This is a genomic window from Jannaschia helgolandensis, from assembly GCF_900109285.1.
Classification (GTDB): Bacteria; Pseudomonadota; Alphaproteobacteria; order Rhodobacterales; family Rhodobacteraceae; genus Jannaschia; species Jannaschia helgolandensis.
Window position 1 is genome coordinate 56,837 of the sequence record NZ_FNZQ01000009.1, and the last position, 55,697, is coordinate 112,533.

At 59.3% G+C, this 55,697-nt stretch carries 61 protein-coding genes and 1 pseudogene (1 of these 62 cut by a window edge); 33 read left to right on the plus strand and 29 right to left on the minus strand.

What is annotated here, in order from left to right; genetic code table 11:
- The first annotated feature begins 163 nt into the window (after positions 1–163).
- From BMY38_RS17100 to BMY38_RS17150, 12 genes are all read left to right on the plus strand, one after another.
- Positions 164–502, plus strand: a complete 339-nt coding sequence (locus BMY38_RS17100) for a DUF736 domain-containing protein (RefSeq protein WP_092765147.1) — start codon at positions 164–166, stop codon at positions 500–502.
- Positions 503–1,136: 634 nt separating this feature from the next.
- Positions 1,137–1,313, plus strand: a complete 177-nt coding sequence (locus BMY38_RS18255) for a hypothetical protein (protein WP_245737670.1) — start codon at positions 1,137–1,139, stop codon at positions 1,311–1,313.
- 273 nt (positions 1,314–1,586) lie between these two features.
- Positions 1,587–2,528, plus strand: coding sequence for an IS110 family RNA-guided transposase (locus BMY38_RS17105; RefSeq protein WP_092765149.1), 942 nt, complete (start codon positions 1,587–1,589; stop codon positions 2,526–2,528).
- Positions 2,529–2,876: 348 nt separating this feature from the next.
- A complete protein-coding gene (locus BMY38_RS17110) occupies positions 2,877–3,599 on the plus strand; it encodes a helix-turn-helix domain-containing protein (protein WP_245737671.1) in 723 nt (240 codons plus the stop codon).
- Positions 3,592–5,532, plus strand: coding sequence for a relaxase/mobilization nuclease domain-containing protein (locus BMY38_RS17115; RefSeq protein WP_092765151.1), 1,941 nt, complete (start codon positions 3,592–3,594; stop codon positions 5,530–5,532). Before BMY38_RS17110 ends, BMY38_RS17115 begins: the two co-directional genes overlap by 8 nt.
- A 16-nt stretch (positions 5,533–5,548) precedes the next feature.
- Complete coding sequence (locus BMY38_RS17120) at positions 5,549–7,462, plus strand: type IV secretory system conjugative DNA transfer family protein (RefSeq protein WP_092765254.1); 1,914 nt, start codon at positions 5,549–5,551, stop codon at positions 7,460–7,462.
- A gap of 138 nt (positions 7,463–7,600) precedes the next feature.
- Complete coding sequence (locus BMY38_RS17125) at positions 7,601–8,662, plus strand: class I SAM-dependent methyltransferase (protein ID WP_092765153.1); 1,062 nt, start codon at positions 7,601–7,603, stop codon at positions 8,660–8,662.
- Positions 8,663–8,775: 113 nt separating this feature from the next.
- Positions 8,776–10,668, plus strand: coding sequence for a DEAD/DEAH box helicase family protein (locus BMY38_RS17130; RefSeq protein ID WP_175495937.1), 1,893 nt, complete (start codon positions 8,776–8,778; stop codon positions 10,666–10,668).
- On the plus strand, positions 10,665–10,868 hold the full coding sequence (locus tag BMY38_RS17135; RefSeq protein WP_092765157.1) for a hypothetical protein: 204 nt from the start codon (positions 10,665–10,667) through the stop codon (positions 10,866–10,868). The genes BMY38_RS17130 and BMY38_RS17135 overlap by 4 nt, the downstream gene beginning before the upstream one ends.
- Positions 10,858–12,789 (plus strand): hypothetical protein, encoded by a 1,932-nt coding sequence (locus BMY38_RS17140; RefSeq protein ID WP_139204736.1) that lies wholly within the window; start codon positions 10,858–10,860, stop codon positions 12,787–12,789. Before BMY38_RS17135 ends, BMY38_RS17140 begins: the two co-directional genes overlap by 11 nt.
- Positions 12,786–13,304, plus strand: coding sequence for a hypothetical protein (locus tag BMY38_RS17145; RefSeq protein WP_092765162.1), 519 nt, complete (start codon positions 12,786–12,788; stop codon positions 13,302–13,304). Before BMY38_RS17140 ends, BMY38_RS17145 begins: the two co-directional genes overlap by 4 nt.
- 11 nt (positions 13,305–13,315) lie before the next feature.
- Positions 13,316–15,142: a DUF262 domain-containing protein gene (locus BMY38_RS17150; RefSeq protein ID WP_092765164.1), complete on the plus strand. Its 1,827-nt coding sequence runs from the start codon at positions 13,316–13,318 to the stop codon at positions 15,140–15,142.
- Between the two features lie 2 nt (positions 15,143–15,144).
- On the opposite strand, the gene BMY38_RS17155 is transcribed toward BMY38_RS17150, so the two are convergent.
- From BMY38_RS17155 to BMY38_RS17245, 19 genes are all read right to left on the minus strand, one after another.
- Positions 15,145–16,317 (minus strand): cysteine desulfurase family protein, encoded by a 1,173-nt coding sequence (locus tag BMY38_RS17155; RefSeq protein WP_092765166.1) that lies wholly within the window; start codon positions 16,315–16,317, stop codon positions 15,145–15,147.
- The gene (gene dndE / locus BMY38_RS17160) at positions 16,314–16,688 is read right to left on the minus strand and encodes a DNA sulfur modification protein DndE (RefSeq protein WP_028957474.1); all 375 of its coding nucleotides are present in this window, start codon (positions 16,686–16,688) and stop codon (positions 16,314–16,316) included. The genes BMY38_RS17155 and dndE overlap by 4 nt, the downstream gene beginning before the upstream one ends.
- The gene (dndD, locus tag BMY38_RS17165) at positions 16,688–18,628 is read right to left on the minus strand and encodes a DNA sulfur modification protein DndD (protein WP_092765169.1); all 1,941 of its coding nucleotides are present in this window, start codon (positions 18,626–18,628) and stop codon (positions 16,688–16,690) included. The genes dndE and dndD overlap by 1 nt, the downstream gene beginning before the upstream one ends.
- Positions 18,625–20,073 carry a DNA phosphorothioation system sulfurtransferase DndC gene (gene dndC / locus BMY38_RS17170; RefSeq protein WP_092765171.1) on the minus strand — a complete coding sequence of 483 codons (1,449 nt, stop codon included), beginning with the start codon at positions 20,071–20,073 and terminating at the stop codon, positions 18,625–18,627. The genes dndD and dndC overlap by 4 nt, the downstream gene beginning before the upstream one ends.
- Entirely contained in the window at positions 20,070–21,155 is a 1,086-nt protein-coding gene (dndB, locus tag BMY38_RS17175) for a DNA sulfur modification protein DndB (protein ID WP_092765173.1), read from the minus strand. The genes dndC and dndB overlap by 4 nt, the downstream gene beginning before the upstream one ends.
- A gap of 205 nt (positions 21,156–21,360) precedes the next feature.
- Positions 21,361–22,341, minus strand: a complete 981-nt coding sequence (locus tag BMY38_RS17180; RefSeq protein ID WP_092765175.1) for an ATPase, T2SS/T4P/T4SS family — start codon at positions 22,339–22,341, stop codon at positions 21,361–21,363.
- Positions 22,341–23,765: a TraB/TrbI/VirB10 family type IV secretion system protein gene (locus tag BMY38_RS17185; RefSeq protein WP_092765177.1), complete on the minus strand. Its 1,425-nt coding sequence runs from the start codon at positions 23,763–23,765 to the stop codon at positions 22,341–22,343. The genes BMY38_RS17180 and BMY38_RS17185 overlap by 1 nt, the downstream gene beginning before the upstream one ends.
- A gap of 2 nt (positions 23,766–23,767) precedes the next feature.
- Entirely contained in the window at positions 23,768–24,490 is a 723-nt protein-coding gene (locus tag BMY38_RS17190; protein ID WP_092765179.1) for a TrbG/VirB9 family P-type conjugative transfer protein, read from the minus strand.
- Positions 24,491–24,495: 5 nt separating this feature from the next.
- On the minus strand, positions 24,496–25,176 hold the full coding sequence (locus tag BMY38_RS17195; RefSeq protein WP_092765181.1) for a VirB8 family type IV secretion system protein: 681 nt from the start codon (positions 25,174–25,176) through the stop codon (positions 24,496–24,498).
- Positions 25,177–25,193: 17 nt separating this feature from the next.
- Entirely contained in the window at positions 25,194–26,207 is a 1,014-nt protein-coding gene (locus tag BMY38_RS17200; RefSeq protein ID WP_092765183.1) for a TrbL/VirB6 family protein, read from the minus strand.
- The gene (locus BMY38_RS17205; protein WP_245737672.1) at positions 26,208–26,648 is read right to left on the minus strand and encodes a hypothetical protein; all 441 of its coding nucleotides are present in this window, start codon (positions 26,646–26,648) and stop codon (positions 26,208–26,210) included.
- Positions 26,649–26,656: 8 nt separating this feature from the next.
- On the minus strand, positions 26,657–27,424 hold the full coding sequence (locus BMY38_RS17210; RefSeq protein ID WP_092765185.1) for a type IV secretion system protein: 768 nt from the start codon (positions 27,422–27,424) through the stop codon (positions 26,657–26,659).
- Positions 27,421–28,533, minus strand: a complete 1,113-nt coding sequence (locus BMY38_RS17215; RefSeq protein WP_092765187.1) for a lytic transglycosylase domain-containing protein — start codon at positions 28,531–28,533, stop codon at positions 27,421–27,423. The genes BMY38_RS17210 and BMY38_RS17215 overlap by 4 nt, the downstream gene beginning before the upstream one ends.
- A complete protein-coding gene (locus BMY38_RS17220; RefSeq protein WP_092765189.1) occupies positions 28,530–28,739 on the minus strand; it encodes a hypothetical protein in 210 nt (69 codons plus the stop codon). The genes BMY38_RS17215 and BMY38_RS17220 overlap by 4 nt, the downstream gene beginning before the upstream one ends.
- On the minus strand, positions 28,736–31,114 hold the full coding sequence (locus tag BMY38_RS17225; protein WP_092765192.1) for a VirB4 family type IV secretion/conjugal transfer ATPase: 2,379 nt from the start codon (positions 31,112–31,114) through the stop codon (positions 28,736–28,738). The genes BMY38_RS17220 and BMY38_RS17225 overlap by 4 nt, the downstream gene beginning before the upstream one ends.
- Positions 31,104–31,382, minus strand: a complete 279-nt coding sequence (locus BMY38_RS17230; protein WP_092765194.1) for a VirB3 family type IV secretion system protein — start codon at positions 31,380–31,382, stop codon at positions 31,104–31,106. Before BMY38_RS17230 ends, BMY38_RS17225 begins: the two co-directional genes overlap by 11 nt.
- A gap of 130 nt (positions 31,383–31,512) precedes the next feature.
- Positions 31,513–31,794: a TrbC/VirB2 family protein gene (locus BMY38_RS17235; RefSeq protein WP_092765196.1), complete on the minus strand. Its 282-nt coding sequence runs from the start codon at positions 31,792–31,794 to the stop codon at positions 31,513–31,515.
- A 17-nt stretch (positions 31,795–31,811) separates the two neighbouring features.
- Positions 31,812–32,348 (minus strand): lytic transglycosylase domain-containing protein, encoded by a 537-nt coding sequence (locus tag BMY38_RS17240; RefSeq protein ID WP_425431639.1) that lies wholly within the window; start codon positions 32,346–32,348, stop codon positions 31,812–31,814.
- A gap of 88 nt (positions 32,349–32,436) precedes the next feature.
- Positions 32,437–32,751 (minus strand): hypothetical protein, encoded by a 315-nt coding sequence (locus tag BMY38_RS17245; protein ID WP_092765200.1) that lies wholly within the window; start codon positions 32,749–32,751, stop codon positions 32,437–32,439.
- A 132-nt stretch (positions 32,752–32,883) separates the two neighbouring features.
- On the opposite strand from BMY38_RS17245, the gene BMY38_RS17250 reads away from it, so the two are divergent.
- Positions 32,884–33,462: a hypothetical protein gene (locus BMY38_RS17250; RefSeq protein WP_092765202.1), complete on the plus strand. Its 579-nt coding sequence runs from the start codon at positions 32,884–32,886 to the stop codon at positions 33,460–33,462.
- Here BMY38_RS17250 and BMY38_RS17255 read toward each other — a convergent pair.
- The 3 genes from BMY38_RS17255 to BMY38_RS18765 all read right to left on the minus strand — a co-directional run bounded on the left by BMY38_RS17255 (position 33,456) and on the right by BMY38_RS18765 (position 34,543).
- The gene (locus BMY38_RS17255) at positions 33,456–33,656 is read right to left on the minus strand and encodes a hypothetical protein (protein WP_092765204.1); all 201 of its coding nucleotides are present in this window, start codon (positions 33,654–33,656) and stop codon (positions 33,456–33,458) included. The genes BMY38_RS17250 and BMY38_RS17255 overlap by 7 nt on opposite strands.
- 76 nt (positions 33,657–33,732) lie before the next feature.
- Positions 33,733–33,942: a helix-turn-helix domain-containing protein gene (locus tag BMY38_RS17260; protein WP_092765206.1), complete on the minus strand. Its 210-nt coding sequence runs from the start codon at positions 33,940–33,942 to the stop codon at positions 33,733–33,735.
- Between the two features lie 370 nt (positions 33,943–34,312).
- A complete protein-coding gene (locus BMY38_RS18765) occupies positions 34,313–34,543 on the minus strand; it encodes a hypothetical protein (RefSeq protein ID WP_369824838.1) in 231 nt (76 codons plus the stop codon).
- A gap of 25 nt (positions 34,544–34,568) precedes the next feature.
- Here BMY38_RS18765 and BMY38_RS17270 point away from each other — a divergent pair.
- Positions 34,569–34,982 (plus strand): annotated as a pseudogene (locus BMY38_RS17270) (transposase family protein); the annotation flags it as partial.
- A 101-nt stretch (positions 34,983–35,083) separates the two neighbouring features.
- Here the strand turns inward: BMY38_RS17270 and BMY38_RS17275 are convergent.
- The 5 genes from BMY38_RS17275 to BMY38_RS17295 form a co-directional block, all read right to left on the minus strand.
- Positions 35,084–35,716, minus strand: a complete 633-nt coding sequence (locus BMY38_RS17275; RefSeq protein ID WP_027238702.1) for a glutathione S-transferase family protein — start codon at positions 35,714–35,716, stop codon at positions 35,084–35,086.
- A gap of 20 nt (positions 35,717–35,736) precedes the next feature.
- A complete protein-coding gene (locus BMY38_RS17280; RefSeq protein ID WP_037931965.1) occupies positions 35,737–36,633 on the minus strand; it encodes an SDR family oxidoreductase in 897 nt (298 codons plus the stop codon).
- 28 nt (positions 36,634–36,661) lie between these two features.
- Complete coding sequence (locus BMY38_RS17285) at positions 36,662–37,159, minus strand: luciferase domain-containing protein (protein ID WP_037931962.1); 498 nt, start codon at positions 37,157–37,159, stop codon at positions 36,662–36,664.
- An 8-nt stretch (positions 37,160–37,167) separates the two neighbouring features.
- Positions 37,168–37,983 (minus strand): DODA-type extradiol aromatic ring-opening family dioxygenase, encoded by an 816-nt coding sequence (locus BMY38_RS17290; protein WP_037931959.1) that lies wholly within the window; start codon positions 37,981–37,983, stop codon positions 37,168–37,170.
- 63 nt (positions 37,984–38,046) lie between these two features.
- A complete protein-coding gene (locus BMY38_RS17295) occupies positions 38,047–38,454 on the minus strand; it encodes a DoxX family protein (RefSeq protein WP_175495938.1) in 408 nt (135 codons plus the stop codon).
- Positions 38,455–38,586: 132 nt separating this feature from the next.
- Between BMY38_RS17295 and BMY38_RS17300 the strand changes: the two genes are divergently transcribed.
- The 9 genes from BMY38_RS17300 (at position 38,587) to BMY38_RS17345 (ending at position 47,471) form a co-directional block, all read left to right on the plus strand.
- Entirely contained in the window at positions 38,587–38,940 is a 354-nt protein-coding gene (locus BMY38_RS17300) for a winged helix-turn-helix transcriptional regulator (protein ID WP_224556225.1), read from the plus strand.
- Positions 38,941–39,193: 253 nt separating this feature from the next.
- Entirely contained in the window at positions 39,194–39,781 is a 588-nt protein-coding gene (locus BMY38_RS17305; protein WP_245737673.1) for a TetR/AcrR family transcriptional regulator, read from the plus strand.
- Positions 39,782–39,853: 72 nt separating this feature from the next.
- Positions 39,854–40,405, plus strand: a complete 552-nt coding sequence (locus BMY38_RS17310) for a TetR/AcrR family transcriptional regulator (protein ID WP_245737674.1) — start codon at positions 39,854–39,856, stop codon at positions 40,403–40,405.
- Positions 40,406–40,418: 13 nt separating this feature from the next.
- Positions 40,419–41,540, plus strand: coding sequence for an efflux RND transporter periplasmic adaptor subunit (locus BMY38_RS17315; protein WP_245737675.1), 1,122 nt, complete (start codon positions 40,419–40,421; stop codon positions 41,538–41,540).
- A gap of 31 nt (positions 41,541–41,571) precedes the next feature.
- Positions 41,572–44,652, plus strand: coding sequence for an efflux RND transporter permease subunit (locus BMY38_RS17320; RefSeq protein WP_092765215.1), 3,081 nt, complete (start codon positions 41,572–41,574; stop codon positions 44,650–44,652).
- A 38-nt stretch (positions 44,653–44,690) separates the two neighbouring features.
- A complete protein-coding gene (locus tag BMY38_RS17325; RefSeq protein ID WP_281243240.1) occupies positions 44,691–45,098 on the plus strand; it encodes an acyl-CoA dehydrogenase family protein in 408 nt (135 codons plus the stop codon).
- Between the two features lie 49 nt (positions 45,099–45,147).
- A complete protein-coding gene (locus BMY38_RS17330; protein WP_074838768.1) occupies positions 45,148–45,714 on the plus strand; it encodes a biotin transporter BioY in 567 nt (188 codons plus the stop codon).
- A 138-nt stretch (positions 45,715–45,852) separates the two neighbouring features.
- Entirely contained in the window at positions 45,853–46,686 is an 834-nt protein-coding gene (locus tag BMY38_RS17335) for an MBL fold metallo-hydrolase (protein ID WP_240672155.1), read from the plus strand.
- 89 nt (positions 46,687–46,775) lie between these two features.
- On the plus strand, positions 46,776–47,471 hold the full coding sequence (locus BMY38_RS17345) for a hypothetical protein (RefSeq protein ID WP_245737676.1): 696 nt from the start codon (positions 46,776–46,778) through the stop codon (positions 47,469–47,471).
- Positions 47,472–47,988: 517 nt separating this feature from the next.
- Here the strand turns inward: BMY38_RS17345 and BMY38_RS17355 are convergent.
- The gene (locus tag BMY38_RS17355; RefSeq protein WP_092765229.1) at positions 47,989–48,246 is read right to left on the minus strand and encodes a helix-turn-helix domain-containing protein; all 258 of its coding nucleotides are present in this window, start codon (positions 48,244–48,246) and stop codon (positions 47,989–47,991) included.
- 124 nt (positions 48,247–48,370) lie between these two features.
- Complete coding sequence (locus tag BMY38_RS17360; RefSeq protein WP_092765258.1) at positions 48,371–48,631, minus strand: hypothetical protein; 261 nt, start codon at positions 48,629–48,631, stop codon at positions 48,371–48,373.
- A 203-nt stretch (positions 48,632–48,834) separates the two neighbouring features.
- Between BMY38_RS17360 and BMY38_RS17365 the strand changes: the two genes are divergently transcribed.
- The 10 genes in view from BMY38_RS17365 to BMY38_RS17410 are tightly spaced (at most 55 nt apart) and all read left to right on the plus strand, a layout consistent with a single transcriptional unit that may run on beyond the window.
- Positions 48,835–49,188 carry a hypothetical protein gene (locus tag BMY38_RS17365; protein WP_012187165.1) on the plus strand — a complete coding sequence of 118 codons (354 nt, stop codon included), beginning with the start codon at positions 48,835–48,837 and terminating at the stop codon, positions 49,186–49,188.
- A 43-nt stretch (positions 49,189–49,231) separates the two neighbouring features.
- Positions 49,232–49,846 carry a lytic transglycosylase domain-containing protein gene (locus BMY38_RS17370; protein ID WP_092765231.1) on the plus strand — a complete coding sequence of 205 codons (615 nt, stop codon included), beginning with the start codon at positions 49,232–49,234 and terminating at the stop codon, positions 49,844–49,846.
- Positions 49,843–50,136, plus strand: a complete 294-nt coding sequence (locus BMY38_RS17375) for a TrbC/VirB2 family protein (RefSeq protein ID WP_012187323.1) — start codon at positions 49,843–49,845, stop codon at positions 50,134–50,136. The genes BMY38_RS17370 and BMY38_RS17375 overlap by 4 nt, the downstream gene beginning before the upstream one ends.
- Positions 50,129–50,407, plus strand: a complete 279-nt coding sequence (locus BMY38_RS17380; RefSeq protein ID WP_043772477.1) for a VirB3 family type IV secretion system protein — start codon at positions 50,129–50,131, stop codon at positions 50,405–50,407. The genes BMY38_RS17375 and BMY38_RS17380 overlap by 8 nt, the downstream gene beginning before the upstream one ends.
- Complete coding sequence (locus BMY38_RS17385) at positions 50,397–52,772, plus strand: VirB4 family type IV secretion/conjugal transfer ATPase (protein ID WP_092765233.1); 2,376 nt, start codon at positions 50,397–50,399, stop codon at positions 52,770–52,772. Before BMY38_RS17380 ends, BMY38_RS17385 begins: the two co-directional genes overlap by 11 nt.
- A complete protein-coding gene (locus tag BMY38_RS17390) occupies positions 52,769–53,038 on the plus strand; it encodes a hypothetical protein (protein ID WP_092765235.1) in 270 nt (89 codons plus the stop codon). The genes BMY38_RS17385 and BMY38_RS17390 overlap by 4 nt, the downstream gene beginning before the upstream one ends.
- 55 nt (positions 53,039–53,093) lie before the next feature.
- On the plus strand, positions 53,094–54,182 hold the full coding sequence (locus BMY38_RS17395; RefSeq protein WP_092765260.1) for a lytic transglycosylase domain-containing protein: 1,089 nt from the start codon (positions 53,094–53,096) through the stop codon (positions 54,180–54,182).
- The gene (locus BMY38_RS17400; RefSeq protein ID WP_092765262.1) at positions 54,182–54,991 is read left to right on the plus strand and encodes a type IV secretion system protein; all 810 of its coding nucleotides are present in this window, start codon (positions 54,182–54,184) and stop codon (positions 54,989–54,991) included. Before BMY38_RS17395 ends, BMY38_RS17400 begins: the two co-directional genes overlap by 1 nt.
- A 17-nt stretch (positions 54,992–55,008) precedes the next feature.
- On the plus strand, positions 55,009–55,662 hold the full coding sequence (locus tag BMY38_RS17405) for a VirB8 family type IV secretion system protein (protein WP_092765237.1): 654 nt from the start codon (positions 55,009–55,011) through the stop codon (positions 55,660–55,662).
- Between the two features lie 2 nt (positions 55,663–55,664).
- On the plus strand, positions 55,665–55,697 hold the start of the coding sequence (locus tag BMY38_RS17410; protein WP_092765239.1) for a TrbG/VirB9 family P-type conjugative transfer protein. The gene runs 663 nt beyond the window's last position; the window shows 33 of its 696 coding nt (coding positions 1–33); it begins with the start codon at positions 55,665–55,667; the stop codon falls past the right edge of the window.

Consider the following 55,697-nt stretch of genomic DNA (forward strand, 5'->3'; position numbering starts at 1 on the left):
CCGATCATTTTCCCCTGACCCACCAAAGAACAGGGGTGGGCCATTCCTCGCGCGGCAAAAAGACCGGCGCCTGCCCCTCTCCGCTGCGCTTCGCCTTCGGTGTGGCCGGGCCTTGGCCAGCTGCAAGTTGACCATCATTGCAACGCAAACAAGGAGAAGAGCAATGACCACGAACTGCATCAAATTCACCAGCGCCGACATCGAAACCGCCAAGGGCGTCGGCTCCATCTCGACCCTGACCTTCGACCTCGACATCACGGTCGAACCCGTCGCGAGCACGAACCCGATGGCCCCCACGCACCGCGTCCTCGGCCGCTCCCCGCGCGGCAAGCTGGTCGAGTGCGGCGGCATCTGGAAGAAGCAGAACAAGGAGACCGGCGCCGACTACTACACGCTGACCATCCGCGATCACGGCTTCAACGCCAACCTCGGCAAGGCCGCGAGCCAGGACGATCTGTCCCTGCAGGCAGTCATCCCCTGGGGTCCCAAAGACGCCGCCTAAGCCATCGGCCAGACCGCTCCGGCGGTCTGGCTTTTCCTCGTTCTGAGGTGTGACAATGGTTCGGATCCGAAACCTATGTCCGAAAGATGCCGCATTTTTCGGACGCGGTCACAGTAGCGGGCCGTCGGACCGGATGGGTCATACATTTTGTTGGAGTCCTTCCCTCTGCCTGCGTCGAGGAGCGCGTGACCCCTTGACGGCATCGAAGGCCTGTCTGGGGTGCTGCGACTCCATCACGCGATTGAAACTCACTCCTTCTCTCCCTCCAGCAACCTGCGCCTGGGTCGTCTTGGCGAAGCCACTGGTTTGGCAAACACATCGTTGGCCGCGGGCGAGGAAATCGAAAATCAACGTCATGAGTCTGGGGGCAACGTCTCACGCCAGTGTTACCGCCGCGCGCCTTTCCGTCGACCTGTTGGCCTCTCAGATCGCTAGCCCGGGCTCGAGCGGTCGGCAACGCCGGGGACAGGTTTCTGGACGGCTGTCGCCTTGAGCGCTGCGGGGGCATCGCTCACAACAAACCCGCCCCCGGCGTGCTCCATTTCATTCCGCCCCGTGCCGGGTGCAGCCCGCTCTCATGCCCCCGGTATTTTCCACGATCCGTCTAACGACGATCAACGGAAAGGATCACATCATGACACTCGAACAATCCATCGACCTCGCCGAACTGCAAGCCGACATGGCCTTTGATGCCTACCTCGCCGCCTTCGATGAAGACGCCCATCCAACGACCCTCGACAGCCTCGAGACCGAGGCGCTGATCGCCCGCAGCCGCTACGACGATCTCCGCTCTCAGGGACTGGGTCACTGACCCAGACACCCCTGTGGGTCTTCGGATCCGCAGGGGTCTGACACTGTTTCTTTGAAGCATCGTGAAGCCCTTGTCTTATGCTTTTCGGAGGTTCTCTTGGTAGAAGGGAGCCACTGCCCGCCACGCCATTTATGGCGGGCAGTGGCGGCGGTTGGATCGAGGAGGCCTGGGTCTTCAGGACCGTTTCTGAGTAGGATCGACCGCCGTCTTCACCATGGGCCTGAACGGATACGCGTGTTTGATCCACGCATGACAAGAATAGGACTGGCGAAGATGACAGAGCATAGCATCGGGATCGATATTTCCAAATCCCACCTCGACGTTTTTCATCTGGAGACGCAGGCGGCGAAGCGGTTTGAGAATTGTGCGCAGGGCTTTCGGGCGCTGCGCAAATGGCTGGCACCGCTGGCGGTGACGCGGGTGGTGTTCGAGGCGACTGGCCCCTATCACCGCGCCTTCGAGAAGGCGTTTTCGGGTAGGCTTCCGCTGGTAAAGGTCAATCCTCTGCAGGCCCGCCGCTTCGCGCAGGCCTGCGGGACGCGGGTCAAGACAGACGCGGTGGACGCGCGCCTTCTGGCACGGATGGGGGATGCGCTCGCGCTTGTTCCCGATATGCCGGTGTCGGAGAAAGCGCATGATCTTCGTGACTTGCAGATCGCACGGACCGCCCTGACAAAGGAGCGCACCAGGCTGCGCAACCGCGGCCATGTTCAGACCAACACGGTTCTCAAACGCCAGACCAAAGCCCGTCTGGCTTTGCTCGAACGGCAGATCGCCGAATTGAACGGCGAGATTGCCAGGCACATCGCCGAGGATCAAAGGGCCGCACGCAAGCGCGACATCCTGTGTTCGATCCCGGGCCTCGGCCCGGTCGTCGCGGCGGCGATCCTCGCATTCCTGCCGGAAATCGGCACCCTGGGACGCAAACAGGCTGGAAGCCTGGCCGGGCTGGTCCCGCACAGCCGGGAATCGGGCCAGTGGAAGGGCAAGTCCTTCATCAGCGGTGGAAGAAAGCCCCTGCGCGACGCGCTCTACATGCCGGCCCTCGTCGCCATGCGGTTCAACCCTGACCTGAAAGCCAAATACACCGCGCTCCGCGAAGCTGGAAAACCCGCCAAGGTCGCCCTCGTGGCCCTCATGCGCAAGTTGATCGAAACCGCAAACGCCTTGATCAAGGCTGATCGCATGTGGGTCAAAAATCGCGCTTGCACATGACGGATACTCAGAGTGTGTGACCCGCGCCTTCCCGCGCGGGCCGTATTCGTGTTCCTGGTGCCCGATCCGTGGCTGGTTCGGGCGTTCGGTTTGCCTGTCGTCGCGTGCGTCTTGAACACAAGTTTCGGAAGCTTTTTCGAACTGGTTGTCCTTCATTGATGAGGACGGGACCCGTTCCATGTCGCGCTGCGCTGCGGTTTAGAACGCGTCCCATTTCCAGCAAAAACACACATCATGCAAAACGTAATATTGCGCAATGTGATGTATTGAAGTATAAGCGAAGGAGAAAAGGAAGACGTTGGCAGGATATGGCCAATGTTTGCACATTTTGTCCGAGGGGTCTGACCCGTGCCGAGGCCAGCGAAAAATCTGAAGCTTGAAGAGCGCATCGAAGTCGCGCGGCGCTTTGCGGCGGGCGAAAGCGCGAAGGATCTGGCGGCAGCGTTTGGTATCTCCCCGCGTCATGTGAACCGGCTGGCGAAAGAAGAGGCGGGCGAGGGCATCGCGGTGCGTGATCCGAGCGAGACGGTGGCGTTCCGAGCCAGCCGATCTGAACTAGAGGCCTTCGATGCGGAGTGGCGCGAACGGGGTTATGCGAACCGGTCGCAGGCGCTCAATGCGGTGCTGCGTGGGCGGTGCGGATTCCTCGATGTGCCGCGCGATCTGGTCGCGGAATTCTGCGCGGCATGGCGTCAGGCGAAGGACGTGAGCGACGCCGGATTGGTGCTTGCCAAGGCGGTGCATCGTGGTCGGCTCGAGGTCTCGGAGGCAGATCGGGCGGTGCTAATCGATCTGCTCGATCTGGCGCAGTCCATGAGCCGTGAATTGGGCCGGATGAAGGATGCGGCGCAGGCCCTGCGTCATCAGGAGAGGCCGCAAAAGGAAGAAGGGCAGGGGGCGGAGAGCGAAGTTCTGGAGGACGGTCCGCGCGTGATCGGGAGCGGTCTGAGGCTCGTGCGTGAGAGTTCCGGTTCAGAATTGGATCGCCCTTCGCTGCCTCTCGGCAAGCCTCGAACGCGAACGGCGATACCCGATGATTTTCTGAAGAACCGGAACTCTCGAAATGGCTGATCCTCTCGCCCTTTACACCTCGGTCATGGGCCGGCTTTGGGAGGATGAGCGCATCCGGGGCCAGGCCGCGGCGCGGATCGACGCGCGTCTGGCGGGGCGTCGGCAGGGTCGCAGTTTCGCGCGCGTGGGGTCCATGTCGGCGCGCAATGCGCTGAAGGCGGCCTCGGGACAGAGTCGCGCGGCGGTCTTCAAGCGGATCCGGGCGGGGGGGTGCAAGACGCGTACCTCGCTCGGGGCGCAGATCTCCTACATTAACGACAAGGCGGTCTACACCTATTCGGCGATGACCAATGCGCTGACCGACGCGGCGGTGCTGACCGACGAGCAGAAAGAGGACATCATCGAGGACTGGGTCGGGACCTGGCGCGGCTCGACCAAGCTCGGTTTCACCTCACACATGCTGCTGTCCTTCCCGACCGACGTGACGGTCGAGCAGGTGCGCGACATAGCGATGGACTGGACGGAGCATTTCTTCGAGAGCGGCGAATACGGGGATCAGTGGGACTATGTGCTCGCGGTCCATGACGACCGGGCGCACAAGCACGCCCACATCATCCTGAACAATCGCGGCGTCGAAAACGGTACCTGGTTCTCCTGCTGGGCCGAGGGCGTGATGTCGCCGCAGCTCATGCGCGAGAAACAGGCCGAGATCGCGGAACGCTATGGCGTCATGCTCGACGCCACGACCCGGCTCGAACGCGGCATCTTCGAGAAGCCCGCCGGGATCGAGGAAATCTACCGCGCCAAGGAAGAGGCCCGCCTGCCGCGCGAGATCGTCATGACGGCCCAGGAATCCGCCATCGCGCATGCTCAGGTGGTGGGCTTCGCCAAGGACTACAAGAACCTCGCCGACCTGCTGGACCGGATGGACCAACGCCACATGGCCCGCGCTGTGCGCGGCATGGCGGACGGGCTTGGCTCCGGCACGCCGTGGAACTACGCGCAAGGAGAGATAGACATGAAGGACATCAAGACCGTCGGTGACGCGATCGACTATTCCGAGCGCACGATCGAGGCGCTGAGGCTCAAGGCCGAGGAACTGGACCCGGCCGACCGGGCCGCGTTCGAGGCCAAGGCCGCGCCGATCATCGCGGACCTCTCGCAGATGGTCCCAGACCCGGATCTGCGCGCGCGGTTTGGCAAGCAGCTTGAAGAGCCCTATCCGCCGGGGGCAGGCAGCGAAGTGCTGATCGCTGCGCTGCAGTCCCGCAATGACGAGGGGCTGCGCGATGTGCTCAAGCGCGCCGAGGAGGTGGGCATGGACAGCGAGGAGCTGGTAGCCCGGATCGCGACGGGTGGCACGCGGAACTACGGCATGGCGCAGGACTGGGTCGAGCGGGACATGAACGCAGTCTTGGCGAAGGGCGGTCTCAGCGTGGAGACCGCCAATGACGACCAGCTCGATGCTGCGCTGGAAAAGGTCGACGGGGTGATGGACGCGCTGATGGAACGCGCGAAGGAGATGGGGGTCGAGATCGGTCGGACCCTTGCGGAAGAGGAACAGGAAATCCTGCCGCTCATCGACGAAGACGACAGGACGCCCAATCCCTACCTGCAGGACCTCGCCGACATGTTGCGGGACGGCAAGCTGACTGAGGAACAGGAAGAGACGGTCGAGCGGACCCTGCAATCCGAGCTCTTCAAGGAGTTGGGCGAGGAGGGCTTGGCCGAACTTCGGCGTGGCAACTACGAGGTGCTGGACTCGGCGCTGCCGAGCAAGCTCGACCAGATAACCGTCACGCAGGAATACCTCGAGATGACGTTTGAGGAAACGGGCGACCGGGTCTTCACCGACCGCGCCGCCGGGTTGCAGCAGGACAAGGCGACGGAGGTGGCGCAGATGCGCGGCCAGCAAGAGGCGCAGGAAATGGGGCGTGATCTTGCCCGAAACAAATCACTAGACCGCGGTCTCGACGACGAGATGGAATTCTAAAGGGGAGATGACCACCATGACCAAGACACTTCCCCTCTGGGCCGCGCTTTTCTTCGGTGTGGTGTGCGGCGCCGTCATCGGCACCATCATTGCCGCCTTCTACCTGACTCTGGCCCTGAAAACCGGGTTTCAGAGTTTCGACATGTTGGCGCTCTGGAACGCGAGCGCCGGCACCCGCGCGGCACATCCCGAGGCCTTCAAGGTGGGGTTTGGCGCTGTCGGCCTCGGGGCGATTGGCCTCGGCGCCCTGGCGCTCGCTTGGACCTGGAAGAAGGAGCGGGACGATTACGGCTCGGCCCATTGGCAAACTAAGGCAGAGCTGAAGAAGAACAATATGCTACAAGCGCCGGGCAAGGGCTTCGTCTGTGGCAAGCTCGGCGCGCCGAGCTCAAAGGCCGAGTTCATATCCTCGACCACGATCCCGCATGTGATGATGGTGGCACCGACCCGCGCAGGTAAGGGCGTGGGTTTCGTGATCCCAAACCTTCTGAGCTTCGCGGGCTCAGTCGTGGTGCTCGATGTGAAAGGCGAGAATTTCGAGAAGACCGCGCGGCTTCGAGCCCTCAACGGTGACGAGGTCTATCGTTTCAGCCCCTTCGACTGGGCCAATGCCACGCATCGCTACAACCCGCTCGCTCGGATCGCCAGGGCCCCGAGCTTCGCGCAGCGTTTCACCGAGGTCTCGATCCTCGCCGACCTCTTCCTCGACAAGGACAACAAGACGCTCGACACCTTCTCCGAAGCTGGCAAGTCGATCTTTGTCGCGGCCTGCCTGCTGGCGATCCAGCGTGGCACGCCGAACCTTGGCGAGGTGAACAAGATCGTCGCTGGCGGCGAATACAAGAACGCCCAGTATAAGACCTATGCCGACGAGGCCGAGGCAGACATCCTGCGCGAGCTCTGGACCAACGCGGCCTCAGCCTCGTCGCGACTTCTCACCTCGAACATCCAGGCGCTGATGACCGCCGGTCTAAAGCAGTGGGACAACCCGGCGGTGCGCTCGGCCACCGAGTCGAGCGACTTCGACTTCTCGACATTCCGGAAGCAACCGCAGTCGCTCTATATCGCGGTCTCCGAGGATCACATCGCAACCCTGGCGCCGCTCCTGCGCCTGATGTTCGCCGATCTCATCGCCTCGATCCGCCTGAATGAACCAGGCCCGGATGAGCCTTGGCCGGTCATGATGATGATTGACGAATTCCAGCAGATGGGGGCCATGCCCTATCTCGAACGCGCCATCCATTCGCTTGCGAGCTATGGCGGCCGGGTCGCGATGATCGCGCAGTCGCTGGCCTCGCTCGACCGGATCTACGGACTTGAAGGTCGCGAAAGCCTCGAGAATGGGGCAGGGCTGAAGCTCTACATCACCCCGCGGGATCAGCGGACCGTGAAGGAGGTCTCCGCCGCCGTCGGCAGCACCACCCGCGAGGCAGTGACCCGGATGTATGGTCGCAACAAGGGCTTCCTCGGGGCGACCTCGACCTCGGCGCGGCTGGAAGAGCGGCCGCTTCTGTCGGAAACCGAAGCGCGCTTGATGGACCCCGACGAGGTCATCATTCTTGCCTCGCCCCAGCATCCGATCAAGGCCAGCCGGATCAAGTATTACGACGATCCCTTCTTCAAGGAGATGCTGGCCCGCCAGGAGGGCAAGCCCTTCCCCTATCCCCCGAGCGTGCAGGGGTTGGGGCCCTGGGGCGGCGTGGATGGAGACGAGGCCGTTATGGGCGAGGCAGTCAAACCAGTCGAACGCGCGCCGGTCCGGGACCGTTCACAGCGCCGCGAAGCGCGAGCGATGAGCGTGATGGCGATGGAGGCCGGGCGTGGGCAACTTGAACCAGAGACGCTAGAGCGGGACGCCGCCGTGCCGAAGAAATGGGAGGCGGCGCTCGATCGGCAGGAGGATTTCATCGAGGAGTTGTTGGGCGGGTGATGACTGCTCCGTGCCTTTTGAAATAATGTTCTGAGTCTCTTGTGTTCCTGAGAGGAATTCAAAAGAATGAGTGCTCAATTTTCTTCTTTTTTTATGAAGAGCGTACGCTTGTTTTGACCGAACCAAGAAGATGAAGTGATGACAAATAAACCAGCGGTACACCAGTCGGATTTGAGCGAGCAGGCTTTTGTGCAGAACCATGAGACCTTTCGATCGCTCAACCATCAGATGTGGCAGATCCCGCTCATCTCCATGACGCTAACTGGTGGACTTTGGTTTGGGGTTTCGAAGGTTGAGAACTCGCCATTTTTCCAACTCGCGTTGCTGTTTCTGGCGACCGTTGGCAATGCTTGCTTGTTCCTTGTTATACAAAGACTTCGTTACGTTATGGAGCAGACACTCAACTGGATAGAAAGGCGATCTCCAGCAGACTTCGTTTCTGCAAAAGGTGATGTCTGGTACAACAAACCGCTCGTTGTGCGCCGGTCCTTCCAAGTTATGCTCGTCTTGGCCAGTTTGACGAGTCTTGGTCTCTGGATCATGACATTTTATCAAACTGATTGGTCTGAAGTAGGAAATCCCATGCGGAAAAACGCAGCGGCAGCATACTATGATCGCCATGCATTGGACTTGGCCGAAAGCTACGAGGGCATCTCTGCCGCAGCGGCTCATCCTGGTCTTTTGAGGCTTCTAGAAGACAAATTCTCGGGCGTTCATCTGGACATCATTGATGTCGGCGCCGGTACAGGGCGTGATGCGGCTTGGCTTGCGTCTCTTGGGCATCGGGTCGTTGCGGTGGAACCTGCGGGTGCAATGTTGCGGATTGCTCGTCACGCACACCAAGACATGCCAATAACCTGGATACGTGATGCTTTGCCAGACTTGGAGGTCGTGCGGCGTGACCTGCCAACTTTCGACGTTGTCGTTCTGAGCGCAGTTTGGATGCACATAGCGAAAGAAGATAGAGAAGCCGCTGTTGCTTCAATCGCAACGTTGGTCAAGGCAGGAGGGGCTGTCTACATTACGCTTCGCTTAGGTCCGGCAGACCCGGCGCGGGCTATCCACGAGGTCTCGATGGATGAGTTGATGGATCTGGCAACGCGCTTTGGCTTTCACCTTGAACGTCTCGAGACGCGTCCAGATCTTCTTGGACGAAGTGATATCACTTGGCAAAGCGCTGTTCTGATCAAAAATGGTTAGCGAGTTTCATCGGTTGCGCCGTGCCGAATGGTCTCCCCCGTGTAGGCCTTACGTAGTAGGGCGCTCTACATTTCCACCTTCCAAGTTTTGCCTGTGTGATGCAGGATCGTCCCATGAACAAATCCTTGAGATCTCTAACCTTTCCATCTGACGTTGACACGTCGAAGGATGACATCGATCAGGTTCTGATGAACCCGTGCCTTGCTCATTCCGTGTCTTATGACCGGGGTGTGGGTTATTTCACTTCAGGTTGGCTACAGCGGGTGGCGACTGGGATCGCGGGTTTCGCGCAAAACGGCGGAACAATGAGACTACTGACTAGTCCCAAGCTTAAGCCTGAAGACTGGGCAGCGATCAAACAAGGCGCGGATGCGATCGACGATGAGGTGCTCCTTCAAGCGCTGAGAGAAGAGGTGGACGAACTTGCACAAAGCGCGAGTTCCAAACCCGTTCAAACACTCTCCTACATGATTGCTGAGAAGCTTCTGACTGTCCGGTTGGCCGTCCCAACCGGCAAGCTAAGTGGTGATTATCATCCTAAGCTCGGAATTTTTAGGGACCATACTGGTGATAGTGTTGTGTTCCACGGTTCTCAAAACGAAACGGAGCAAGGGCGCAGAAATTTTGAAAGCCTTGACGTCTTCCTGAGCTGGGCAGACCCACGAGATGCCTCGCGGGTTGAGTCGCATCGCAAGCGTTTTGAGCGGCTCTGGACTAACAGCGACCCGAATGTCCGATGCTTCGATATTCCCGAAGCCATCCGTGCAAACCTGGCGCAGTTCTATCGACCGAGCCGTAGTTCCGAACGACGAGACAAAGCTGATAGCAGGTGGCGCCACCAAGACGACGCGATTGAGTGCTTCTTGTCCAAAAAGAACGGTGTGCTTGAAATGGCTACCGGAACTGGAAAGACGCGAACCGCACTTCGTATCATCGAAATGCTCACGTCTCTAAACTTAGTAGATACTGTCATTGTAACGATGCGGGGAAATGACCTGCTAGAACAATGGTTCCAAGCAATGGTGACGGACAGCGCCTACCGGATCTATCGCCATTTTGGTCAAAATCGGGAAGGGCCGCGATTTGTCGCCAGTCGTGGAAAGAGACTGTTGCTTGTTTCTCAAAGCTATTTGTCAGATTTCCTTTCCAGCGCAGATGGTGCGTTAGAAAGGACACTCATAATTTGCGATGAGGTGCATGGCTTCGGTTCTCCCGCGCAAGTCAGCTCTCTGACCGGATGGGTTTCTCCGATTGGATATCGATTGGGGCTGAGTGCAACACCAGAGAGAGAGTATGATGAAATTGGTAACGGTTTCATCGAAACGGAAATCGGCCCAGTAATCTTTAAATTTGAAATTGAAGATGCAATTCGTAGGGGCATCTTGTGTGAGTTCGACTACACCGCCCTGGAGTACGAACTATCGGATGAAGATCGGGTGGAAATTCGAAACTTGATCAAACGACATCACGGGAAAAAAGCGGCGGGTGAAGTTGTAAGTGATGAAGCGCTCTATCGCGAGCTGTCACGTGTTCGAAAGGTTACGACTGAGAAGTTGGAGCCCTTCAAGGACCACTTAGCGGCAAACCCTGGGCTCTATGAGAGATCTCTTATCTTCGTAGAAACGCGAAAGTACGGGGAGCTGGTCCAGAGGTATCTTTTGGAAGCGGGCATTGTCTTTGGCACCTACTATGAAGGAGATGAGCCGCAGCGCTTGTTGGATTTTGCCCAGGGGAAACTCGATTGTTTGGTGAGTTGCCATCGCCTATCTGAAGGCATCGACATTAAATCTGTCAGGAATATTGTTCTGTTTTCATCTGCGCGGGCCAAGCTCGAAACCATCCAGCGACTTGGTCGTTGCTTGCGTACCGATCCTAGCAACGTCAATAAAAGAGCGCATGTATTGGATTTTATCGATTTCGGCGATGAAGATGACAGCGACACGACTGACCTTAGACGTTATGAGTGGCTTACCGAGCTGAGCGGGACGCGGAGGGAAGAACTATGAATGGTCAGGATCAGACCACGGCTGCACAAGAAATTGCAGCTGCGATCGCAGAGGCTTCCAAGAAAGTTTCTCACAGCACTTCGGTTCAGCAGTCCACTGAGCGATTGCTGAAGGCGACGTTAGAAGCTTTGCCTCCACCACATAGGATTGAGGATACAATAGAAATTATCCTCGAAGAGGATGCTCAACGTGACAAGTAATAACGTTCTTGTTCTAGGTTGGAACGCAAAGGGGCTGCGCGGCTATCTGCGCGATGCCGTTGTCACTCTTGATCCGGATAAATACAGTCACGTCCTTCTGCAAATGCCAAACGGAACGGGTAAAACCACGACGATGGCGCTTCTGCGGTCGGCACTAACAGGCCGTTTGGATCAATCACTTTCGATTGCAGCATTGCAGGCTGACCGAACGACTAAGGAAGGATATTTCGAGCTCGTTCTCATGGTTTACGGAGAAAGGTTGACGTTTCGGATTGCCTTCGATTTTGAGATGGGGCGTCACTATTTCTACACAACAACCGTCCAAAGCGGTAAGCAATCTGGACACCTCCTAAACTCGATCGACCCTGCGTTAGCCTCAGCTTTGAGTCGAAGTATTGATCTATTCGTCTTTGATGGTGAACTTGCAAAAGATATGCTCAAAGACGGCGCCGCTGCTGCGGACAAGGCGATTGAGGCGCTATATAGAACTGATTCTTTTGACGATCTTGTCGGCCGAATAGAGACCCTTAAAGGTAATCGAAAGAAGCGAAACAGGGATGTAACCACTGCTTCTGAACAAGCGGCTGTAAATCGACTGGAGCGAGAGTACACCGAAGCGAAGGACGTTCTTGCTAAGCTCAATCAGGAAAAAGTGTCGCTTGATCGAGCTCTCAAAGGAATTGATGGAAGATTAAACGAAATCGACGATCGTTGCCGCGAGTTGGGTTACGAGAATGAGGAGTTTCAGGAGAGGCAGAAGGATATTGATGATCGAAGTCGAGCTGCGAGTAGTGATATCGCAAAATATTCTAGCAGTGCAATTTCGAGCTTTCGGTCCCCACTAAGTCTCCACACTTTTGTTGCCGCGAGACTAAACACCTTAAGTGAGACGCTAAAAGAAAAAAGGTTGCCGAGATCCTCTAGATCCTTTTTCGAAGATCTTGCAGTACAGGACAGGTGCGTTTGCGGCGTTGAATTGGATGACGAGAAGCGGAGCCATATTCTATCGCATGCCGACGATCATCTAGGTGACGAGCAAGTAAGCGTCATCAACGATATTCGTTACAAGCTTACGGACAGTGTCGATCGGCGCTCCTTCTCCGAGGTGATCGAAGACCTGAGCGATGCCGAGGATCGGCTGACTTCGGTCGGACAAGAACGAGCGCGCCTGGATATCGAGAAAGCGCAAGCCGGCATGGAGGAAGTAGAGAGGCTCACATCTGAAAAAGGGGAGCTGTCGGCGGAAAAGGCCAGAAAAGATCAGGCTCTCCGCTTTCTGACGGATGTACCTATTTCGCTTGATGAGGCCGACTGGAAGCGAAACCTTCCCGCTTGCCGAGAAATGGAAAGAGAGCGCAGGAAAGCATACGAAACAGCCAGCGAGAATAATCGCTACTTTACGGCTGCAGACAAACTGATCCTTGCAGCGAGGCGCGCGCGGAAGCTCTCCAAAGAACGGCTTCAAGTGTTCGTCAAAGATCGAACAAACGTTCAGCTGGAAAAGATTCTGGACAATGAGATCATCCGCGTGTCCAGGATCGACGGCCGCCTTCATCTTGTTAACGAAGAAAACCTCCCGAAAGATAGTGCGAGTGAAGGGCAAAAACTCGCGGTTTGCTATGCGTTTTTGACCGCCCTCCTGGCGGAAGCGCCAGCGCGGCTTCCCTTCATTGTCGACTCTCCGGCCGTCTCCTTAGACTTGGTTTTGCGGAAGAACGTTGGCGCATTGATCCCGAAGATCTTTGACCAACTCATCATTTTCGTCATTTCGAGTGAGCGTGAGGGCTTTGCCGATTCTTTTGAAGGGCGGGCGGACACCCAATTTATAACAGCTTCAATCGATCAGTCGGACGGATCCGTAAAAATAGATGACAGCAAGAGCGCATTCTTCCAATTCCAAAGCGGGAGAACATCGGTATGACAATTGATCAAAACGCCCGGGCGCGTGGATTTGTGCTCCACAAGGAGGCCCGTATTTATTTCGATTATGTCGATCAACGGATGTTTGGCCGAAAAAAGTCATCAGATGCGGCTCGAGGGTCACTCATCCTTTTTGACGCATATTATGCGGGACTTATGCTTGGTCTTTCTTGCAGAAAGACAGGTACAAATGAAATGCTCGATGGAACCAACTTTCTTGCAAGTTATCCCAATGAGTATGAGCCATACCGTGAGTACATCGCAGGGATGCTGGTAGATGCGGAAGTAACGGCTCTTCATTCTGAAGACTATTCCGAACAGCAGCTAGAGAGGTCGATCTCGAAACTGCTTCAAGTTGCCTCCCCCACGCGTTTGTCGGCGGAGGGCATGCACATTTTGAATCTGTATGCCGCCGGCGGATTTGAACTGCTCCGAAGCAGAATGGGACCAAAGCCGTCGGACCCATCGAATTTTCTAATCCGCTATCAGGGCATACTTAAAAGTGAAATTGGATAACGTCATCTAAAATGGAAAAAGTCTCAGATCTGCTGTGCCAGCGTGCTACGCCGACCACTGTGTCCGCACTTTTTGGTGGTATGACACTCTTTCGCGTGCCCGCTTACCAGCGCGCCTACGAATGGGAAAATGAGCAAATCGATGCGTTCATTGACGACGTGCGGCGTTGTTGGCAAAGACGAATAAATGGAGAGCGCGAACGGCATTTTTTCGGCTCAGTGGTCACTTCACCAAAAGACCCTGGCGGCTTGGTGCGACCCAGACGAGAAGTCATTGACGGCCAACAGCGCTTTGCCACCTTCTTGCTGTTTGTAGCGTCCCTGCGCCAACATTGCCTCTCGGCTTCTGAATTGTTTCGCGAGGGTTCTCCGGGGTTAGCATCGGCGTTGTCGACAATGGCGGAAACACTTTTTACGCGCTTCATCATGAACAAAGACCTAGAGTTCATGGAAACCAAAGATGTCTATCCGTTAACCTTGAATGATACCGATGATGCTGTTTTCAAAGGGCTTTTGAGAGGGGATGATGTGCAAACAACAGCTCCGTCGCATCGGCTACTTCAAGCGGCGTATCAAGCATGTTTCGCTATGCTTCAGGAACGCCGGGATGCCACGGGTTCGCATGAGCGTGAGTTCAATGCGCTGAACCAGTTTTACGCGAGCGCCCTCGAGGACTGGGAAGTTGTGCACATAGAGGCAAATGCCCCCGAACACGCGAGCCTGATATTTAGAGTTCTGAACAACAGAGGCCTGCCTGTTAGCGACTGCGATCTTCTTCGTGCAACCACGATGGAGCGGGCCGGTCAAAGGCTGGAAGCGGCGGAGAGAGACCAGCTGGCTGTGGCATGGAGGGAAATAGGTGGCATCGCTCCCAATCCCGATGACTACCTTGTGCTTGCATACCAAGCGCGGACGGGTCGGCGTTTCAATATCGCCCGCACATCTACTGAATTTGAGGCGATGCACTTTGAGGAGCTCGCGAGCGGTGAGCTGCTGGGAGCAGCAGACGCCAGAGCTCTCGTCCAGAGAGTTGAAGCTCTCAAAGTGGATATGTTGAAGATCAGAGCCCTCGCTGAAGGAAACATCGCCGGCGGCGGGTTGAACCTGTCACAGGTTATGTCGGATCGGCTTGCTTACACGCTTCGCGACTTGAAGCAACATTGGATCCTCCCTCTCGTCTATGCGGCCCAGAGTCTTCATGCAGACCATCAAGAACGTTTGATGTGTGTCCTTGAGCGGTTTGCGTTTCGCTACGGGGTGTTGGCGCGCGCCAGGATTGCCGAATACGATAGAAAAATTGGCCCGATGATCACGAAGATTAGAAATACTCCAAACGAGTATCGCCTCGCTGATCTGGAGGCAATCTTGAGAGATCTTTTGGATCGCTATGCGACCACTGACGCGCTAGAGCGCCAACTTGATGGATTGGACTACGACAAGAACAAGAAGGAGCTAAAGTACCTTCTTGCCATCTCAGAGTTCATGTCGGCTTGGTACAACGGCCAAGCAAACGGCCGACCAACTGTGATGGCCCCGAATGTATCGATCGACATTCGTGCAATGACTTTGGAGCATGTCAGCCCACAAAACCCCGAAGAGGCGGGAGTGGAGATGCTACCTCATCTGCATAAGCTTGGAAATCTGACATTGCTTAGCGAGGATGAGAACAACCGGGCGGGCAATAGACCTTTCCATAACAAGAGGGCGATTTTGCAGGAGTCCCGCCTGCAGATCAATCAAGTCTTGGCCGAGAATGACGAATGGGGTGCCGACCAAGCGAGAGCGCGGCAGGAGGCCTTGAGGACGCAGGCGATGAGGATCTTCAACTTAAATTTCTGAAGTTAGGCGGCACTTCCTACGCGGCCCTGACGAATGCCGGATACCGCTTCGATAAATAGTTCTGCGGCAGTTTCGACTTGATCCTTTGTAGTGCCAAAGCCCAGACCGAGGCGAAATGCGCATTTCGTGCGCTCAGTATTTGCGCCAAACATAGCCTCAAGAACATGCGAGTCTTTTACTGACTGTGTCGAACAGGCGCTGGAGCTCGAAAAAGTAATCTGCCCACTCAGCCGTCTCATGAGTGCAAGAGGTTCGATGCCGGGAATCGATAGATTGAGAGTATTGGGTAAGCGATCAGCCTCGCCACCATTTACGAAGGCGCCCGTTTCCTGGACAAGACGCCGTTCCAAAGCGTTGCGAAGATCAGCGATATTGGCGGCAATTTTCAGCCGCGGTTCTCTCAGCTCGAAAGCCGCCGCCAGCCCGACGATTCCAGAAGTATTGAGAGTGCCAGAGCGCAGCCCGCGCTCCTGGCCGCCGCCTCGAAGGATCGGTTCTAGTGCGACGTGAGGACGTCGGCGGCGACAATAGAGTGCACCGGTTCCCTTGGGGCCATACATCTTATGTCCGGAAAGGCTCGCGAGGTGAATGTTACACGATTGGACGTCAATGGGATGGTATGCCGTCAGTTGCGTGAGGTCGCAGTGAAAGAGTGCGCCGTACTTTTCACAAAGCCGCCCGATTGCCGAAAGGGGATGGCAGACACCTGTTTCATTATTCGCGGCCATGGAGCTTACGAGCGCTGTGCCCCTTTTAAGCTCCGACTCAAGCAAGTTGAGGTCGATCCGTCCCTGGTCGTCAACGGGGAGTACGACGATCTCGGTACCGGCACCAGTATTTCTGGCTGCTTCGAGCACCGATGGGTGCTCTGTTGCGATGGTAACAATCCGGGTGCGGCCCGTTTTGTTTTGAGCACGCATCGTACCGATAATTGCCAAATTATTGGCCTCCGTCGCACCACTCACGAAGATGATGTCGGCCGACCTGGCATTTATCCCCTTCGCGACCCGCTCACGGGCCTCTTCAACGGCAGCCGAGGCGGCGGCTCCCTCGCGATGGTCTACGGAAGATGGATTGGCTGGCAACTCGCGCATCGCCGCGACGATTTTGTCGATTACCTTTTCATCTACAGGTGTAGAGGCATTGTGATCCAAATAGATTGTAGATCGGGTCATGCGGCCTCCCCTGCCAACAGCCTAGCTGCATCGGCAGGTGTGTCGATGCGGATGGCGATGTGACCTATGCCGCGGTCTATGTGGCACCGCAGGCGGCGTATGAGCTCCTCGTCGTTGAGCTCGTCTTCATCGCTTGTCTCAACGAGGGAGAGAAGCGACAGGAAAATGGGTTGATCTGATCCGAACAAAGTATACGCGTTGAATTCTTGCCCACTCTCCTCAGGTGCAACCATTCCGCCCACTGGACCCATCTCCAGAGATGAGGTTAGCGCCATGCGGCATAACAGGTTTGGCGTAAGGCCGCTGCGTTGCCTCAGCATTCTCAGGCGACCGGTAGCCTCCGAGGATACTCTGAGTTTTGTAAAATGCATCAGACGAGTTCCTCGTACAGGTTATTTACTGATGAGACGGATGTTCTCCTAGCTTCCGTAGTCGCTTCGAGTTTGTAGGTCCGGGCGATATGTGGCGTAAGGGTCTCAGCAAGAGTTGGCGTCATCTCTGTATCGGTGCAAAGCAAGATCACTTGGTTGCTTGCCGTTGGCAGATAATCTCGCACGATCGAGAGCCGATGAGATTGGTCGAGCCGCGAGAACGGGGTGTCAATCACGATCGGCAATTGACGCCCGCTCGTTTTACCGAGTGCCCAAAGCATGGAGATCGCATATATCTGACGTTCGCCCGCTGATAGGCTACTCTTCTCGATCGTAACACCGTCACTGCCTATCAGGATTACGCTAAAGTCGGTTGGGTTGATCTCGACTTTGGAAACCAAGGACTTCTTGCGACTTAGGCGATTGAAACATGCGACGAATTCGGATTGCAGTCGGCTGATACGATCCTTCAGCAATGCGCTGCCAAAAGAAGCGAGCGCGCTCTGAGCACGTAGAGCGAAATCTGAACCTCTCTCCTCCTGCGCTAGCTTTTTCAGTGCGTTTTCCTCCTGCTTGAAACGACGCTCAACCGTGTCCAGCTCTCGCAACTTTCGATCGATTGCTTCATCACGGAACTCCAGATCACGTTCTAACCCGCCGAGTGTGCGCTCAGCTTCTTTCAGATCTGCAAGTGCCTTTTCAGCTTGCCCCGTGTCGAAACCCTCCAGTTCTCTCTTGAGCTTGGCCCTAAGCTCCCGATTGCGGTCAAATTTAGCGGCGAGTTGTGCCATGAGGTTCTGGCGACCGTCAGAGAGCAAGCCGAGTCTTTGAAGAATCCAATCAGGCTCGGCAAAGAGGTGTATATTCTGCCTCCCTCTATCGGTGTCGAAATCCGAACGCAGATCATCGAAGTGATTGTCAGACCAAATATTCATTTTCGATCTGTCGGTGCGGCATCGCTTTTCGAATGCATCGACGAAATCTCGGATGGCATTCGAGTGATTTTCCTGGCGCGCCTCACTGGCCCTATGATGGAGCTGTTGTACCAAGAGTGGGGCTAGGCTCAGCGGCAAGAGTTCGTTTGCCGCGCGCTTTAACTGTGAGCTCAGTTCGGCCTGCTCATCTTCGGCCAAACGAAGTCTTGCAAGGGCATCTTCGCGGGACAGGGCATGTCGGCCGCCTTCGCTACGGTATGCCGCTTCTGATCGCTCAACGCGCCTGGCTGCTTGATCGCACCTGCTCTGTAGTTCGGCACGGCGATCTTGTTCTGCCGCGAGTTCTTTTTGCAAAGTTTCTTTTTCTGCGAGTAGGCGTTCTATATTGCCAGATGTGTTTTGATCCGCCCGGCGGCTCGTGTAGACTGTCAAGTCAGTTTGCAATTGGTCAATGATGTCCAACCCGAGAAGAGATCGAATGGCATCTCGAAGTCCGACGCTGCCGTCCTCGTCCGCAATTTCCTGAATTTTTTCTCCATCGAAGAAGAACAGTTGAGAGAGACCAAATGGAACAAGGTCTTCTACGTACTGGGCGTACTCCGTGCGGTCTAGGTCGGAAATCGGCTGACCTTCCCTGACAAGGTCTAACGTTTCAACGATTGATTTGCCTCTTGCTGACCAAGCTCTTGTAATTTCGTATGAAATATCCCGTCCGTTCTCTACTCTCACAAATGAAAGTGTGATTGCAGCCTCACGAGACGAAGCTGTTGCACTGATTTTTCTTAGAAGATGATCTTCATATGTCGATTGAGCGGTTCTTGGACCGAGTGATCTACGGCCATATAGAGCCAGTCGGATCGCGTCGAGAAAAGTGGTCTTGCCGCCGCCATTGTGCCCAAGAATGGCAACCACATTAGCTCCTTCTGAGGGCGCAGTCTCCAGATCAAAAGTGTGCTTTCCTACGTAGAGGCCAACATTTTCCAAGGCTATTTCACGGAATTTCATCTGACTAGCCCTTCTTTCGAAGATTCACCTTCTTCGGTATCTGTTTCCAAATCGGCCAGCACTTCTTCTTCCGAACGCCACTCTTTCTCGAGAATGCTGGCGATCCGGTTATGAATGGACGTCCGGCGACGCATGCCTTGAACAGCTCGTTCCGCATCGAGCAGCTCACTCAATAGTTGCAATGAGATTTCATGCTCATCGCAAACCTGACGCAAGATGTCGCCGTCTCTTGACGAAAACTCGAAGTCGTCCGCTTTCTGGGCGTAGAGGTCATTGCCAAGTTCTTCTTTGACGATCCTATATGCTGTGTTCCCCCAATCTCCTAGTTCTCTGCGCCAGATGCGCTGGATCTCGTGAATTTCAGCCTCATGAATAAGCGTTGGCGCTGGCTCGTCCACAACAAGGTTGGAAGCCTCCTTCTGGGCTTCCAACAACCGCTTCAAAACTTCCTGCCGGAACTCGAATTTATAGGGGCCCGGGACCAAACCGTCGCCAGAGCGGTTGAGTGTGACGCGTCCAGTTCTCCTGCGGAAGTCACGCACCACTTTCTTGCGTTCCGGGTCGAGTGTTTCCGCCAAGAAATCACGGACGTCTAATAGTGGTTCGAGCCATTCCTCTCCATTGTCGACCATAGCTTCCATGGCCTTGTCTTTAGTCACGACAGTGCACACCCAACAGCCAAATCGCGAGTTGCCACAGCTCTCCGTGTTCTTATCTACCACGAGCGGGCATTCACCTGCTTGAGCGTTCCGGTACATTTTGAGCAGTTGGCGGTTGTCGGCTCCCCAAGGGGCGGGTGTTTGCAGGATGTAATCCCAGACATCATCAACTGATAGCGCTTCAATAGGCGTGAAGACAAAAGCGCCCAATAGCGATGAATGGCGTGAAAAGAGGCTGCCTTCCAATTTGTGTAGCGCCATTACTTGCGCTCGTGTTGTGCTTTCTGCGCTCCGAACACCGAGGACCATAACTACTTCGCCAAATTCTGCGACTCGATTTTTTATAAATGCATTCGCGGGGTCGATTTTCAGACGCTCGGTACACCAACGGAAACGCCGCGAAGGCGCAGGATAGCCGCGTCCAATGAGATTGACCCAAAAGCTATCGCCAATATCGGGTACAACCTTATGTGCCGTAATTGGCATGCCTTGTGACTTGGCGGAGCTATTGATCTTCGCAAGTGCCTCATCAATATAGTCCACAATCACGGGTGTTTCCACCAATGTGTCTGAGCTTAATACGTAAATCGGTTTCTGCCGTTCCGGTTCTGGTAGCGCCTGCAGCGCGCGCCAGATCATCTGCAGTGCGCATGTCGAATCCTTCCCGCCGCTATATCCAATGACCCAAGGCCGATTGTCGTTACAGTAGGCGACCCGGATCCGTTCTTCTAGCGCGTCGAAGGTGAGTGGCGCGGTTGGCGAATTCGCATTTTTGTCTGTGTTCATGCCGCAACCTGGCCCTGTGCGTCGATCGCAGCTTTCATTCTGGGTTCCAATGGCAAACCGACTGTCTCGAGCAAAACCGCTGCGCCAAGTAGAACGCTTCTGCGTTGCCCATTCATACGCGCGTCATTCATTACCTTGCCCTCCCAAAGGGTGGCATTGCGTCGCGACCAGTCCAAAGATGACAGTAATTGGAGTTTTTCGGGCCATGTATCAGGAAAGGCATCAATTAACGACCCTCCGAGAACGCCGAAGGACTGTAACAGAACACCATGGGAGTGTACCGTATTCTGTCGAAGGTCATGTGCATTCAGACTACCTCCGTCTAGCCTCTGCCAGTCATCCATAATATTATAAAGCGCATTCCAGAATTGTACGACGTAGTCGAGCGTAGATGAGCCAAAGCGTTCAGCCGCAGGGCCAACCATCCACTCATGCGCTTGCTGCAAACTCGACAGCGTGTAAAGTTTCGTTGTTCGGTTTGAGAGTGATTTTTTTTCAAGTTCGAGAAAACGATTAAAGAAAGGGACCTGACGAAACACTTCAACAGATAGTCCCGCAAGTGGATCGCGCTTGTCGTAAAGTATATTGAGTGAATTCGAAGGTCTTACTGCGTTCATATTTAAATCAGAAAACATTTGCTGGCTTCTTTCCAGCCCGCGATCCGCAAAAACTACGACCGAAATAGTCTCGTTCTCTAGGGCAGGTCGGGTCTTCAGGGCGTCTTCGATTGCTGCGCGGCGATGCTGACCGTCGTTCAATATGATGCGCGCATCCATTGCAAAGCTGAGGGTGCCGACATTTCTAAGCGCACCATCGCGGCTGGCCGGCGTGAACGTGAGGTCTCCATCTACCGAAGCGCAAAGGGAAGATAGGATGTAATTATCCCAATTTTCTGCTAGATAGCTCGCAATTTGCGGAACCCTTGATTTCGACAGTACACGTTGTGCACGTAGGTCAGGCGGCAAACCATCTCCATCGAAGATGAAGAGGCGTGGAACCATTTTCATCGGCACCATTACGGTGTAGTAGGCAGTGCGAGACTGCACACCCCGGATCGCTTCAAAGGTCAGTTCATTTGCCATGGATACCTCCTAGTCGGAAGTTAATGGAAGTTAGACTGGAAGTCTATGCTTGTATCTGATTTTTGATCGTCTCGATTTGGCAGATGTGAATTGACGGTCCGTGCCGCCTGTTGCTGCGCGTCGTTGAGCTTTCCCCGAACGGTAGACACCGCGATGGCCACAGCGCCGCGGTTTCTGCATGATTGCTTCTGCACGGCGAGCTGTCTCACTTTCCCGGCAAGTAGAACTCCGTAATCCCCCGCTTCCCCTCGGCCCGCCCAAGTTGGACGATGACGTCGATGGATTTCCGGATGTATTCCCGCACCTCGGCGAAGGTCAGCGGTGTCCCAGCCTGCAGCACCATGATCGCAAGCCGGTCGATGGCGAGTTCCGCGGTTTCAGCGTGGATGGTGGAAACCGATCCACCATGGCCAGTGTTGATGGCTTCGAGATAGGTCAGAGCCTCGGCGCCGCGCAGCTCGCCGACGATGATCCGGTCAGGTCGCATGCGGAGCGAGGCCTGGAGGAGAGCGTTGGCGCCGCGTTGCGAGCCAGAACCGCGGTCGGCCAGGAGGGCGACGGTGTTCGGCTGCCCGGGGAACAGCTCGAAAGCGTCCTCGATGGTGATCAGCCGCTCGTGCTCATCGACATGCGTCAGAAGTTGGCGGGCGAAGGTGGTCTTGCCGGTCGAGGTGCCGCCACTGATCAGGACGTTGAGCCGGGCTTCGACCAGGGTCTGCAGCGCCGCCTCGAGGTTTTCCTCTGCGAGACTGGCAATGTTTTTCATCTTCTTGGCCCGGAGCGCATCGAGCGAGACGGCTTTGCCGAAGAGATAGGCCGGGACGTAATCCCTGACGCTGCCCGAGGCGAAAAGGCGGATGGTGATCGAGGTACCGCGATCGATGGCGGGCGGCACGGCCACCTGGACCCGGAGGGGGCGGCCCGCATATTCCACCTTGCCGGAGACGAGGGGGTTCTTTTCAGAGACGCGGGCCTTGGCGTCACCGACGATGGTCTGGGCCATGTTGAGGGCGGTGGTCCGGTCCACGGTCTGGCCTTCGTGGCGCATGGAGGCGTCGCCTGCGACCTCCAACCAGACCTTGCCGTCCGGGTTGATCGCGATCTCGACCACGTCATCGCGCCGCAGAAGGTCGCGGAACGGGTCGAGATAGCGCTCGAGGTATGAGGCCGGTGACGCCTGCTCCATCAGTAAATCACCACATCCCGATCCACGAGCACGGTGACCGAGGCCCCCTGATCGACATAGATCGTCGGCGCGATCGAGACCTGGTCGGCGATGACTGACCCGACAGCGTCCTGAAGATCGCTGCCAACATCGCCCAACACAATGCTGGTGGTTTCATTGTTGGCGCTCTCGGCCGCCACGGCCGGTGCCGCCCCGATCACGGAGATCAGCGCCGCCCCGCCGAAGCGCTCCGCGAACCTGGTGTCGACCAGACCGGTGAGGCCCGAGCGGCCGAGCTGGTCCCCGCCCACAGCGGCGATTTCCATCGAGGTGCCGTCCGGTGTCAGGACGCGGGTCCAGAGGATCAGGATGCGCTTCTGGTGCATCTCGATCCCGGAGCGGTATTGGCCAAAAAGGCGGGAACCCCGGGGGATCAGGATCCGGTCTCCGGAGAACGCCGGGACCGGCTCGGAGACGACTGCGACGACGGAGCCGGGTAAGTCGCTGTTGATGGCGGTCTGGAGCGCGGCCTGAATGACGGACCCTTGGGTCAGGGTGCGTTCGGGGTGGGTGAGACGCGCGGCCTCCTGCACCTCGAGCGGCCGCGCGCTCTGCAGGAACGCCTCGTTGCCGGAGAGGACCGGCTCTCCGGTGCCAGCAGCCGCGGCCTCGGCGACCGCCGCGCCACTTTGGCCACCACGCGGACCGTCGGCAAAGACCACGGCGGGGGATTTGATCTGAGCGGTCAGAAGCTCCTCGGCGATGCGTTCGGCCTCGCGCTGACGCTGCTCCTCTTTCTGCCGGCGGCGTTCCTCAAGAAGGCGCTGATCAGCGATCAGCCCTTCGCGGTCGAGTTCGGCCTCAAGCCCCTCGCGCTGCGCCCGTTCGGCATCGAGCATGGCCTGCAGCCCTTCAATGCGGGTCTCGGTCTGGCGCTGCAGGTTAGCAAGTTCGGTTTCCTTTTCGGCCAGTGTGGCTTCAAGCGCGACCTTCTGTTCGTCGAAGGCTTCGCGCAGGTCCGCGACGGCGGACTGGATTTCCGAGTTGCGGGCGGCCTGGCTGGCGGCAAGAGCTTCGCGCAGCTTGGCGATCTCGGCCAGCACCTCGGCGCTCGGTTCAGGGGCAGGGGCCGCAGGCACATCGAGCGCTTCCTCGACTGCGATCAGCGCGTCGTTGACCCGTTGCTCGGTCTCGTCTGGCGGAAACTCCAGCCGCCCGCCGGTGCCTGGGCGGCGGTCCTGGAAGGTCTCGACGTCAGAGGTCTGGAGGGCGCTGTCACCCTCCTGCAATCCGGTGGCCAGGAAATATGCGACCCCGGCCCCACCGAGGGCGAGGGCGGCGGCGAGGGCGCCGACCCCGAGGCTGTTGCCGCGGCGCTTGGACTTGCCGCGTGCCCCAAACTGGTCGAGACGGTCCTGCAGGTCGGGAGGGGTTTGATCGGCCATGGTCAGTTGCTCACGTAGATGGCGCTTTCGTCGCGCGCGGCGCAGATCGCCTCGTCGCCGATGCGCAACGTCCAGTAGGTGTTCACCCCGAGCACCCGGATCGTGTTGCCTTGCTGGGTCCAGTTGACCGTGCGCTCGCGGCCCTGGTCATCGGCCTTGAAGAGGGCAGGCTGGCGGGCGTTTTCCGGGAAGACGAAATACGTATAGCGCCCGTCGTCATAGATATGGCTGGGGCGGAAATCCCCCTCGCCCGAAACACGGTAGTTGTAGTTGCGTGGGGCTATGAGGCCCTTCGGCTGGGTGGCACCCGCCGCGCGACGTTCCTCGTCGGGGTAGCGAAAACGGACCTCGAAGAACATGCCGGTACGGTTCGGGATCGAGCCCTCGCGCAGGTGGAAGGAATAGGTGCGGCGGTTGGTAATCACCGTCATGTTGGTTGAGGCCTGCGCCACATGCGGCTTGATCGTGAGCACGTTGCCAAGCTCGGGGATTGGATCGACTTGGAAGCTTTCGGTGTCGCCGACGATCACCGCCTCGAACCTCTCCCCCGCCCCAAAATGGATCGTTGTCGAATGCCTGAGATCGGTCTCGATCCGGTAGACCTGGTTTTCATTGTAGACGGCGGTGCGGATGCGGATGTCGAGCGGGCCGCCTTGCGGCGTGGCCTCGGCTAACGCGGCAACAGGAAGGGAAAGCGCCAGGAGAAGCGCGGGCAGGGAGTTCATCTTGGTCAGTTCTCCAGGGTCTCGGCGTCGACGCGGTAGGAGGTCACCACGAAGCCCAAGGGGTTGGCCCAGACGTCCTGAAGGCGCTGGCGGGTTTCGGGTTGGAAGTCGTAGCCGACGGTGGCCACGTAAGACCGTGTGACGGTGCGGGTGTCTCGGGGACGACGCAGCGTGCGGGTGAAGCGGACCTGCGCCACGCCGCGCTCGATTTGGTTCACGGACTTGATCACAACTTCGATCTTGGCGTCGCGCCCATAGACGGTGATCGGGTAGTCCTCATTGGTGGATGACCAGAGATCGCGCAGCGTCCGGGCGGCATCACCGTCCGAGCGGTCAAGGACCGAGTTGATGCGGCTCTCGCCGTCTGTCAGGTCATAGGTTTCACGGTCGTCGACATAGGCCACGAGGTTGGCCTGGATGATGGCGTCGCTCTCGGAGAGCGTCAGCGCCTGAACGGCGGCGACCCGGTCCATCTCGCCGGTTTCCTTGTCGACCACGACCACGAAGGTCTCGGTTGTCTTGAGGGGAAAGAGGCTCGCGCCCGCGACCATGCCGGTAACGCCGACCAAAACGCCTGCGGCGGCGACGAACCAGGCAAAACGCTCGCGCCGCCGGGGCCCGTAGATGAAATCCGCCGCGAAAGCGTCGCGGTCGTGGTTCGCGGAAGGGGTTGCGGTTGTCTTCAAATCAGTCGTCTTTCACATCAGGGTTTGCGGAAGGCCTTGGCGGCGCTGAGAAGCGCGCCGGGGCTTTGCCGGATCATCTCGCCGGTCTTCACCACACCCGCATTTGCCATTTGGTTCAGCTCATGCGGCGATTTGCCGGTGACGAGGCGCGAAGTGGTGCCGGTGCCATACTCCCGCGTGTTCACGAAACCCTGGCGTGCAAGGCCGGTCAGACCCACGGCATTGGAGGCAATGCCCACCACGCCGGTGAGGTTGGACGCGATATAGGGGACCGACGCCATGATCCCGGCGCTCAGGATCAGGATGACGAGGAAGGGCAGGATGAGGCTCACGGTCTCCACATCGCCCGGATCGGCGGAAGCGTCCCCGATCGCCTCGGCGATGGCGACGATGATGCCTGCAGCGCCTGCCGCGGCGACCGGCATGAGCGCATAGCCGATGGTTGCACGGGTCCAGGCCTCGAAGAGGGATTGGGTCGGTTTGAAGAGCGAGGTCACGATCATGAAGGGGGCGATCACGATCATCAGCGCGAAGACGATCCGGGCGAAGGCAATGATCCCGGCGGTGACGGCGGCGAAGATGGCTGAGAGGACGAAGAAGATCGTACCGAGAACAGCGCCGAAGACCCAGCCTGCCCGGTCGCCGATCGTGTCGCCATAGGCGGTGATGCGCGCGACCATATTGTCGAGGCTCTCATAGACCCCGGCCTCGTCGCCCGAGCCGGTGAGCGCCAGGATCGAGGCACCGACGGAGTCGGGTACATCGGTGACCACGCCATAGATGACGCTGAAATTGTCCCAGCTCTGCGCGAATATCCCGACCAGTGCCACCTTCATCCCGAAGGCAAAGCCGGTGCCGAAGGGCAGAGGACGGAGTTGCATCACGGCGTTGATTCCCAGAAGCACGAGGAGGAGGGTCGCACCGGCCGAGATGACGTTGCCGACCGAAGCGGCCGAGGAGACGAAGCCGTCCTGCGCCACGGTGTTCACTGCGGCGTCGACCTGGCCCAGGATGTCGCGGATGACCCCCATCTACCCACCATCCTGTATCGGTGGGCAAGCCTCCATGACTTGGGCTTCCAGCGCATCGGCCTTGGCGTAGAGGTCCAGCACCTTGAAGGGCAGGCGCGGGGTGTCCGAGGTTTGGAACCTAGGCAACGCGTCAAGCGCCTGATCCCAGCTGAATTGATCCAGCAGGCAGGTGCAGGCCTCCGAGGCGAGCGCCTCTTCGGCGATCAGGATGCGCAGGATCGCGCGGTAGCCGTTGCGCAGGTAGGCGGTCTCGGCGAGATCGGCGGGCGGCTTGGGGACACCGCAGGCGTCGCCCTCGTCCCGCGCGATGGCCATCGAGCCGAAGGGCGTGTTGGTGGACGGATCCGTGGTCGGGATCTGCGCCATCCCGACACAGGGCAGGGCGCACAGGACAAGAGCTGCGAGGTTAAGCGACCGAATGACGGGGAGGTTGAGGTTCATCGACTTGCTCATGGATCCACCGCCATCGACCGGAACTTGCGTTCATCCGCGAGGGTCGCGGCATCGACGACACCAAGCTGGCCTGCGCTGACGCCCTGTACCGCTTCCAGCCGCCAGATCTGGGTCAGGATGATGCCGAGCTCGGCGGTGACGCGGGTATTGAGATCAACCGCGGCCTTCAGCCCGTCCTGCTCGTCGATTTTGCCTACCATCACCTCCAATCGCTCGAGGCTTTGACCGGCTTCGTCATGGCTTTCCTGCGCGGCGACCGACAACATTGCGCTGGCCCCGGCGGAGGCGGCGATGCGGTTGTCGGCAGGCTGGTCGGAGCCTGAGAGCGTGCTCAACCGTTCCGAGGTGAAGCCGCTGCCCGAAAGCACGCGCTCGACCGAGGCCGACAGTTCCACGCCCGGATTGAAGCCGCCGAGGAAATCACCGCTGGCCAGTGACTGCGCGGTGTTGAGGGGCGCCACCAGCTTGCCGCGCAGCGCGCGGAATTCTTCGACTGTGGCGAAGAGCTCACCGAGCCCGCTGCCCTCTATGAGCGAAGTCAGCTGCGCCTCGAGGTTTGTCAGCTGCGACAGCTGGGTTTCCAGTTCCAGCCGCATCGTGGCGAGCTGCTGCATCTGGACGTTCAGGTCCTCGGCCATGTGTTCGAGTTGGGCCACGAGCTGGCCAAGCTGCGAGCCATCGAAGGTCGGCACGCCTTGGGCCGTGGCGGGCAAGGGAAGCCCGAGTGTGATGACCGCAGCCACGGTCAGGAGAAGTTGTCTCATTCGGGTACTCCCATCTGCATGAAGTCGCGCTCGGCCAGCCGGTCGGAGGTGAGGTGCTGCGCATAGGCCGCCTCGCGTTGCTGGTTTGCTGCCATCAGCCGGACGCGAAGGTTGAGGATGCGGCCGATCTCGGCCTTGGCGTAGGTGTTGAGCTCCCAGGCCGCCTTGGCATTGGGCTGGGCATCAATCTGCAGGATGATCGCGCGGAGGCGATTGATCACCTGTTCGGTGGTCGCCGAACTATCGGCGGCGTAATAGACGCCCGCCTCGGAGATGCTGGCATATTCGGCGAGCGCAAAGTCCGAAGGCGAGAGCGTCCCGAGCGCGTCGGCGCCCCCCACCACGGCCAGGTATTCGTTGTAGAACTTCGAGATGTTGCGGACGTAGCCTTGTGTCTCGGCAAAAGGCGGCACGCCACCGTATTCAATCACGCGTCCCGGCCCCGCGTTATAGGCCGCGAGCGCATGGGGAATGTTGCCGAAGCGATTGAGCTGGGTGGTGACATAGCGCGCACCGCCGCGCAGGTTGTCTTTCACATCGTAGCGGTCGACGCCGAGGTCGGTGGCAGTGCCCGGCATGAGCTGCGTCAGGCCATAGGCCCCGACCGGGCTTTGTGCTGTGACGTTGAAGCGGCTCTCCTGCTTGATCAGGGCCTGAAAAAGGCAGCGCCACTGGGTGGCCGAAAGACCGGCACGGGCCACGCCGGGCGCGCCCGCAAACTCGCCCGCAACCTCGACGATCATCATCTCGACGGTCTCGCGGCCCTCGCCGAAGAGGCGACTGTTCATGGGACTCGGATCGGTATTGGGATAGACCGCCGCCACCCCAAAATCCGCATTGCCCTCGAGCGCGCGAATATCGAAGCCGGAACCGGTGATCGCTGCGGTCATCTCTTCGAGGACGCGCAGCTGGTCGGCGTGGACATCGGCCAGCGTGGACTCGGTGCGATCCTTGTCCTGTTGGACGCCCAGATCCTCGGCCAGTGCCGTCACCCGGGCGATAGCGCGACCGATCGCGGAATTGTCCTGCGTCGGCACGCCCTGGGCGAGCGCGGGCAAAGCGCTGAGGCCGTGGCAGAACACGGCGGATATGATCGCGGCGCGGCTCATTCCGGACGGGGCAGGGGCTCGAATGTGCAGTCGGGTTTGGCCATTGCGTGAGCCGGTGCGCCCATGGTCGAGAAGGACAGGGCGGACCTTGTCACCTGCGGCTCGCCATTGCGTCCGAAGCAGGGCGAGGTTTTCTCGGTGTATTTCTCGCAAGCCGAGAGAAGGCCAACGGCGGCGCAAAGCGCGAGGAGAGGTTTCGAATTCATATCACATGTCTCCAGAAATCAGGATTGGCGCGCCAATCGGCGGGCACACGGGCCTCGCCGGTGGCACCGCCGCCAAGGATGGGGAGGAGGTCGCCCAAGGCAGAGAGATCGGCATCGACGAAGACGCTGTCGCCCGCCGAGCGGACAAGGGCGATGCGCTGGCCGATGGTGGGCTGGACAAGGAGGGCGGCCTCCTTGGCGTTGACGCGGAGGAAGTCGTAGTCGGAGACAGTGGCACGATCGTTCGGGAAGAGGATTTGGGTTGGCACTGTCTCGACGATGGTCTTGCCGACGCGGCTGTCGCGCAGCTGGCTCGGATACTGCGTCATCATGATCACGACGCAGTTCATTTTCCGAAGCGTGACCAGCCAGTTTTCCAGCCGTGCGCCGAAGTAGGTATCGTCGAGAAGCTTCCAGGCTTCGTCGAGCACGATGATGGTGGGGCGGCGATCCTCGACCACGCGTTCGATCTGGCGGAAGATGTAGGAGAGCACCGCCATGCGTTCGGTCGTCATGTCGAGGATCTCGGTCATGTCGAAACCGATGATGTCGGAGGCCAGTTCAAGCCCGGTACCGTATTCCGGCTCGTCGAAGACCCAACCATAGCGGCCGCCCGGGGCCCATTCGGCGACGCGGGACTGCAGCTCGCCGTCGTCATCAAGTGACTGAAACAGGGTCTCGAAACTCGCGAAGCGTCTGAGCGAGCCCTCGGCATGGGCATTTTGCGCGACCGCGCTTTGGATGTGTCGTGACTGCTCGCCCGTGAGGGTTCCATTGCGTGTGAGAAGTGTCGCAAGCCAATCCGAGAGCCAGGCGCGGCCACGTTCGTCGATTTCGGTATCGAGTGGGTTCAAGCCCGAGGGCACCCCGGCGCGGATTTCGTTGTAGCGGCCACCGAGGGCTCGCACGGCCATCTCGAGGCCGCGATCCTTGTCGAAGAAGAAAAGCCGCGCGCCGACGCGTTGCGCTTGGGCTGCGAGAAATGCCGTGGTCAGTGTCTTGCCGGTGCCCGTGCGTCCCAGGACGAGCGTATGGCCGACGGTCGGTTCCTTGCCCGCCTTGCCTGCCTCGTGGAAATTGAAGCGATAGGCCGAGGTGCCGACCGTGGGCAACACGGAGATCGGCTGACCCCAGGGCGACCCATCCGGGCCGCGCCCCTCGACACTGCCATGAAGCGCCGCGAAATCCGCGAAATTTATCGAGGAGATCGGCGTCTTGCGGGCGCGGTAGCCAAAGTTGCCGGGCGACTGCGCGAAGTAGGTGGCTTTCAGCGCCATGTTCTCGCGCACGATCACCGACATGATCTCCTGGCCGACACGCTTGATCTGTGCGGCGGCGCGCTCGAGCGTGTCGCGGTCGGGGGCATAGACCGCGATCGAGAGCTGATGGTCGCCGAAGGCGATGCGCCCTGCCTCCTGATCGTCGGCCGCTTGCCCAAGTTGTTCGCGCAAGGAGACGGCAGCATCGTCGGAGGCATGCATCTGGCGGATGATGCGCTGGATGCGTTCGGCCATGATGTTGTTCGGGATCGGGCTGAAGGAGTTTGTGAGCACGATGTCGAGCGGCAGATCGAGCGCATCGAGCAGCGTGACATCGGTCAGCGCCGGATAGGTTTTCATCGAGAAGATCGCGCCGTATTTGACCGCACCTGTCACAGCGTCGGTCAAGGTGACAACGTCGCCGTCGAAGGTCGCGCGGCAATTGCTCAGGGTGTGCGAGAGGGGCAGAGCGCTTTGGCCGAAGGCGATTGGGGAAAAGCTGCCCGCGTTCAGTGTGTTGAGATAGCCCAGCCATTCGCCACCCGTGCGGGTCAGGCGGACCGGGTTGGCGGAGGCCAATGCCACCTCGAAGAAGCCCATGACTTCGTCCAGCTCCTGCATCCGCGTCGCGCGGTCCTTGACCCAGGCCTTGCGGGCGAGGGCGCGCAGGATCGGAATACGCGCGGAGATGTCGGGGCGCCGGATGACGCTGAGATAGAGTTGGCGCTTGGCCGGACGCAGGTCTTTGACATGGGCCTGCCAGCGGGCGTCGATCGCGGCAGCGAAACTGTCGCCCTCGATCTCGCGCATCCCCAGATCCTGTGGCACGGAAATCCGGTGGATATAGAATCCGAAGGCATTGCCGGTCTGGGCGACGATCGCCGCCACCGCGCGCTTGAGCGCGTCGAGCCGGGCGTCCTCACTGGTCATCGGGTTGAGCCCGTCGAGGCGAAGTGTGGCCAGGAGGTCGCCCTCGCGGAGCACCATCACATCGTCACTGGCCAGCGCAAAATACGGGAGGTGCTCCGCAAGGTAGCTCTCCCGCGCGATATCCCTACCGCCCGCTTGATGCAGGGCCGTTCCGTGAGTGGAAAGTGTGCCCGCATCAAGCGCCAAAGCTGTCACCTCCGTGCAAGGCCCGGTTTTTCGTCGCGCGCACCGTGCCGTAGGAGATGCGCAGAACCTCGAAAAAATGCGGCTCGCGGTCGGCAACGAACCAGAGGATCGGATATGCGACGATCCCGATCAGGAAGAAGACCATCGACTTGGTCCAGATGAACGGCAGAACGACCCCGGTCGCCAGCACTACGAGGTATCCGACAGGGAGACCCAGATACTTGGGCGGTCGGGCGAGGCCCAGAAAGAGGGGGGATCGTTCTGCCACTTCGATGCGTCCCTGCTTAGAGTTGAAAATGAATCCGCAGGTCGGCTCGAGGCAGCGTTTGCGAAGCACAACGCGTTCGAGGCGACCGGAGGATGCGAGTTTGCAGGGACGTCATCAATCGAGCCTCTTCTCAGGAGAACCCGTCGACAATGGTGCCGGCCGAGAAGATCAGCACAATCCCGATGATGACCGAGGCGAACCAGCCCCAATTGAGCCGTCCCATCATGCACATGAAGCCGGTGCCGATGATGGCGAGCGTGGCGACCGCGATCCCGATCGGACCGGTCAGCGCGGCCTCGACGGTCTCCAGCATGGTCTGGATTGGCGACAAGTCCTGCGCGAGGACGGGTGTTGCGAAAGCCGCCAGGGTTGTGGCGGCGGGCAAGAGGCGGCTGAGGCGATGTCTGAGCATGCGGGATTTCCCTTGTTTTATTGAAGATCGATGAGGGTTGGCACACGGGTTGCGACACGGGTGTCTGGTCCGGACACAGGCGCGCCTACCAACCTGGACCGGATCCGGTGGATGCGCGCGATGTAGTTGCGGGTCTCGGTGAAGGGCGGGATGCCCGAATATTCGACCACGCGGTGCGGACCGGCGTTGTAGGCCGCGAGCGCCAGGTCGATATCCTTGAACGTGGCAAGCTGCGCGAGCAGATATCGCGCCGCGCCGTCGAGGTTCTGGGCGGGGTTGCGCGTATCGACCCCGAGAGCGCGGGCCGTGTCCGGCATCAGCTGCCCCAACCCATAGGCGCCCTTGGGGCTCACCGCGGAGGGGTTGTAGCTGCTCTCTGCCTCGACAACGGCGCGGAACAACAGCTGCCAGGCGTCCGCGCCAAGATCGACCTGCCGGAGAGCGCGGTTGCTCTGATGGCGGGCAGCAGTGGTGCGGATCAGGTCAAGGATTCTGGACGAAGGAGGCCCTGCCTCGGAAGAGCCGATAAGATCCGTTATGTTGTTTTCGGGCACGTTCGCGGCCTCGATCCAAGCGGGTTTGCCGCCATGGAATGTCCACCCGGAGCTTCGGACCGACCCATCACGCGCAAAGGCGATGACGTCAGCTTCGCTCCTCGAGGGTGAGCCCATAGTCAGGACCAAAGCGCAGATCGCGCCCGTCACCGAACTCGAGATGATGTTTGAAGAGCCCCGGCCATATGTTGAAATACCTGGGCTCTGGTCCATGCGGGGTGATGCGGGTTGAGACCAGGATGGCTTCCGGCTCGCCCTCGCGCAGGTAGATGCACTGGTAGCGCGGCTTGCCATCGTCCGTGAACCCCACGAGTTCATACCGGCAGCGGAACGCGATGCCCTCCTCCTGGAGGTCTTTGACACCATCGATGGTGATCAGGATCTGGTTGCGCGCTATCGGCATGTTTGGACTCTCCCGTTGAGAGCCCTTCTACTTCACGACACTAAGGCCATAAAGACATATAGAGTCAATACGACATATTGCATAAAAATACATATTGCACGATAGTTGCCGCAAATTTTGCGGGAGAGTGGCATGAAACGTCAGATGATGGCGGCGATAATCGGGGTGTTTGGTGCTCTTGGTGCCCCTGAGAACGCGCGGGCCTATGATATCGACTGCGCTATCATGCTCTGTCTGGCGGGCGGCTTCCCCCCGAGTGCTGTCTGCGCGCAGGCCTATCGCACCATGATTCGTCGCATCACGCCCTGGCCGAGCCTGCCGCCCTTCGGGGTCTGTACCTTTGCCCATGTGCCGGTCGAACTCGGCGGGCCAGGTGGGGAGGGCGAACTCGACACCAACCTGCCGGAATATGAATGGCTGAACCGCACCCATGTGATCTGGTTCACGGGACGATCCTATGAACCTCGTGACCAGCCGCGTCAGTGGGATTGGACTATCCGCTCCTGCGATCGCGAGAACCGGACCTGCCAGTATATCCAGCGGGTCTACGGATCGCACACCCCATGGCCCGCGACATTCGTCTCGGAAAGCGGTCAGGAGATCGCTTACCCGACCAGCGGCGGCTTCCTGCACTTCTATTCCCGCAGCATCATGGTCGAATACGGAGACTTTGAGGGCAACATGGACCACTCGGAGTGGTTCGATTACTGATCCTCGCCATCGGGCAGCTTGAGTGAAAACGGCCGCACGATTGCCAGACTGACGTCGTAGCTTTCCGGATCGACAAACTGGCGCCGGCTCACGGATCCATCGTTCCAGCGGTAGTCGGTGAACACATGGGTTTCGTGCGTTCCGTCGTTGATAAAGCCCTCCTGGAAGGGCCAGCCGGTGTGTTTTTTGCTCATTGAACTCCTGCCATACCGTTAGACTATCGATTGCGGCGCATCAGAACCGAACCGAGCGATGGCTGGCGGGAAGTAGCTAGCGTTTTGTAAAGAGTTCGGCTGCGTCGACCTTCAGGGCCTTCGCGATGCGTTCGAGCAAATCGAGCGACGCCGCGAACCTGGCGTTCTCGACCTTGCCCATATGGCCGCGGCTCACGTTGGCCCGATGAGCAAGCTCCTCTTGGCTGAGGCCGCGGGCGCGTCTCAAGTCTTGGATGTTCAGTGCTACGCGGTCCCGCAAGTTCATGCCCGTAAAACGGACATGGAGCGCGAAATATCGCCACGCGATATATGTTACATTCGGAGGCGTAGAGAAGGAATCTTGGAGCGGCGCGAGATCGCCGGAATGGGATGCCTGCCGATCCGCAGGTCACGGGATGATCCGTGTTTCAAACATTTTGGGCCGTTCAATCGTTCTTTCGGAAAAGGGCGGCACCGGCAATACCGGTGCCGCCAGTCAATCGTCCACAGGGAAGTTGTAGAAGACGAATTCTACAGGGAAATTTGGGTGGCCAAAAAAACGCATAAGAGAGCATATGTTAAGTTGGCTCTTGGCCAAGAGTGCGCATGACTCGGGCGCACCTGGGACGAATACTTCTCGGGCGAAAGCGGCGCGCCTAAGACCCGCAGCAAGAGTTAAGTCCGCTATCCGCGTCGGACCCGGGGTCATGCCAGCCAAGTTCGCAGAACGTCAGAAGGCCGCAAGCATGTGGACTAGGCCTTTTTCGATGTTCTTCCACGGCTTCTTGCCCACGGTATGTAAGAACCAACATCTGGTACCGCAGATATTTTTCGTAAAGAACTGCATGAAGCGACAACAGATTTTGTGACCCACAGGCCTGGATCAAGGACTTATGGAACTCCCAGTCATATCGGAATCAGGATCGGAGCGACCACGCCCTGCGCCAATGGCTGCGGGAACTGGCGAATAAACGTCGCCGGTTCGGATATCGTAGTTAGGGCATCCTTTTGGCCAGAGAGGGTTTTGAAGTGAACCATTAGAAGCTTTTCCGTCTCTATCGCGAGGAAGGGCTGGCCGTGCGCCGCAGGTGATCACGCAAACGCGCACTGGGTACGCGCAGGCCCATCCTAGTGCCGGATCGCGCCAATCAGCGTTGGTCGTTGGACTTCGTGTCCGATGCCTTTGCTAATGGCCAAAGGTTCCGTGTGTTGTGCATCGTGGATGACTGCACGCGCGAAGCCTTGGCGGCCACTGTGGTGGATCGCTCACTGTCAGGTGAGCGGATGATCCGCGAACTGGATGACCTGATCGGGAGGCTGGGTCAGTTGACTTTCTGACCCACGATCAGATCAAAGCGATGACAACGGCCGACCGTATCGTCAACCTCGGCACTCGTCAGGGGTATGTTACCCCCTGGATCACGACGTCAGCGGAAAAGCGCCCTTAGGGGTGCCACAGCCTCTTGCCAGCTGTCACGCGCTTCTAGCCGGTCGATCCAACTCGCAACTCCTGGGTACTGGTCCAGTAAAATCCCCGCTTGATCGCGATACATGAAGGTGGTCGCAAGATAGAAGTCGGCAAGGCTGAGTGCGCCTGCGATCCAGTCCTTGCCGTCGAGTCCGGTTTCCAGAACGGCAAGGAACTGATCTGTGGCTTTTCGTTCCGCTTCGACCACAGTCGGATCGGGATCGCCCATGCCGAATTTCTCTTTGAGAAACAGCTCAAAGGACAATTTCTGCATCGCCGGGCCAAGGTGGATCGCTTGCCACCAGGTCCATTGATCGACGAGGGACCGCGCCTTGCGGCCCTCAGGATAGAGGCCCGCCTCGGGCCGAAGCCCCGCCAGATAGGCACAAATTGCCCGGGATTCCCAAAGCACGAAATTCCCGTCCTCCAAAACGGGCACCTTTGCATTGGGATTGCGAGCGAGAAATTCCGCCGCGCGGTTGTCCCCGGCCCGGATGTCGACCTGGACGATTTCGAGGTCCACGCCCAGTTCGTGTGCCACCGCCCGCACACGCAGCGCATTGGGCGAGAAATTCGCGTTGTAGAGTTTCATGATTTTGTCCGCCTCTATAGTTACTGCGGCGCCCGAAGAAGCACCGCCCGGTTTTCGGTCAGGAAATCGGTAACCGACTGTCCGGACTTGCCGGTGAGCGTCTTGAGATCGTCGCTGGCCACATCAAGGTAGCCTTCGGCGATTGCCTGGTCGAAAGAGACGAAAACACGCGCCATGAACTCGGGCAGGCCATTTGCGATCATCGCCTGCACCATGTCTTCGGCCGGCATCGGAACGTAGGGGATGTCCTTGCCGGCGATGTCCGACAAAAGCGCCGCGATATCGGCCTGGCCGGTGGATTCGGGCCCGGTGATGTCCAGGACCTCGCGGTCGGTCGCATTCATCAGCGCGGCAGCGGCGGCGCGGGCGCAGTCGGCGCGCGTGACGTAACTCGCCCGTCCGTCCCCTGCCGCGGCAAAGAGCTGCCCCATGTCGATCGCCTGCGGTCCGCTCATAAGCAACAGATCCGTGTAAAGGTTGTTGCGAAGGATCGTGTAGCTGGCGCCGCTTTGCTCGATCAGCTTCTCGGTGTTCTGATGATCCTTGCTGAAAGTGATGGGGCTTTCGGGTACCGGGCTGGCAAGCGAGGTATAGACGATGTGGTCGATACCCGCCTCGCGTGCGGCGGTGATCGCATTGGAATGAGCCGCGAGCCGTTTGCCCGGCTCCAGATCGTCGGTGGAGATGATCAGGATCCGCTTGCCGCCCGCGATGGCCGGACCCAGTGTTTCGGGCGCGTTGAAATCGCCTTGGCGAACATCCACCCCCTTGTCCCTGAACTCGGCGAGTTTGTCGGCGTTGCGCGTGACCGCGATGATCGGACCGGCGCCCGCCTCGATCAGTTGATCGATTACCTGGCGTCCAAGCTGGCCGGAGGCGCCTGTGACGATAAATGGTCCGTTCTGAAAGCTTGCCATGGGCGTATTCCTGTTCTTTGAGAGAGAGTCAGCCGTGGATGTGAACCTGCGCGGGGTTGGCCAGCTTGCCGCGGGCGAAGTCCCAGCTCGTTGTCAGGATTTTGATCATGACGTCGACCTCTGACCCATCGCGCGGCGCAAAGGCCATGACGGCATTTGCCGGGATGTGTCCGGCCGACGCCATCGGGTGCGGTTCGCCCCATCCCTTGGCGATGAGTTCATCGACCGCCGCCAGCGGCAGCATCATGTGCGACGAACCGTCATAGGAGGGATGCACATGGGCAAATTCGCGTCCGATCATGAAGGCTTCACGCGGGCCGCAGGCATGCGCCACCGGCAAGACCAGTGCTTCGGCGCCGGGCACCGAGATGCCCGACCGGCAGCGCTCGACGAAGGGCAGGGCGAAGGCCTTCTCCTTGAAAAATGCGTGGATCTCTGCCGAGGAGTTCTGCGACACCTGCTCATGCGGGGCGCAATCGGTGGTGTCGGGGCGCGGGCCCTGCCGCGGGGGAAGTTCGAAGCTCATGGTTGGTCCTATCCAAATCTGAACGCGCTTTCGACCGCGCCCAACACGTGATCCTCGAGGGTCTTCTCCCCCCGATCCGCAAGCGCAGCCCCGGCCACGACGTGCAACGGGATCAGATGTTCCTCGCGCGGATTGGCATCGCGTGCGCCGGGCGCCTGATCCCACTCGGCCAGCATGGCATGGCGCACTGCGGGGTCTTCATGGGTCACCGCACTCGTGAGCCATCGGTCAAAGTCTCCGCCGTTCACCGGGCCGTCCGGTCCGCCCCTCATCGCCCGCATCATCTTGCCCATGTTATGATAGGTATTGCCGGATCCGATGATCAGCACCCCTTCGTCGCGCAAGGGCGCCAACGCGCGACCGACGGCAAGATGCGCCTCGGGGTCGAGATCGTCGCGCAGGCTCAATTGGACGGTGGGGATGTCGGCCTCAGGAAAAGCCACCTTTAGTGGAACGAATACCCCGTGATCGAAGCCACGCGCAGCATCGGCCCCGGTTTGGAATCCCGCGTCTTCTAAAAGTGCGCGTACGCGGGTCGCCAGCGCGGGCTCGCCCGGCGCGGGCCAGGTTAGCTGATAGGTATGCTGCGGAAATCCCTGATAGTCGAACAGCAGAGGCGGGGCGGGGTTGGTCTGCAAGGTAAAGACCCGCTCTTCCCAATGGCCCGAGATCACGAGGAGCGCCTTGGGCCTTGCCGGCAGGCTCGCAGGCAAGTCCTCAAGGAATTTGCGGTGCCGATCCCAGGCGTCAGGCGGGTTCCAGTCCATGAAGAAACAGGGGCCACCCCCATGGGGAACAAACAATGTCGGCTGCTTTTCAGTCATGTTGTCGTCCTTTTAAACCCAAGTCCGAGGCTATGGGCACCCCCGTGGCAACTCCGCAGCAGATCAGATTGGCGCTGCCGGAACTGCCGGTGCATAGGCCGACTTGACCGCACGCACGCGATTGGCGGTCAGCCACGAGACGATCAGGAGTACCCAGGTCGCCAGAGCCGGCGACCAACCCGGATCGCCTGCGCCCACATGGGCCCCGAAGGCGAGCACCAGATGCCAGAACATTGCCGCATAGGCCCAAACTGCCAGCACCGCCGAAGGGCGCCAGAGGATCACAACGGCACCGACGATCTTCAAAATTGCGAGTGGCCAGATGATGTATGTGGGATAGCCCAACACCTCGCGATACATGCCCGCGACCATGTCGTGGGATGAGATGTAGAAGGCCGCCGCACCCAGATAGACCAATGCCACAAGGCCGGTCGCGATCCAGTAGACATATTTTGCCACGTTGTCACTCACTGCCGCTCTCCCGGTTTTCGGCGGGTTGTTAGGCTGCCGTTTTCCATATAGTATCATTAGGTGCCTTGCTTCATCAGTTAAAGTAGGCACTTAAAAGTAACTTACTTTCGTGGGCTGCGAGGGCTATCCACAATGAAAAGCGTCCAACCAGCTTCCTGCCCGATGGAGGCGCTGCTGCGTGTCATCACGGGACCTTGGACGATTTATATCCTTTGGGTTCTGTCCGAACAGGGTCCACAGCGTTTCGGCGCGACCAAACGGCTGGTGCCTGGAATTTCCACCCGGGTCCTGACTGAGAGGCTGAGAATGCTGGAACATGCCGGCGTGGTCTGGCGCGAGCAGGCCATGACCATCCCGCCCGCTGTCACATACGGGCTGACTGAACGCGGCGCGGAGCTGCGCGGTGTGCTGGACACCCTTGGATCCATTGCACGCCGCTGGGAGGCGGAGGGTGCTTTCGACGGGACGGCACGCTCGGCGGAATGATGACGTCCGTCCTGTTCGCGGAATAATCCCGCGCCAGAAAGCACCGCGAACGGAGCACGGCCCGAAGCTCATGACGAATTGAAAGCCGCGTTGGGTATGCCTGACAGGCGGCACTCACTCCGAACGATCCGCCCAGGTTTGCGGCTTGCCGCCACATAAAAATCAATTTACTAGTACCGACTAGACGGTACAGTCAAGTTTGAAATCCCGCAATGCTGCACAGGACAGGAAGAGCGAGATGCGCGAGAGAAAAATGGCCGAGGTTTTGTTCGGCGCGCGGGAGGTCTTCTTCCGGTGCGGTTATGAAGGCGCCACCGTCGATGCCATTGCCGCCGAAGGGAAAGTGTCGAAGGCAACAATGTATTCGTATTTCCCGACCAAGGAGCAGCTGTTTCTGAGCGTCGTGGAATCCGAATGCGGTCGGCTTGCGGAAGAGATCCTCCGACCCTTGTCCGCAGGTCCCGAGCCGCGCGCCCAGTTGGAAAAACTTGCCCTGCGCATGATCGATCTCGTTCTGGACGAAACCTACATCCGCCTTCTGCGGACGTGTATCGGTGCCACCGAGATGCTTCCCGAGGTCGGGGAGGTGTATTTTCGTGCCGGACCGAAACGGGCACGCGAACTCATCAGTAAAGTTCTGGAACGCCTTTCCCGGGAAGGCGCGCTTGAGATCGACAACCCCCCGCGTGTTGCGGATCACTTCATACATCTTTGCGTTTCTGGACTGTTGATGCCACGCCTGCTGGCCGTGCAAAGAACAGTCGAGCGGGACAAGCATGCGGCCGATGCAGTCACTGCATTCCTGCGACTCTACGGGAGCGGACATAGAGTAGAGCTCTGAACTGACCTTGCTTTCCGACAACGGGGCAATGCTCCAAATCTCTCAATAAAATTGCCGAATGGACGGTGAATAATGACCATACAATCCAGAATGCAGGCAAAGAATGCGTCTCCAAGGATCCTCGGCGCTGCGCGGGCAATTGCGCACAGAGAGGGCGCGGGAAAGATTACGATCGACGCCGTCGCGCGTGAGGCCGATCTCAGTAAAGGCGGGGTCTTATACAATTTTCCGACTAAGAGAGCGCTTCTTGCCGGGCTGCTTGATGAGATGCTCGCAGAACATCGCGAACGCCTGGCATCAGTCCCGGAAGATCGCAGATCCCGCACCTTGCGCGGGCACCTGGAAGCGATCGTGCAAGCCAGAGCCGTCGATGACGACCTCTCGATGGCGATTCTCGCGGCTGCCGCGTCAGATCCGCGGCTGCTCGATCCGCTACGGGCTGAACTGACCGGCGACCTTGAGCGTATCCTGTCCGACACACAAGACACTTCGGGTGCTATGGTTGTCGTCCTAGCGATCCAGGGACTTCGGTTCCAGAAACTTCTGGGCCTTCCCGACGGTGGCGCGGGTCTCAGGGGGCGCGTCATCGAGCAATTGAGGGCCATGATTAATGAACTCGAATAGAGAGACACGAAGTTTGAAGCGGATCGTTTTTGTTATTGCGGTAGCGGCCGTGTCGGCCGTTGCCGTGCCGTTTGTTTCGCCGTTCCTGACCGATGTGCTGGCCCAGACCGCGACGAACACCGTGGAGGCAGAAGTCGACACAAGGCCTGCAGCGAGCGTGGAGCGACCAGTCACGGTCGAAGTGACCCGTGCGCTCAATCGCGTCGTAAGTCAGTCTCGCACCGTTGCAGGCCGCGTTGAACCTGCTCGAACGGTGGACCTTGCGTTTCAGATACCCGGGCAGATCATTCGCCTTGAGGTTGAGCCCGGCGACACGATTCGCGAGGGCGAGGTGATCGCGGAGCTCGACCAAATCGATTTCGAACTCGCCGTCGACCGGGCTCAGGCGTCCTACGACCTGGCGAATTCCGAACTCGCGCGCGCCTCGGACCTCGCCGATCGTGGCGTGGCGTCCGACGCGCGCCTCGACACGGCCCGCGCGCAGTTCTTCCAGGCAGAAGTCGCGCTCCGCGAGGCCGAGCGGCGCCTGTCCCAAACGAAAATCGTCGCGCCATTCGACGCGATTGTGGCGCGCACCTTCGTTGAAGAATATGTCAACGTCACGTCGACCGCGCCTGTCGCGCGTCTACAGGATGTCAGCGAGATGCGGCTCGTGATCTCCCTGCCAGAGGAACTTGCGGCCATTGCGCGGTCGGCACCCGATGCCTTCGAGATCGTTGCAACTTTTCCGGCTGTTCCGGGTTACACCGCGCCTCTGGTGCTTCGCTCGTTTGCGACCGATGCCGACCGGACGGCGCAGACCTACGACGTGGAATTTGCGATCACGGGTGATATCGACCCGCGTCTTTTGCCCGGAATGACCGCGGATGTGCGCATCTCCATCGCCGCTGAGGAAGATCGCCGGCGCTCCGTGATCGTTCCGGTTTCGGCGGTGGACACGACCAGCCGAACCGAACCGTCCATCTGGATCTACGAAGAAACGTCCGGCCAGGTCGAGCGTCGGACGGTCCGTCTGGGCCTTCCGATCGACAACGAGATCGTCGTTCAGGATGGCGTGGAGGCCAATGAATTGGTTGTTTCCGGCGGCTGGTGGCGGCTCAGGGACAATCAGACCGTGACAGTTTCTGGGCTCTGACCCCGGTTTTCGGCAGGACAAGAATAAAAACATGGCACTCAGCATCACACGAGCGAGCATCGAGCGTCCTGTGGCGGTCTGGCTCACCATCATCTTCTGCGTTCTCGGCGGCTATTGGGGGCTGAATACGGTCGGCCGCCTTGAAGACCCGAGCTTCACCCTCAAGACGGCACTCATCTTCGTGCCGTATCCCGGCGCCACGGCAATGGAGGTTGAAGAGGAGGTCGCAGACGTCGTCGAAAACGCGCTGCAGCAGATGAAGCAGCTCGACCGGGTGGAATCGAAATCGATGCCGGGCATGGCGCAGATCACCGTCGAGATCGAGATGACCTATGGCCCGGACGAGATCCCGCAGGTTTGGGACGAGATGCGCCGCCGCATCAGTGATATCGAGGGGGATCTTCCGGCAGGGGCGCAACCGCCCATCATCAATGACGATTTCGGCGACGTCTATGGCATGTTCTATGCGGTGACGACCGAAGGTCTGAGCCCATCGGAGCAAAGGGACTTGGCCACGACGCTGCAGCTCGGGCTGGTCACTGTCGATGGCGTCGCCAAGGCCGAGGTTCAAGGCCTCTCCGAAGAGGTGATCACCCTCTCGATCCCGTCTGCACGCCTCGAGAAACTGGGCCTTCCGCCGACCCAGATCCTGGGAATTCTCGCAGACGAAAACCAGGTGTTCACCAACGGCGAGATCACCGAGGGCCCCGCCCGCATCGGCCTGTCCGTTCCGCCGGGCTATGTCAGCCCCGAAGGCATAGAGGAGTTGCGGCTGGGCACGGCCGGAAATGTCGGCCAGATCGCCGTCAGCGACATCGCCACCGTCACACGGGAGGCGGCCGAACAGCCCAGCCAGATCATCCGGCAGAACGGCAAGGCGGCCTTCACCCTTGGCGTTTCCGCGTTGACGGACCGAAACGTGGTCGCTGTCGGCCAGGAGGTTTCAGCGCGGCTGGAACGGCTCAAGTCGGAGCTTCCCGAAAGTGTCGAGATCATTCCGATCTACGAGCAGCATGTCGTGGTGGACGAAGCCGTTTCAAGCTTTCTCGTCAGTCTCGGACAGTCGGTCGCGATCGTGGTCGGTGCCCTGATGCTGACCATGGGGTGGCGCGCCGGCCTCGTGGTGGGCGCGACCCTCGGACTTACCGTTTTCTCCACGCTGTTCTTCATGTCGGTGTTCGGGATACAGATGGAACGGATCAGCCTTGGCGCCCTGATCATCGCGATGGGTATGCTGGTCGACAACGCCATCGTCATCACCGAAGGCATGGTGATCGGCATGGCGCGTGGCAAAAGCGCGGAAGACGCGGCGGCCGAGACGGAATCCTCGACGTCCATTCCCTTGCTGGGGGCAACCGTTATCGGGATCATGGCGTTTTCCGGTATCGGGCTGTCGCCCGATGCGACGGGCGAGTTCCTGTTTTCGCTTTTCGCCGTGATCGCCATTTCGCTGCTATCAAGCTGGGTTCTGGCAGTCACGGTCACGCCGTATCTTGGCAAGCTGCTGCTCAAGGCCCCCAAGAACACCTCGGACGATCCCTACAAGGGCCCGTTCTACGGGATTTACCGCGGGGTTCTGTGGACGGCGCTGCGCGCCCGCATCCCGGTCGTTCTGACGATCATCGGGATCACCGTCTGGTCGGTCATGGCTTTCGCCCAGGTCAAGCAGGCCTTCTTCCCCGCCTCGAACACGCCTATTTTCTACGTCGAGTTCCAGATGCCGCAGGGAACCGATATCAACACGACCGACGAAGAGATGCAGCGGCTCGAGCGGATTCTCATGGATGAGGATGCCGTAACCGGGGTAACGGCCCTCGTCGGGCGCGGGGCAAGCCGATTCATGCTGACATACAACCCCGAGCAGGCGGATGCCAGCTATGGCCAACTCATCGTCCGGGTTGCGGACGCCGCAACGATCGCGACGATCGCGAGCAGACTTAACCAGGACTTGCCCGCCGAATTCCCCCACGCTCTGATCCGTGTCGAAGAGATCGTGTTCGGACCGCCCTCCGGTGCCGATGTTGCAGTTCGTTTTTCGGGACCCGATCCGGTCATCCTGCGCCAGTTCGCGGATGATGCGATGAGGATTTACGAGGAGGCAGGAACCATCACCAATCCGCGCACCAATTGGCGGCAGCGTGAGATCCTCGTCGAACCCATCGTCGATGAGGCACGAATGCGGCTGGCTGGCGCAACGCGCGGAGCGATCGCGGATACCATCCGCTATGGAACGTCCGGACTGCGCGTTGGCGACCTACGCGAGGACGACGTGTTGATTCCGATCCATCTCCGGCTTCCCGAGAGCGAACGCGACGGAGTTGACCGCCTTCGTGACCTATCGGTGTGGTCCGATGGGGCAGGGTCCTATGTACCCATGGCCAACCTTGTCGAAAGGTTCGATCCCCGTCTTGTCGAGGCACTCATTCACCGGCGCGACCGGGAGCGGACGATCACCGCTCTCGGCGGTGCCCGCAGCGATCTCACCGCGGATGAGGCCTTCCGAAGCGTCCGCACCGAGATCGAATCCATCCCGCTTCCCGACGGTTATGCAATGGAATGGGGTGGCGAATTCGAGAGCGCGGGGGATGCCCAGGCCAGCCTCGGCAAGCAGCTTCCATTAGGCTTCCTGGTCATGTTGACGATTTCGATTTTGATGTTCAACAAAATCCGCCAACCGCTCATCCTGTGGCTCGTGGTGCCAATGTCCCTGACGGGCATGGTCCTGGGGTTGCTGTTCACCGGGCTGCCCTTCACATTTACGGCCCTGCTCGGCTTCCTGTCGCTTTCGGGAATGTTGATGAAGAACGCAATCGTTCTCATCGAAGAGATCGACTTTCTACGTGCACAGGGTGTGCCCGATTACAAGGCGGTGATCGACGGCTCAGTCAGCCGTCTTCGCCCTGTGGTGCTCGCCGCCGGCACGACGATCTTTGGCATGATTCCGCTTCTGCCCGATGCGTTTTTCGCCTCGATGGCGGTGACAATCATGGGAGGTCTCGCTTTTGCCTCGGTCCTGACGCTCGTCGCGGTTCCGGTGCTCTATGCGCTTCTGTTCCGGATACGGCCACCGAAACGGGACGCACAGTCGGACGGCCTAGCGGCGACCGCCTGACGCAACGATCCTCCCCAAAAATAGGATTTCGAGCCAATTTGAGGATAGCGGAATGGCCCAGAAAAAACAAAACCGGAGAGGATCGTCGCGAAGCTCCGGGAGTCCGACGATCCCAGGGCGCCTCGTGCGGTGTCCTATGGGACAAGCAGGTGGTGCGCCAGCGGCTGGCAGACTGCCAGACGAGGATCGCGGCGGGACGGCAGCTGGTCTATCATGCCGCAGGTCTGGACGCGGCGGGCCACGATTGCGTGCAAGAGGTCTCGATGGTCAAGGCCTATTGCGGCGAACTGGTAAACAGCGTGCTCTACGACTGCGTCCAGTTTCACGGCGGCATGGGCTATATGCGCGAAACCCCGGTTGAACGCATGTCGCGCGACGCCCGTGTTCAGGCCATCGGCGGCGGTGCGAGCGAGGTCATGCTGGAAGAAGTCGCCAAGCGCATGTGAGCTTCCCTATCCAGCAAATCAACGATCTACAGAAACAAGGACGAAACAGATGAATTTGGAAGCCACTCAACGCCAACCGGTCGCAAGACTGACCCGAGAGATCTCAATAATACTCATCGGCACAATACTTCTGACACTATCCGCCAAAATCGCGGTGCCGTTCTACCCGGTACCGATGTCAACACAAACCCTGGTGGTCTTGGGTCTCGGCCTTTTCCTGGGGCCGGTGCGCAGTAGTCTAGTTGTCGCTGCGTACCTTCTGGAAGGTCTGTTTGGCCTGCCGGTTTTCGCTGGCACGCCTCCCGCACCGGCGGGTCTGGCCTATTTTGCGGGTCCCACTGGCGGATTCTTGATTGGGTTTGCGCTCGCGGCGGCGGCTGCAGGATGGATGGTTCAAAAGCTGGCAGGGCTTCCGCCTTCAATCAGAGCATCTGTAGCGGTCCTCTCCGGTTCGATACTTATGTATTGCGCAGGGCTATTCTGGTTGGGTGGCTTTGTCGGCTATGGCGAAAAATTGCTGAACGCCGGGCTTTACCCGTTCCTGCTTGGAGACCTGACGAAGGCAGCAATTGCTGTAGTGCTGTATACAGGTTTCCATAATCGGGGTCACGCTTGACTGCTGGGCTTTGTTGCCTTGTTCCAGCGCCGGTTCTGACCGGCGCTGGACGCCAGCCCGAGGCTTCCAAAGCTATGCAAAGCAAAAGGCGGCTTTGCAAGTCCCAGACTTTTCACTGTCAGAAAGTGGTCGTATTCAATGACAAAACGCAGCATGTTTCACACAGAGCCGGAACCGTGTCGCGCGCGTGCAGAACAGGTGGCCGAGGGAATCCTGAGGATCGTTGCGAGCAATCCCGGGAAGATGACCTATCACGGGACGAACAGCTACATCATTGATACACCTGACGGTCGGTTCATTCTCGATCCGGGTCCAGCAGAAGACAGTGCACATTTCGAAGCAATTGTCGAGAATCTGGGAGGCAACCCGGCCGGAATTCTAGTGTCACACCACCATTCCGATCATTTCGGTGCCGTGCCGGGATTGCGCGAACGGACAGGTCTGCCCGTTTATGTTTCGCGTGCCTTTCCAGACGATGCATTTCAACCCGACGGGTTTTTGGAAGACGGGCAAAGGATTGCCGGTCTTACTGTCCTTCACACACCCGGTCACGCGAGCGATCACCTCTGCTTTGCGAGGCTGGATGGAGTGTTATTCACGGGCGACCACGTGATGAGTTGGAACAGTTCGATCGTCAGCCCCCCTGACGGCAACATGCGTGATTACTGCGACCAGCTTCAACGGCTTATTGATCGCGACGATAGGATCTGCCTGCCGGGTCACGGGCCCGTACTCCAGGATCCGCGCCCTTACATCGAACGGTTACTTGCCAACCGGATGCGCCGCGAGACCCAGATCCTCAAGCATCTCCTAAATACTTCCGATACAGTCCAGAATATCGCCGCTTCAGTCTACAAGAAATCTGACCCGCATATTGCAATGGCCGCCGAAAGGAATGTTGTGGCTCATTTACAGAAACTTCTTTCTGAATCGCGAGTGGCTCAGGAAGAAGGGATCTGGAGGGTAAATTAACATAAACTTCATTATGCGACTTTATACTTAACGTTGCGATAATATATTATTGTATGTATGCTGTACTCCTATCACGGAGGCTCCACAGCATGCGCCATTTACTCAAGAAGCTCCTCCCCTCGGTCGCAGTCGCTTTGACCGTGACAGGTTCTTCGCTGCCAATACCCGCCCGCGCGCAGACATACCCGATCGATTGCGCGATCCTCTTGTGCCTGTCTGGCGGCTGGCCTGCTTCCGTCCCTTGCGCCCGAGCCCGCGCCGAATTTATCCGGCGGATTACACCTTGGCCGGTCGAACCACCGCTGCAAATCTGGCGCTGTCCCATGGGCGCCTCCTACGAGAACGATCGGTTACAAAACAACGCTGGCCGCATCTTTGAAGCCTTGTACCGAACCGACACCCGTCGACCGCTTCAATCCTTGCCAGTAGATAATCTCGTTCCCACCGACCTCGCCCTGCAGCTCGTTCAGGACCGCGCGGACATCGATATCAGCGGGCCAGAGTTCAATTTCGTGCGGTCCATCCGCGTCTTCGATGTACGGTATGCACGACAGCACGAGTCCGGGCGCGATGGGGATTGTAACCGAAGCGCGACCGTGGTCCTCGGCACCTTCGGGACCCAAGGCGATTTCTCATGGCAGCGATCTTCCATAACTGCCCTGCCCGAGGCCCATGTGGGACTTGAACGTTGGGGCGAGCATTGCCCTGGCATTTATCACCGATCCGTCTTCGTCGATTGGCGTGACTATGACGGCAACTACGGGTTCGAGCAGGTGAACTACTGACCTGCCGCCACGTAGATTTGTCATGGAAGACGGCTTCTTTGGCTTGCACGACCGCACCGCATACGCTTCGCGGTCCACATGCTGTTTGGCGTTTAGGCAAACACCGCGGGTTCGCTCTGTTCACCCGTCGTCGCTTCTTCCGATCCTCGTCAGCGCATCGAAGTCGATTTCTTGCTTCTGTTCGTCACTTATATCCGGCCGGGTTTCCGATACCGGCTGGGGCCCTTGGACGTCCCACATCACCGCATGTGAGCCTGTACTCCAGCGATAAACCCAACCAACAACACTGCACCCATCGGTCCCGATCAGATTGGCGATCGCGACGCCCTCACCCCTATCATCGTTCACTGTTTACTGACTTCCTGCACTGTGGCGCTGCAAATTGCGGCGTGGGGTTGCAGAGCGTTCGCTACGACCGCGCGCCGGACTTCGTTGATTTTGGCTAACTGGTCCTCGATGAGGGAATGATCATCAGACCGGGAAAATGGGTTCCCGTGTTCTCAACAATTCATTTGGTTCAAATCCTGTGGTCGGGCTCCGTGGCGACTTCGACAATCGACAGGACTTCATCTTTGTCAAAACCAATGACCCTCGCCAGAACTGTAAACTCCACGACGTCGATACGACGCTCGCCACTTTCGAGACGTGCCACAAATGACTGGTGGCGTTTGAGCTTCGCCGCCAACTGCTGCTGGCTGAGACCCGCATTTTGACGTGCATCAACCAACGCACGGACGAGCGCCAACTGGCCATTTGTTCTGATAGTCTTTGCCACGCGTCACATACCTTTTGTGACGTCGCTAGCGGATGAAATCTGTTATCTAAAAAGTAGATATTTGAGGGTGTTATCGGCGTCTGGTTTCCAAGGGCTGCAAGTCTGATGCACGTCCAATCGCCCATCAATCCCCCACCAGCTCCAGAAAACGACCATAGTCCTGGCTGACTTCGCGGGCTTCTTCAAAGGCACGCGCACGCTCCTGCTCAAGGCAGCGGAAGTAGTCCTGAATGTCCGAGATGTAGGCCTCGAAGTCTTGGCGGATGATGTCTGCATAGTCACTGGCCGCTTGCGAATCGCTTGGCACGAAGGGCCGTACCGGTGCGAGACAGGATCCCGCTTGGCTTGCAGCCGGAACGAGCAAAAGCAGTGCTACAGCCTGCATCTTCACCCACCGGCTCAACCACAGGTTTCTGAAACCCCTATTTTCCTTGATAGACGCCAATGCCCGTGCCTAGAGTTTGAGTAACTGAGATACAGCCGTATCTGCCGTATTATATCTTGCGGTTAATAGTATACTATCGTAACTCTGGGCTTCAAGTAGGAATGCCCGGGCGTTGCGTCTTTGCAGAAAGCGTGAGCCGGGCCATGAACTGGGACATCGAAGCACCAAATGTGGTTACGGAAGCGCGTTTCCGCGAACTCGTGGAAAGCGGCTATAGCGCTGAAATCCTGTGTCAGGAATCGGCACACAAGAAGGGCCCGAGCTATTACGGGGTCTGGATCATGCGCGTCGTCTCTGACGAGGGCGTGGAAAAGTTGCTGGTCACGGCCCGTACCCGGACGACCTATAACGACATCAAGATCCGCGAGTTTAAAACCATCACGGGCGTGGTCTCCTTCCTCATCGGGATCGGCTTCTCCCATGCCGATGTCCCGCTCGAAGAAGGCCAGCGGACGACACACAAATTGGCTGCGACCGACAAGGGCGGCAGCAAGTAGCCTTTTCTTTCTCAGCCTTCTGGCCGCGCCAGCCACCGCGCAAATGGTGCTGGTCATGGAGAGCGACGGCTCCCTGATCCCGTCCCGCTCCCAAAGCAGCTTTGCTCGAAACTACAATGACGGGATTGCTCAGGGTTCGGCCTCCGATGGGATCGCGATCTTCGGCGAGGTAGAGGCCGAGCAAGAGGGCGTCCAAGTCGCGGCCCTTGCCCGCCCGACTCCCCTGCCCCGCGCCGATATCCTCTCCGGGATTCAGACCACGGCCTTGCGCTATACCGGCCATCCCGGCCTGCGTCGCGCGGGGCTTTCCGTGACGGATTGGCTGACCCTCTATCGCGCCAATATCGAGGTTGAGAGCGCCTATCGGCAGGATGCGGTCTCCAGCGCGGGGGCCATTGGCCTTGGTCAATTGATGCCAGCGACGGCGCGTGATCTGGGCGTCGACCCGCGTGATCCGCTGCAGAACCTCGACGGCTCCGCCCGCTACCTCGCGATGATGCTGGAGAGTTTCGGCGATCCGCACCTGGCGCTGGCTGCCTACAACGCCGGACCCGTTGCGATCCGCCAGTATGGCGGCGTTCCCCCCTACCGAGAAACCCAGAACCACGTGGCCCGCGTCATGGCTGTCGTGGCCCGATTGGAAGGATCAAATTCGTGAGACAGATTTCAAACCTCTTTGTCGCCTCACTGGCGCTATTCCTGCTCATTGCCGAGCCCGCCCTTGCCCAGAGCATTGATCTCTCCCCGATCCAGAGCCTGTTACAGGGCATCGTCGATGCGCTGACCGGCCCACTTGGCGTTGTCATCGCGACGCTTGCCGTTCTGGGGGTCTTTCTCAGCTGGTTCTTCAACATCATCGATCTGCGTCAGGCGCTCTGGGTCCTCGTGGGCATCGCTGGTGTTGCCGCCGCCCCCACCATCGTTGCCGCGGTCTTTGCCGGTGGCTGAGCGCGCGCCTCTCTTTCTCGGCCTCGTGCGCCCGCCCAAGCTTCTGGGCCTGCCCATCATGTATGCGATGGTCTGGCTCTTCGGTTCGGTGCTCTTGTTCGTCTGGGTCCAGCACATCGGGGTGCTGGGCGTGGCCGCCCTTCTTTATCCGGTGCTGTGGAAGGCCGCAGATTGGGACCCGCGTTTCATCGACGTGATGATGACGGCCCTGCAGGAGACACCGCCCACGCGCAACAGGTCCATCCATGGCGGGGACAGCTATGCCCCGTGATGACGCCCGTGATGCTGCGCTCGATGCCCGCACAATGACGCCGGAGTGGTATGCGCGCGAGACCCGCCTCGCGCATATGCTGCCCTATGTGAGCCTCGTTGACGACCAGACCGTGCGGACCCGGGTGAACGAACTCTTCCGCTGCATCCGGCTCGAGGGGATCAACAGCTACACGACCGACGATGCCTATCTTGACAAGGTGACGGCACTTTTTGCCCGTATCGTCGCGCAGCTCGGGCCGGAATTCAGCTATTACGTCCACAAGGTCTCCAAGGCCATCAAACCTGATCTCGACCCCATCCGTGAGGACAGCTTCGGGGGCGAGGTGGACCGGCGCTGGCGCGCGAAACTCGAGACCAGCGGGCTGCGCGACAAGACGCTGACGCTCACCGTCATTCACCGCCCACCCCCCAAGAGTCTCCTGTTGTTCCTCAGCCGCAGCGCAACGGACCGCCTGAGAGAGGAGACCCGCAAACGCCTGCAGCGCCTCGGTGAGGCCGTGAACGTCTTCCTGTCCGGCCTCGCAGAGCTCAAACCGCGCCTGCTGTCGGCTGCATCGGGGGAATTGGTGGGGTTTCTGGGCGCGCTGAACACGGGCACCGAGCTGCCGCTCTACCCTGCAAACACCTACGGCTTTTTGTCCGTCAACGTCGCCAATACCCGCGTGACGTTTCATGGCGATCATTTCGAGCTCTCTGAAGGCGTCGTGGGGCATCGCTACGGCAAGAGTTTCACCATCGGCGAATATTCCGAAGGCACCTCCTGCACCATGTTCGACATGCTGAACCTGCCGGTCGACATGATCGTGACGCAGTCCTTCACGCCGATCAATTCGAACCTCATGGCGGGCCGCATCAAGCGGCAAAAGCGCCAGATGCAGGCCAGCCAGGACGCGGCCCTCTCGCTCCTGGAAGCCCTCGACATCGCCGCCGATGATCTCGAAGCCAAGCGCCAAAGCTTCGGCGAGCATCATATGGTCGTGACGCTCTTCTGCGAAACGCTCGAAGCGCTGCAGTCGCTCAGCGCGGAGATCGTGAATGCCGCCGCGACCGAAGGCGTGAAGATGATCGGCGAGCGGGTCGCCGCCAAGGCGCATTACCTCAGCCAGCATCCCGGCAACCAGCCCAAGCGCGTGCGCGCCAGCGCCGTCACCAATCGCAACTTCGCGGATTTCGCGGCCTTCCACCGGACACAGCTCGGCAAACCCGCAGCACTTACCCCTTGGGGCCGGGTCATCACATATTTGCCCACGCCGGAGCAGAGCGCCTACCGGTTTTCCTATCACGAGCAAGGCTCGCCCGACAAAGAACCCACCAGCGGCCATACCCTGATCATGGGACGACCCGGGTCGGGCAAATCGGTGCTGTCCGCCTTCCTGATGACCCAAGCCCGTCGCGCAGGGGCGCGGATCTTCGTCTTCGATTACCGTCTTGGTATGGAGATGGCGGTCCGCGCGAATGGCGGGCGCTACGCGTCCCTGAACGCCGGTCAGCCCACGGGCCTCAACCCGCTCTGGACAGAGACCGATGCCCGCGGCACCGCCTGGCTCTCGGACTGGCTTGCCACCCTGCTCTACCGCGCTGACAAGCCCCTGACGCCCGCACAGACCAACCGCATCCAGGAAGTCGTGCGCCAGAATGCCCAGGCCTCCAATCCGGCCCTGCGGAACTGGCGGGATTTCGCATCGCTTTTTGTGTCCACCGATGATGGCGGCGATCTGCACCAGCGCCTGCTCGAGTGGACGGAAGACGGCCGCTATGGCTGGATCTTCGGGCAGAGCCTCGAGGACACCTTCTCCCTCAAGGGCGATGTGGTGGGCTTCGATCTGACCGGCATTCTCGACAGCGAGGCCGAGAAGGAGCGGATGGCGGTCCTCTCATATCTTTTCCGCCGGGTCGAACGCGAGATCGAGGATCGCCGCCCCACCATCATCGTGATCGACGAGGCCTGGAAGGCCCTCGATAACGCGTATTTCGCCGAGCGGCTGTCGAACTGGCTGGTGACTGCGCGCAAGCAGAACACCGTCGCGGTGATGATGACGCAATACGCGAGCCAGCTCGAGCGCACCCGGACCGGCAAGACCATCATCGAGGCGGTGCCGACGCAGATCCTGCTGCCCAATATCCGCGCGCAGCCTGCGGATTACGTCATGCTGAACCTCACGGAAAAGGAGCTCGACGTCCTTCTCAACACGGGCAGCAACAGCCGTTTGGCGCTGATCCGCGACGATCAGGGCTCGATCGTGGTCGATGCCGATCTCAGTGCTCTCGGGCCCAATCTCACCATCCTTGGCGGCATGGAAAAGGGCGAAGCGCTTGTCGGCACCGATTACCGCACCCGCCCAGACTTCTGGAGGCTTTCATGATCCGTATATGGCGTTTCGAGATTTCACCAAAGAATCCTGCATCGTTTTTCGCGTTCGAGCGAAGCGAGAGGCAGCGAAAAAACGATTCAAGACAATCTCGATACGCCAAACTGTTTCTTCTCACCGCGCTCGGCGCTTTGGCCTCCTGCGCCCAGTACCAGGAACCGCAGGCGAACTGCTTCACATTCCTCGCGTCCACGGCACCTGTCGCGCCTGATTGCACCTTTACGCCTCTAGATGCGCCGGAAGGCGACATTGAAGTCTAGCCTGCCTCATATCCTGGCACTTTGCCTGCTGCCCGGTCTCGCCTTGTCTCAAGGCGTGCCGACCAATGACAGTGGGCTGACCGCGCGTGACATCGTCGAGACCGGCGATCGCGAGGCAGACTTAGCTGTTCAGGCCGACAAGCTTGCAGTGCGCGAACTCATCGCCGAGATCGAACGGGAGCAGCTGGAAACCTTGCAGCGCATCCTCGATGCCCAGACCAGCTTCGGCGGTCAGGGATTGCCCGCCATGGTCTCGGGGCTGGAAAGCGGCAGCGGGGATCCGGCCCGGTCAGTCGAGGCGGTCTATGGCAATGCCGCCATCGACCCCAATCCCGGCGGTGCGCAGATGTTCGGGGATGCGTCTGAGACCATCGAGCAGCTCATCATCCGCGTGGCTCAGGAGACCAGCGGCTTTGCGGGTGTTGGCCGCGCAGGGCTCTCGCCCGTCCAGTGGCGCGCGTTGCTGCAAGCCCTCATCTGGCAGGAAAGCCGGTTTACGATTGGGGCACGGTCTCCCGTTGGCGCTTATGGCCTCACCCAGATCATGCCTGGCACCGCCAGCGATCTCGGCATCAACCCGGAATACTATGACAGCCCCTATCTGCAGGTGCATGGCGGCGCGCGCTATCTCGCGACCCAGCTCAACACATTCGATGGCAACATCATCAACGCCCTTGCGGCCTATAACGCCGGACCCGGCCGGGTTTTCGAGTATGGCGGCGTGCCACCCTTCCGCGAGACCCAGCACTACGTCCAGGTGATCCCCGAACGCTATAACCTCTATTTGACCCGTATCGGCGGGATCGAAGCGCTTGGCACGATCGACCCCGCGCTTCTCGCCAATGCCAACCTCTCGCTCACGGGTCATGGGGCGGCCTTTTATGGCAGCAACTCACCCGCCGCGATCCGCCAAGCCGCCCTGCGCATTTCCGACATCGTCGAACGGATTTCCGAAACCGAGGACGTGCAGGAGAGCGTCGCGCTCAACACCTATGCCCGCGCCGAACTCGTGCGTCTCGTGGCTGCCCGCATCCGGCTTCAGGCCGCCCGCACGCGCGTGCTCTCCGCCGAAGAGCTGGCCCAGGCCAGCGCCCGCATGGCCGAAGGCGCGTTCATGGATTTTACGATCAGGGAGATTGAATGATGGGACATCTGCTCTTGAGGACAGCTTTGGCCACGACACTTGGCGTTGGCTTGCAGTTCAGCGCCCTACCCCCTGCCGCAGCACAAGGTGTACCGGTCGTCGACACCCAGAACATCGCGCAAAACATCCAGCAACTCCGGCAGATGATCGAAGACGAGATCCTGCAAAACGAGCAGCTGACGCAGCTCCGCGAACAGCTTGCCACACTCACAGATCAACTCGCGGAGCTGCAAAGAACCTATGAAGCGCTCACCCGACTTGCCGAGCTTCCCGAAATCATCCGGACGGAAATGGAAGACGAGTTGAACGGTCTGCTCGACCAAGAGTTCGGGGACATCCTCGCCACGATTGAGGCGATCAAGACTGGGGATTTCTCCGGCCTGTCCGGTTCTGGCGCAGGCGAGATCGAAACCCAGATGGATCGGGTGCTGGCCGATCTCGGATTTGACGATGACACCCTCTCGGAAATGGCCACGAGCGGAAATCCCGGAGCCAACCGCGTGGCGACGCAGGCAACAACCGGCGCGCTCGTCTCAGCCGCCGCCCAGAACAGCTATGAAGATGCCGGCCAATCGCTCGAGCGGGTCGACCGCCTTGTGGGGCTTATCGACGACATGGACGAACTCAAGGAAAGCATCGATCTCAACACGCGCGTGACCACGGAGCTCGCCATTGCGCTGGTCGCCATGTGGCAGCTCGAAGCCATCCAGACCGTGGGCGATGGCACGGGAGGCGTGATCGATGCCGCCACCATCGCCGAAGAGCAGCGCTTCATGGATTTCACCTTGCCGGACCTGCGGGCCGAGTAATCGCAGGGGCATGAACGGTGGCGACTGAACAAGAAATCATCGAGGAAGAACTGGTCTACGGTGCCCTGCGCCGCGAACGGCTCTGGCAACGCCTTGGCCTGTTGGGCCTTGTCTTCGGTATCATCGGCTGTCTGAGTGCCGCGGCTGTCTCGATCCTCGATGTCGACCCGCCCCCCGTCGTTGTCCCCTATGATCCTGCCACCGGCTTTGCACTCCCCGAAGCCTCGGTGGGCGCCTCCTCGGTAACCGCCAACCAGGCGATCATCGAGGCGGAGGTGTTCCGCTATGTGACCGACCGGGAGGTCTATAACCAGCTGGACAACGATCTGCGCATCCGCAGCGTCCTGCGCCGCTCGGACGGAGCTGCCGAGAGCGGGCTGCGCCAGATCTGGAACAGCGCCAACGAGAATTACCCGCCGACGGTCTATGGCCCCAATGCTCGACTCGACGTGGAAATCCTCAGCATCAACCGGATCGGAACCAACCGCGCGACGGTCCGCCTGCGCAAGCGCCTGACGTCCATTAACGGCACCCAGACCGGCCTCTTCACTGCGACGCTTCTCTTCGAGTTCCGCCCGGAGACCCGCCGCTCCATCGATGAGGTCTGGACCAATCCATTCGGCTTCACCGTCCTCGAATATTCCATCCGCTCCGACAGATTGGAGAACTGACGTTGTTGTTTATAAGATCGCTTATTTTTGTCATT

Bases quoted from the DNA above. Each gene is read 5' to 3' on its own strand.
- BMY38_RS17100 (WP_092765147.1), top strand. From the start codon at position 164: ATGACCACGAACTGCATCAAATTCACCAGCGCCGACATCGAAACCGCC.
- BMY38_RS18255 (WP_245737670.1), top strand. From the start codon at position 1,137: ATGACACTCGAACAATCCATCGACCTCGCCGAACTGCAAGCCGACATG.
- BMY38_RS17105 (WP_092765149.1), top strand. From the start codon at position 1,587: ATGACAGAGCATAGCATCGGGATCGATATTTCCAAATCCCACCTCGAC.
- BMY38_RS17115 (WP_092765151.1), top strand. From the start codon at position 3,592: ATGGCTGATCCTCTCGCCCTTTACACCTCGGTCATGGGCCGGCTTTGG.
- BMY38_RS17120 (WP_092765254.1), top strand. From the start codon at position 5,549: ATGACCAAGACACTTCCCCTCTGGGCCGCGCTTTTCTTCGGTGTGGTG.
- BMY38_RS17125 (WP_092765153.1), top strand. From the start codon at position 7,601: ATGACAAATAAACCAGCGGTACACCAGTCGGATTTGAGCGAGCAGGCT.
- BMY38_RS17130 (WP_175495937.1), top strand. From the start codon at position 8,776: ATGAACAAATCCTTGAGATCTCTAACCTTTCCATCTGACGTTGACACG.
- BMY38_RS17135 (WP_092765157.1), top strand. From the start codon at position 10,665: ATGAATGGTCAGGATCAGACCACGGCTGCACAAGAAATTGCAGCTGCG.
- BMY38_RS17145 (WP_092765162.1), top strand. From the start codon at position 12,786: ATGACAATTGATCAAAACGCCCGGGCGCGTGGATTTGTGCTCCACAAG.
- BMY38_RS17150 (WP_092765164.1), top strand. From the start codon at position 13,316: ATGGAAAAAGTCTCAGATCTGCTGTGCCAGCGTGCTACGCCGACCACT.
- BMY38_RS17155 (WP_092765166.1), bottom strand. From the start codon at position 16,317: ATGACCCGATCTACAATCTATTTGGATCACAATGCCTCTACACCTGTA.
- dndE (WP_028957474.1), bottom strand. From the start codon at position 16,688: ATGCATTTTACAAAACTCAGAGTATCCTCGGAGGCTACCGGTCGCCTG.
- dndD (WP_092765169.1), bottom strand. From the start codon at position 18,628: ATGAAATTCCGTGAAATAGCCTTGGAAAATGTTGGCCTCTACGTAGGA.
- dndC (WP_092765171.1), bottom strand. From the start codon at position 20,073: ATGAACACAGACAAAAATGCGAATTCGCCAACCGCGCCACTCACCTTC.
- dndB (WP_092765173.1), bottom strand. From the start codon at position 21,155: ATGGCAAATGAACTGACCTTTGAAGCGATCCGGGGTGTGCAGTCTCGC.
- BMY38_RS17180 (WP_092765175.1), bottom strand. From the start codon at position 22,341: ATGGAGCAGGCGTCACCGGCCTCATACCTCGAGCGCTATCTCGACCCG.
- BMY38_RS17185 (WP_092765177.1), bottom strand. From the start codon at position 23,765: ATGGCCGATCAAACCCCTCCCGACCTGCAGGACCGTCTCGACCAGTTT.
- BMY38_RS17190 (WP_092765179.1), bottom strand. From the start codon at position 24,490: ATGAACTCCCTGCCCGCGCTTCTCCTGGCGCTTTCCCTTCCTGTTGCC.
- BMY38_RS17200 (WP_092765183.1), bottom strand. From the start codon at position 26,207: ATGGGGGTCATCCGCGACATCCTGGGCCAGGTCGACGCCGCAGTGAAC.
- BMY38_RS17205 (WP_245737672.1), bottom strand. From the start codon at position 26,648: ATGAACCTCAACCTCCCCGTCATTCGGTCGCTTAACCTCGCAGCTCTT.
- BMY38_RS17210 (WP_092765185.1), bottom strand. From the start codon at position 27,424: ATGAGACAACTTCTCCTGACCGTGGCTGCGGTCATCACACTCGGGCTT.
- BMY38_RS17215 (WP_092765187.1), bottom strand. From the start codon at position 28,533: ATGAGCCGCGCCGCGATCATATCCGCCGTGTTCTGCCACGGCCTCAGC.
- BMY38_RS17220 (WP_092765189.1), bottom strand. From the start codon at position 28,739: ATGAATTCGAAACCTCTCCTCGCGCTTTGCGCCGCCGTTGGCCTTCTC.
- BMY38_RS17235 (WP_092765196.1), bottom strand. From the start codon at position 31,794: ATGCTCAGACATCGCCTCAGCCGCCTCTTGCCCGCCGCCACAACCCTG.
- BMY38_RS17245 (WP_092765200.1), bottom strand. From the start codon at position 32,751: ATGCCGATAGCGCGCAACCAGATCCTGATCACCATCGATGGTGTCAAA.
- BMY38_RS17250 (WP_092765202.1), top strand. From the start codon at position 32,884: ATGAAACGTCAGATGATGGCGGCGATAATCGGGGTGTTTGGTGCTCTT.
- BMY38_RS17255 (WP_092765204.1), bottom strand. From the start codon at position 33,656: ATGAGCAAAAAACACACCGGCTGGCCCTTCCAGGAGGGCTTTATCAAC.
- BMY38_RS17260 (WP_092765206.1), bottom strand. From the start codon at position 33,942: ATGAACTTGCGGGACCGCGTAGCACTGAACATCCAAGACTTGAGACGC.
- BMY38_RS17275 (WP_027238702.1), bottom strand. From the start codon at position 35,716: ATGAAACTCTACAACGCGAATTTCTCGCCCAATGCGCTGCGTGTGCGG.
- BMY38_RS17280 (WP_037931965.1), bottom strand. From the start codon at position 36,633: ATGGCAAGCTTTCAGAACGGACCATTTATCGTCACAGGCGCCTCCGGC.
- BMY38_RS17285 (WP_037931962.1), bottom strand. From the start codon at position 37,159: ATGAGCTTCGAACTTCCCCCGCGGCAGGGCCCGCGCCCCGACACCACC.
- BMY38_RS17290 (WP_037931959.1), bottom strand. From the start codon at position 37,983: ATGACTGAAAAGCAGCCGACATTGTTTGTTCCCCATGGGGGTGGCCCC.
- BMY38_RS17300 (WP_224556225.1), top strand. From the start codon at position 38,587: ATGAAAAGCGTCCAACCAGCTTCCTGCCCGATGGAGGCGCTGCTGCGT.
- BMY38_RS17305 (WP_245737673.1), top strand. From the start codon at position 39,194: ATGGCCGAGGTTTTGTTCGGCGCGCGGGAGGTCTTCTTCCGGTGCGGT.
- BMY38_RS17310 (WP_245737674.1), top strand. From the start codon at position 39,854: ATGACCATACAATCCAGAATGCAGGCAAAGAATGCGTCTCCAAGGATC.
- BMY38_RS17320 (WP_092765215.1), top strand. From the start codon at position 41,572: ATGGCACTCAGCATCACACGAGCGAGCATCGAGCGTCCTGTGGCGGTC.
- BMY38_RS17330 (WP_074838768.1), top strand. From the start codon at position 45,148: ATGAATTTGGAAGCCACTCAACGCCAACCGGTCGCAAGACTGACCCGA.
- BMY38_RS17335 (WP_240672155.1), top strand. From the start codon at position 45,853: ATGACAAAACGCAGCATGTTTCACACAGAGCCGGAACCGTGTCGCGCG.
- BMY38_RS17345 (WP_245737676.1), top strand. From the start codon at position 46,776: ATGCGCCATTTACTCAAGAAGCTCCTCCCCTCGGTCGCAGTCGCTTTG.
- BMY38_RS17360 (WP_092765258.1), bottom strand. From the start codon at position 48,631: ATGCAGGCTGTAGCACTGCTTTTGCTCGTTCCGGCTGCAAGCCAAGCG.
- BMY38_RS17365 (WP_012187165.1), top strand. From the start codon at position 48,835: ATGAACTGGGACATCGAAGCACCAAATGTGGTTACGGAAGCGCGTTTC.
- BMY38_RS17370 (WP_092765231.1), top strand. From the start codon at position 49,232: ATGGTGCTGGTCATGGAGAGCGACGGCTCCCTGATCCCGTCCCGCTCC.
- BMY38_RS17385 (WP_092765233.1), top strand. From the start codon at position 50,397: ATGCCCCGTGATGACGCCCGTGATGCTGCGCTCGATGCCCGCACAATG.
- BMY38_RS17390 (WP_092765235.1), top strand. From the start codon at position 52,769: ATGATCCGTATATGGCGTTTCGAGATTTCACCAAAGAATCCTGCATCG.
- BMY38_RS17400 (WP_092765262.1), top strand. From the start codon at position 54,182: ATGGGACATCTGCTCTTGAGGACAGCTTTGGCCACGACACTTGGCGTT.